The sequence below is a fragment of the Brachyspira sp. G79 genome (assembly GCF_002379365.1).
Classification (GTDB): domain Bacteria; phylum Spirochaetota; class Brachyspiria; order Brachyspirales; family Brachyspiraceae; genus Brachyspira.
This window is the reverse complement of sequence record NZ_JQIU01000008.1, coordinates 32829-79405: the sequence shown is the minus strand read 5'-3', so window position 1 is coordinate 79405 and position 46577 is coordinate 32829. Positions and strand designations below refer to the sequence as shown.

The following is a 46577-nucleotide window of genomic DNA, read 5'->3' as shown; positions in this document are numbered from 1 at the left end:
AATTGTGCTATGCTTCTTACATTTTCCCCATAAGACCATAAATTGTTATTATCATAATAATTTATAAATGTACTACTTGGAATAACAAAAGTTTTCAAAGCAAATAAAGAAAATGAAAATAAATTACTCAAACTTGGAAGACTTCCCTCTAATATATTAGCTCTCAAATTATTATTATATCTTGAAACTGAATAGTTGCTATACTGACATTCTATAATATTTAAATCAGCTTTTTTTAAAAACATTTTTAAGTTTTCAATGTTAAAATTAACAATATGCTCTGTAGATAAATATCTCATAAGCATATCATAACTGCATTGATTTTTATTAGGAGAATTAGGCACTTCTATATATAAGTATCCATTATCTTTAAGCATATTCTTAATTTTAACTAGTACATCAAAAGGATTTTTAAAATGCTCTATAACATGCGAAAGCATTATAATATCATACTTTTCTTTACTTTCTAAAAAATTAGACTTCAAATCAATATCGTATTTATTTTTAGCATAAACTCTGGCATTATCATTAATCTCATAACCATATACATCGCATCCATGTTTTTTAAATATATTGAGAAGCAAACCGTCAAAAGCACCAATCTCGCATACTTTTTTATTATGAAAGTCAATATAATCTTTTATAAAATTAAACTGAGATAAACTTCTAGCATAACGCATCTTACTTTTAGCTGTCTCAAACAATTTATTTTTTATATTATTATGATATTCATTTTTATATAAAGCATATATTTCTTCGTCAGTAGGTAAATCTATAAAGTAAATCCCGCAGTTAGAGCATTGATATACCTTTTTATCACTCTGCCATATATTTTTTATAGTGCCTATTTCAGAATAATTATTACTTCCGCAAACCTCGCATATCATAAAAATAAACTCAATTACACAAAATTATTCAAAAGAAAGCTCAATTCCGCATTTAGGACATTTAGTCATATCCTCTGTAATGCTTGAACCGCAGTTAGGACACTCATAAACTTCTATCTCTTCTACAACCTCTTCTGAAGTAGTTTCATATTCATCTTCGCTTTCTACTATTTCTACAACATCTTTCATTACAAGCATCAAATTATCAACAGTATCTTTATCAAGATTTGTTTTCTCCATAATCTCTTCAGCTGATAAATTATATAATTCTTCTATAGAGTTAATACCATTATCTATAAGAGTTTTTATAACAGCTTCATCAATACCCTGCAGAGAATAAAGATTACTTTCAAATACTTCTGCCACTTCAGGCTCTTCACTAGGAGTTTCTGTTTCATCAGCAGTATCTGAGAATATTTGATTTAATGGTACTATATCTTTCAATAATTCTGGATTTTCTTTAATATCTGTTTCTGTTTTTATATCAAAATAGTATCCAGTAAGCTGAGAAGCTAATTTCACATTATAGCCACTTTTACCAAGTGCCAAAGAAAGCTGCTCATCTGGTATAATTATCATAGCTTCTTTTTTCTCTGGGTCTGTAATAATAATACGTATAGGTTTAGCTGGAGTTATTGCCTCAGCAATATATTCTCTAATATCTTTAGACCATTTTACAACATCTATCTTTTCACCCTCAATCTCTTTTATAATTGACTGTATACGTATACCTTTCTGACCTATACAAGCTCCTATAGGATCTACTTCAGGCTTATTAGAAACAACTGCAACTTTAATTTTTAATCCAGGCTGTCTTACTACATTTTTTATTTCTATAGTACCATCTGCTATTTCTGGTATTTCAAGCTCAAAAAGTTTTTTGATAAAATCAGGCTTAGTTCTAGTGAGAAGTATTTTGGTTTGAATTTCTTTACCTGTTCTATCATCTTTACCACCCTGAACTTTATATATATAAGCTCTTATTCTATCCCCTACTGTATAATGTTCTCTAGGAGACTGATCCTTTTTCTGTAATTCACCTTCTGTTTTTCCAAGATTTATATAAATAGTTCCTTTATGCTCTCTCTGAAAATATCCGTTTACAAGCTGATTTTCTCTTCTTTTAAACTCATTGTATATAATATTCTTTTCAAGGTCTGAAATCTTCTGGAAAAATGTAGTTTTAGCAACCATACTCTCTATTCTTCCAAATGCCTCAACCTGATCTACAAGTATCAATACTTCATCACCCAAATTAATATCTTGGTCTAATTTTTTAGCTTCCTCTAAAGATATTTCTTTATTTTTATCTCTTACCTCTTCTACAACGTTAGCTCCCTTATATACAGTAGGATTATTTTTATTATCAAAATGAATATGAAAGTTTATATCATTTCCATATTTCTTTTTTAAAGCTAATTCCATAGTAGATGCTATAACTTCTTTTAAAAGCTCTATACTAATATCCTTTTCATCAGAAAGCTGCTGTAAATAAGTTCCAACGTTTTCAAACATTTGATATTCTCCATTTTTTTATTTTTATATATTTATTTTTATTATCATAATATATTAACAATTTAATCTTGCTTTTATAATATCATTTTTCAATATTTTGATATTTTTTTCATTGATAATATTATCCTCATCAAAAACATTTATAATGATATAATCATCTCCAGCCTCTTTTAATTCTGCATAAGATGTAATAAAATTATCACCGTCTCTGTACTTTATTTTTATAGGCATACCTTCAAAAAGCTCATACCTGTCATTAAATTTCCATCTAAAGCCAGCAGATGAAACCGTTATAGTATAATCACCCTCATCATATCCATTTTGCTTTATACATTCCTGAATCTTTCTTGTAGTTTCTATACAATGAGTATGAGATACACTTTCTTTCTTTTTGTATATAACAGCATATACTTTTTTATTATCAGAAATTGCTCTTACCTTCAAATCAAGCAAATATATACCATCTCTTTCTAAAATATCTTTTATACCATTAAATAATAATACTTCATCTATAATAGGCGTAGTCTTGTTAGATTTTTCTTTATTATTCTGCAATTTCTTTTTTTTAGGCACTCTGCCGTACTCTTTTTGTTTTTGCGGTTTTATCTTACTATTTTTATTATTCATACAAAATTGGCATATAATATATTTTCCTAAAACATAAAAAAAGAGTGTCGGTCTCTTTCCTGAAAAAAGAAAACCAACGCCCTTCATTACAAATATTTTCGGAAGTAGTGTTATTTTAACGTACTAATGATTTTTGTCAAGTGTTTTTATAAATTTATTATTATGTTATTTTTGTTGACATTTATTATTTTTTTATATAGTATTAAAAACAATATAAATATTAAAATAAATAACAGATTATATTGGGATAGAAATGGTATTTTATATATTAACTATTATATTTTTTTTGTATGTTGTATCAATAGCTATAAAAATGCTTCTTGAAAATAGACCTCCATACTCTTTTATAGCTTGGCTTACAGTATTGGTATTTTTGCCTTATGTAGGAGTAATATTTTATATATTTTTAGGAATGGATTGGAGAAAATCAAAGAAAAAAATATCGGCAAAACTTCCTGAAGATATGATAAAAAAATATTTCTCATCATTATTAGATGAACAAATAACAATACTTGATAATATGCATGGCAATTACGGTAAAAATATTAATTTGGTAAAACTTGCTATAAAAAGCGGCTATTCTCCTATTACAGTGCAAAATGAAGTTTATGTATTTGATGAAGGAGAAAAACTTTTTAATGCTATAATAGAAGATTTAAAACTTGCAGAAAAAACTATACATATGGAATATTTTATATGGAGAAGCGATGAACTTGGTGAAAGAATTAAAGATGTTCTTATAAAGAAAGCAAAACAAGGTGTTGAAATAAGGCTTATATTTGATGGTGTAGGCTCTTTAATGAGAATAAGCAAAAAATACAGAAAAGAATTGAAAAAAAATGGTATAAAATTTCTATACTATCATGATCCTTTTTCTATATTATGGACTAGATTCGTAAATTACAGAAATCACAGAAAAATAGTTGTAGTTGATGGTGTTGTAGCCTATATGGGCGGAATGAATATGGGACAGGAGTACATAGACGGAGGAAAACGTTTTGAATCTTGGAAAGATGTACATATGAGAATAGTAGGAGATTCCTGCAATCTTATACAAAATGTATTTGTATGCGACTGGTATAATGCAGGAGGAAGAGATTTAGAAGTATTTAATGTTAATGAAAAAACACATAAACTTTCAAGAAAATTAAAATACATAGATGAAGATTTAGATGAAGAAAAAGTTTCGATAATAAGAAAAGATTTATTTCCTCAGGCAGCAACTGACAGATTTCTTCCAGTACAAATTATAACCTCAGGTGCTGACTCTAAATGGGACAGCATACAAAAAGTATATTCTAAAATGATAGAAGAGGCAAAGGAAAGCATTTATATAGAAAGTCCGTATTTTGTTCCAGATGACGGATTTTTATCTGCTTTAGAAAATGCTGCTTTATCTGAAGTGGATGTGCATTTAATGATAACAGGTAAACCTGATAAACTTGTGGCTTGGTGGGTAGCTCAGACTTATTTTGAAACTTTACTTAAGGCTGGAGTTAATATATACTTATATGAAAAAGGATTTTTACATAGTAAATTCTGCATAATGGATGGCAGAATAGTATCATGCGGAACTTGCAATATGGATATACGAAGTTTCTATTTACATTATGAAATGAATGCGGTTATATATGATACTGATATAGCCAAAAAATTTGAGGATATATTTAAAAAAGATATGATGAACTCCCATAAGGTAACTATAGAAGAATACTCTAAACAGCCTATGTTTGTAAGATTAAGAAACTCAGCCTGCAGGATAATAGCTCCAGTTCTTTAAAAAATATATTCACAGTTAGGAGTATTTTATGAAGAATGTAAAAATATCTGTATTGGATAATCAAGCTTTATTTGATTTAAATAAATCTGAAGAGAGTCTTACATTATTTGTAGATGATATAGGAATACCTAAAGAAAATATTTCTACACTTAATGAAATTTTAAGAACAAGAGAAGATTTCTTTTTGAACATCTCTTCTGATAAAAATGATGCTTACAAAAACAATATAATGGGTAATGATTTATTAAGAGCCTTACCTGATTTAAAAAACCTAGTATACCATGCTTCTATGAGATACCCTTTGAAAAGCATTGATATATTTGCAAGACTTATAAATTTAAAAAGCCTTCATTTATACGGTGATTTACCTAAGGATATGGAATTAAAACCGCTTGATAATATAGAAAATCTTGAAAGCATATATATAGAAAACGGATTAACATTAAGACAAGATGTATATTTAGCTATGAGAAGTACAATAAGAGAAATAGGTGCAGGAACATTTAGAATGGAATCTTTTGATAAAAATCCTAATTTAAAAAAAATAGCAATTCTTTCTGGAGTATCTCATGAAGAAGAAATGCCTAAAAAACTTCCAGAACTTGAAGAACTTTATATAGAAAAAGGAAAAAATATAAGGTCATTCAAATTCCTATCTGAAATGAAAACTCTCAAAACTTTAGAATTAAATAATATACCAGAGCTTAAAGAGATTCCAGATTTAAATACTTTGGAAGATTTAAAAAAAGTTGTATTAAAAAATTTAAGAAACCTAGAGAATATGGACTCTGTATTAAACCATGCTAAAGTAAGAACATTAATACTAGAAAATATAAAATGTTTTAATATGGATACTATATCTAAAGAAACAGCTCCAAGATTAAAATTTGTATCTGTAATTACTGATGATAAGAACTGGGATAAAAGAACCCAAAAACTTCTTGAAGAAAAAGGTTTTAAGCCTGCAGCAAATTAGTAAAATTATAATAAATAAATGAAAATCATAATATAAAAAATTAGCCTGACTATTTCATCAGGCTAATAAACATAAATAATTTATAATTTGAAATAACTTACAACCTCTATCAATTTTTGTGCCTCACTGCTTAATGTAATGCTCGCATCTTTTGACTGCTCTACTAAACTAGCATTTTCCTGCGTACTTGCATCCATTTTTAATACAGCTTGATTAACTTGCTCTACTCCAGACTGCTGCTCCACTGCTGTTGTAGAAATATCTTTCATTATGCTTGCTGTACTTTCTATTTTATCTTTTATATCAGTAAATATTTCCTGAGATTTTCTTGCTGCTTCTGCTGCTACTTTTATTTTTTCATCGGAGTCCGCTATTAAAGAAGTAATATCTTTAACAGAAGTCTGAGTATTTTGTGCTAATGTTCTTACTTCAGAAGCAACAACAGAAAAACCTCTTCCCTGCTCTCCTGCACGTGCTGCTTCAACTGAGGCATTAAGTGCCAAGATGTTTGTCTGAAAAGCTATATCTTCTATCAATTTTGTTATACTAGTAATTTTTCTGCTTGCTTCATAAACAGCTTCCATACTTTTTGTAGTGCTGTCTATTATAAGTCCAGCCTCTTCCACTGATTTTTTAGAATCATTCATCATATTATTTCCTATAACAGATTTTTCAGCAGAATTTTTTATATTTGAAGCCATTTGTTCCATAGAGCTTGCTGTTTCCTCTAATGATGATGACTGAGATTGAGTTCTCAATGCCAAATCATTATTTCCGCTTTCTAATTCTTTTGAAGTTAATTCTATATTGTTTGAAGAGTCTATTATATTTTCTATTATATTTTTTAATTTTTTGATTGTATTATTAAATCCATTAGCTATTATTCCAAATTCATGATTTTCATATTTGCTGCTCAAAAATTTATCAGGAGCTTTAACCGTAAGGTCTCCGTTTCCAAGTCTATTTAAATCACTTGCTAGTTTTGTTAAAACTCTTGATATATGAACATTAACATATCTTACCACTATAAATGAAGTAATAATAAGAAGTAATACGCTTAAAACAACAGTTATTTTTATAAGAGTATTTCTTTCAGAATAAAATTCGCTTTCAAGCATAGTAACACACATTATCCAATCTATATTATCAAGCCTTGAAAAAGCCATTACTTTTTTGCCTTCATCTTCATAATGCAAAGTACCTTTTCTTTCAGTAGAAGCTGCCGCAAGAGCATTTCTTGATCCTTCTGATATTGTGTTAATCTTTTTAACATCTTTATGTGCTACTCTTTTTCCATCCTCATCTACTACATAAATATTGCCAGTTTTTCCTATGGTTATCTCAGAAAAATATTTTTTTGCAAAATTATCCCATTTTAATTCTGCTGCCAAAACTCCAGCAGGTTTTCCTGTGTAATCAACTACTCCAGACAATAAAGTAATAACATATTCATTATTAACAGGAGATATTTCTATCTCATCTGCTATTGAATATTTATATCCACTTTCTATTAAACGGTTCCATAAACCTCTGTTCGCTATGTCGCTTTCTGTAGTATTTTCTAATGTGGAAGTTACAAGTTTTCCATTTAAATCAAATAAAGAAAAAGAAGCAAAATGATCTCCAAGTTCACTCACTAACTCAGTTAATTCGCCATTAGCTATGGTTAAATTAAGATCATTGGGATTTTTAAAATAGTCCAAAAACTCTGATTCTTTTGCTATTACAGAAGTTAAATCTCTTTGGTCATTTAACCATACAGTAACTAAATCTCTGTATCCGTCAGCTGTCTCCATAAATCCCCTCAAAGCTGTTTTCTCTATAAATACAGAAGAAGCTGATATTATTACTATCATAAGTATAATAAGCATTACAGCTACTGATGATATAATAGTAAAAGGCATTCTAAATTTTAAAGTTTGCATAAATTTCATAAATAACTCCCTAAACTCAATCATTATGGTAATAGTATATTATAAAAATTTAAAAAAATCTAGATTAAAGTAAATATTTTTTACTAAAATTTATAAAAAATATATATTTTTTTACACAAATAGTAAATATTAAGTAAATATTTTGTATATTTGTAAATTAATTTTATATGATGGTTTTATGTTTTTTTCTTTGACAAAATCATTATAATTGTTTATCATGATAATATAATAAATATAAGGATTAAGTATGTATAAAATATCCCAATTAAAAGAACTATTAAAAGAAAAAAAATGAACGAACAATTTTTATTAATATACGGAGGAGATGAAAACAGCATATCTGAAGCCTATAACAGACTAGAAAAAACAATAAAACATTTTGAAAGTATAGATAAAAGCGAAGAAGTATATTTATTTAGTGCATCTGGAAGAACAGAATTATCGGGTAATCATACTGACCATAACAATGGATGTGTACTGACAGCATCTATAAATTTGGATAAACTTGCAGTAGTTTCAAAAAGAAATGATAATAAAATAGTGGTTTATACTGACTATTCAAATAATCCTGATATTATAGATATTAATAATTTAGAAATAAATAAAGATGAATATGGAAAATCGAATGCCCTAAGCAGAGGTGTTTGTGCTGGAATAAAAAAAGAGGGATATGATATTGGAGGATGTACAATATCATTAAACAATAAAGTACTTATAGGAAGCGGATTAAGCAGTTCTGCAAGTTTTGAATCTTTAATTGGTGAAATACAAAATGCTTTATATAATAATGATGAGATAAGTAAAGTAGATATAGCTAAAATAGGACAGTATGCTGAAAACATATATTTTGGAAAACCTTGCGGACTTATGGATCAAATGGGCTGTTCTGTAGGAGGAATTATGTCTATAGATTTTAAAGACAATAATAACCCTATTATAGAAAAAGTAGAATATGATTTTGAAAGTAATGGATATGCACTTATGATAGTAGATGCTAAAGGAGATCATAGTTCGCTCACTAATGAATATGCTGCTATAAGAGAAGAGATGAATGCTATTGCTAATTATTTCGGTAAAAAAGTATGCAGAGAAATAACTAAAAAAGAATTAATAGATAATGCATCAAAATTAAGAGAAAAAATCGGCGACAGGGCTATAATGAGAGCTTATCACTTCATAGAAGAAAATGAAAGAGTAATAAATCAAATAAATGCTCTAAAAAATGATGATATTAATACTTATATAAAACTTATGAATGAATCAGGACTTTCCAGCTTTATGTATTTACAAAATTGCTATTCTGTTACAAGTTCAAAGAATATGGGCGTGGCTTTAGCAATATGTCTTACAAAAGATTTCCTAAAAGGAGAAGGAGCATGCCGTGTACATGGAGGCGGTTTTGCTGGTACTATACAAGCTTTAATACCTTTAGAAAGAGCAGAAGAATATAAAAAATATATGAATAATGTATTTGGAGAAGGAAGTGCTGTAAAAATAAGAGTAAGACAAGCTTCTGTATGTGAAATCTAAAATAATTTATTATAAAGTATAAAAGGCAAGGAATTATTATGTAAAAAAATAGGCATGATATATAATAAATTAAAATTTTAACTAATTATATATTATGCCTATTTTGCAAATTTATTATTTAATAAACTTAATTATCGATCTTCTTTTATATCTCTAGGGAAATCATATTCCTCTAAAGGAAGAAGTTTAGGTGCTTTTTCTGATATATCTCTAAGTTCTTTAGAATAAAAATATTCTGTACCAGAAATCTTTTTAGATATATATTTTCTAATACTTGAGATATAAATAGTAACTCCAGGGAAAAATCCTTCCATAGATGTTATACTGCTATGGGATAATTTTTCAAATTCTACACTCATTTCATCTCTTCTAGACTCAAGCTGTGCTGTTTCTCTAACAAGGTTTGTAATTCTTTTTAAGATATCTTTTATGCCCTCTCTTTTATTTACAGGTATTCTCTCTATAAAAGCTTTAGGATTTTTAAAATATTCTGTGCCCAAAAGTGATTTTATCTTGCTTATCTCTTCTTTGTTCGTCTTAACTGTAGTAACTATGTTTTTGAACTCCGCATCAGCCTCAGCATCTCTTCCCACTGTAATAGTAGTTTTAGACTCACTCATAGAACCTATACTTTTTGCCCAAACTCCATTTAAAGCCTTAACATTTCCTCCAATAATAACACCCTTACCTTCAAGTATTATAACTCTGTCATTACAGGCTATTTCAGCATTAACTAGCTGATTAGAAAGTAAATCACCTTTACATATTATAGTAGCATTTCTTATAAACTGAGAAGATAATTTACCATTAACATGTATTTTACTGTTAGCTCCTCCTATTATACCGCCTGAAACTATCAAATTTCCTGCACATTCTATTTCAGCATCTTCTATATTGCCTCTTACTAAGATATCACCTTCAGTTTTTATAGAAAAACCAGGTGCAACATTATCCTTAATAATAAGAGAGCCATTAACCTCTATATTTCCCGTAGATAAGTCTACTTTATCTATTTCAGCAACAGTACTCACAGACAAAGTATTATTGTGATTACTTAATATACCTCTTATAGCACTTCTAATAGTTATTCCGTCTTCATCTACTTTAACATTTTTTCCCAATTTGTAGCAAGGATCTTCATCATAATGTGCTTCCATAATAACATCATATATATCAAGTCCATCTAAAGAAGGTTTTTCTTCCATAAAATGTGCTATTTGAACATTAGCTTCTATATTGTGTATAAAACCTCTTTCTTTAAAATCTATAGCACCGTCTTCTGATTCTTTACCTGTATCTATAGTAAAATCATAATCTAATATGACTTTCTGAACATTTCCGTCTACAGGCTTTCTGCCTTCAACAAATACACACATTACACCTTCATCATATTTTAAATTATAAGCAACCAATTCTGCAACTTTATCATAATCTACCATTAATTTAATAGGTATCTGAGATATTATTGTCTGCACTTCTTCCAAAAGAACCTGTTTTTTCTGCTGTTTTTGGGGCGGCAGTACCATAACTCCACGCCATTTATCAGCAACATTAATAACAGGTATAACTGATACTGACTTTAATTCATCATAAAATACATATCCATGCTCTGTAGATCTGTAATTACCAGTCATTTTATCAAATTTTACATTTTTACCTGCTTTTATTCCTTCGCGTTTAGAAATGGATTTTAATATGGCTTCTCCAGGGTGAACATAATTTTTTACAAGTTCTTCATACAAATTTTGATCCTTACTATCAATATCCACAATTTGGTCATAAATTTCTCTAGTATTAATAGAGTTGTCATAATAAAATTCATAATTACTAGGATCAATCGATAATGTTGGTTTTATAATTTCCTTAGCCATATATTCTCCTTAAAAATCTGCAAAAACTATTCTCATTTCTTACACAAGAAGAGCATAACATCTCCTCTATTAAATAATTTAACATATTTATCAAAAAAAGCTTTAATTATTTTATTAGGCTTCTTTTCTACTGGAATAGACCCCCAAGAAAAATCACTAATAATATTAAAGCCAATACTTCTCATGTAATTTGATAATGTGGTTTTTGAAAAAAGCCATAAATGCTGCGGCATAACAGCTCTCCAAGCTCCTTTATACTTTTTAGCAAACATACCATCTGCATTAGGTGTTGTTATTGCCAAATATCCGCCTTTAGCAAGTATTCTGTAAATTTCTTTTAAAGTATCTGCAGGATTAGGTACATGTTCTATAACATGTGAAAAATGTATAAATGAAAAATAATCACTGTCAAATCCTACTTCTAGTAAAGGTTTTTCATGAACTACAATACCATAATTTTTTCTTGCATACTCAGCAGATGATGAACATATTTCAATACCCTGAGCATTATAGCCCTTAGTCTTTAAATAGTTAAGCATCATTCCAGTAGCACACCCTATATCAAGTACATTTTTATTAGGAAGTCTGCTTTCTATTTTATCAAAACCAATATCTTTCATAGCAAGCTTCATAAGACCAAAAAAATTTTCCTGATTGGCTACCTCATACTCAAAATAATTATCACTATATATATCATTTATCTCTTCTTGACTCAAAACAGGATATTGATATATAAGTCCGCAATTTAAACATCTGTTGTAGCTTACCAAATCTGTTTTTATATAAACTTCGGATTTGGTACTGCCACAAAATTCACATTCTTTTCCTTCAGCCATATAACTCTCCGATTATTATATTCGGAAAAAAATGCTTCATTCTTTAAATTTAATATAAAAATATCTTATTGCTGATCCTGAGTTTTCTTATTATTAACTGTTAATATTATCTCTGTATTCATACTAACAACATCCTCAGCAGCAGGAATTTGGGAAACTACTATATCGTTTTCATAAAGAGAATCATTTATATCAACTTTCGGAAGTATAGTAACATTTGTCATAGTGCTTAAAACATTATTTGTAATAATGCTGAGTGCTTCTTCATACTTAATACCAGTAACGTCAGGCATTTTTACTAAAGCCTGTTCGGCAACATTAATAACCAAATATACTGTTCTTCCTCTCTTAACCTTAATGCCGCCTTTAGGCTCCTGACTTACAACAGTACCTAATGGATAATTATTAAAATAATGAGTCTGAATATTAAGATTCATACCCTCTTTCTCTAAAGTATTAAATGCCTGAAATACTTCCTTACCTTCAACATCTGGAAGCACAAAAGATTCGCCTCCTGATTTTACTATAACAAACACAACAATACATACAACTAATATCTGCAAAACAAAAAGTATTAAAGCAAAAAGTGTTAATCTTCCAAACACAAGCAATGATTTAGAATCACTTACTATACCGTCTGGTAAAATAGTACTTATAATTTTTTTTATATAAAATATTATCTTATTTAGGATATTACTAAACTGTTTATTGTCCTTTTTAATATCTATTTTTTCTGATTTTTCAATTTTCATTTCAGCTTTTTCTTGTTTTTCTTCAGTATTAGTTTTTACTTCAGATTTATTTTTTTTTCTGCTCATTTATAATTAACTCCAAGATTATTAAAGAAAATATTCACCTATATTTAATTTATTTCCACATAAAAATTCTTTTACTGTTTGTCTCTTTTTGCCTTCTCTTTGAAGTTCATTTATTATATAAATACCATTAAGTGCCTGAATATAAATTCCTTCATTATTAACATCAACTACTTTTCCAAAATCACTTTGACATTCTGTATTATATTTATATTCGCTCTTAAAAACTCTTATTGACATATCTTTGTAAAAACAATATGCCGTAGGCCATCTTACAAAAGCTCTTGTCATATTATGAAGACTAATAACATCTTTTGAGAAATCAAGTTTACCGTCTTCCTTTTTTATCTTACTACAGTAAGTTGCCAAAGAATCATCTTGTTTTATCATATTAGATAAATATTTATCAACATCTTTAAAAAACTCTTTTAATAAATAAACACCGCTTTCTTTTATTTTATCATACAAGTCATTAAATTGCCAATTATTTGCTATATCAATCTCATGCTGAAGTATTATATCTCCTTCATCTAATTTGGCATCCATTTTCTGTAATGTAGTTCCGCTCTTTTCAAATCCGTAAAGGAGTGCATGCTCTACTGGACTTGCTCCTCTAAGAATAGGAAGAAGAGAGCCATGAATATTAAGAGGCATAATTTTAGGAAGTGCTAATGTTCTTTTAGTTAAAATTCTTCCGTATGCCACTACTATTAAAAAATCAGGGGCAATGTCTGTCAAAGTTCCATAAAATTCATCTTTATTTATACTTTCAGGCTGAAAAAGATTAAGATTATTTTCTAAAGCTATTTCAACAGAAGGTGAATTTATTATATTACCCTTTCTATCCTTCTTTGTATCAATTGGAGCTATTACAGCACTTAAATTGACATTATCTGTTTTCATTAATTGTAAGATACAATCTCTTGTAAAATCGGTTGAACCTGCTACTATAACATTATACATCATTAAATGATTATATATTTTTATTGTGAAAAGTCAAATAAATTCATAAATTATTTTCTATTCTTCATATATCTCTATGCCTTTTAATTCTGAGAGAAATTTAGTAAATAAAGAAAATGCTATTGGGTCAATTTTTATTTTTTCATCTATAAACATAGATTTCATAAACATAACAACTTCCTGAGGATTTTTGTTTCTACTTCCATTCATAAATGTTAAACTATCATATATATCAACTATCTCTAGCATTTTAGCAGGAAAATACGCTAAGGCATCAGCATTAACAATGTCTTCTGTTTCAAAACTCATTAAAAAATCTATTTTATGTTTTGGATCATTTGCTTTTTTATCAAGGAAATTTTTTAATATTCCATTACCATAACCATAGCATTCATGATGAAGACCTGCAATTAAAGCTGCCTCATCTTTTTGATTTAATACATATTTAAGAAAATAATACGCTTTTAATGTATGGAAATCCTTAAAATCTCCATCTTTAATGAACTCATCTGTAGGTATAAAATCCATAATATTAAGCATAGCAACATCATGATAAAAAGCTCCTGCAGAATAATTAACTATCTCTGAAGCAGTAAATTTTCTTATACCAAGTTTATATACTTTTTCTAATTTTTCTATTCCTTTAGAAATATTAAATTTAGTTAAAATAGTCCTATAATATTCCAGATATTTATCCTGATATTCATGTCTTAATTTATTACTAAGACCCTTATTAAAAGTATTATTATAATAATATAAAAACTCTATCATAAGTATACATACTCTATTGCTATGACTTAGTATATTGGAATCATTAAGTAAATCCAAATTATCAAAAAATATCTCTAAAAACATATTCTTTTTCCGAATAAGTTACTATAGAGTTTATTATACTAGAAATCATCATCTCTGTTTCTGTATTAATAATATTATTAGAATTCTGTTTAGAAGTTTTTATATATTTAATATATCTTATAAAGTCAAGCCTTGCTATAATACCCAATCCTGTTAATATACGCTCTATGGAAATAGCTATTTCATTACTTACCTTTTGTGCTTTAGATTCTAGTTTTAATTCATCTACATAAGGTTTCAATAAATAGATTCTATTATTTGGTTTTTCTTTTACTATCTTTTCTAAAAATATGGAATTAGCCGATTTTAATTTTTCATTTGAAGGTATACAATTTTTATATATATGGTAGAAATAATCAGATTCATTATACTCACTGTCATCGACACCCTCTATAACACTATTTTTGTTTGTTTGAGGATTATTTAAATTAAAAAACTTTGTAGAAAATGATGATATATAATACTTAACACCTTTGAGCAATATATTATCCTTTTCTTCTATAAGAATGTTCACAGAAGAACCTGGTACTATAATACTTATACCATTAGGGTTCACGCACGTTATCTCTATATTTTCATGAATTATTATTTCTTTGAGCTCTAATATCTTATCAAAATTAATTTCATAGTATTTATTCATTGCTTTAAACATAAATACACCTCAAAATTATTATAATTTTATTTTTCCATTTCCTGTAAAATTTCCTCTATATGTTTAAGCTGTCGGTCAGCTGTTTTATTATAATCTATCTCTCCAAGTGCTATTTTATACGCTTTATCTATCAAATTATCCATTTCTAGTTTAGCCTTATTTTTCATTACTTTATCAGCTAGTTCTTTGGTTAAAGACCATCTCTCTTTAGCTAAATTATAAAAAAACACTGCATATTCAAAACTTTTCTTTATATCCTCATCAAACTGAGAATTATAAAAATAATAATTTTCTTTATCATAAAGACCTGCAAGATAAATATAATTCTGAGTTATCAGATAATTAAACTGCATATGCATAAGGTCTTTATATCTGGTGTACGCCTCTTCTGTTTCTATAATAGTTAAAGCTCTATTAACAAAATCAAAAGGAGCATTTAAAGCTCTTTCAAGATAATCTACATTTCTGAGCAAATCATATTCTCCATAGTAGGAAGGCAAAGCATAAAGTCTATAATAATCTTCTGCATAAACTATATATCCATAGTCTTTTTTCTCTACTATAGTGGACTCTTTCATATTAATCTTAGGATATAGATTTACGCTAAAAATTATAATTAATAATAATACTATCTTCTTCATATGCATACTTACAAATTAAAATATTACTATTATTAACGGTATAATTTATATAATACTTTATTAGTTATTATATTTATAAAGTTGAATTCTGTTTTTCTTCAGCTTCTCTCAATATCTCAAATATAGCACTGTTATTATTATCTCTTGCTATATCTATAGGGTATTTTCCTCTGTTGTTTCTGACCATAACATCAGCACCTGATAATACTAATTCACTTACTATATCAACATTTCCAGAAGTTGCCGCTTTATGCAAAGGAGTATCTCCATTCTGATTTTGTATATTAAGATTTGGTTTTTTCTCTAATAGCATTCTAACAATAGGAAGGTTAGAATACTCTGAAGCTATATGCAAAGCAGTATCTCCGTATTTATCAACTGCATTTAAATCTGCGTTCTGAGTTAATAATATTCTAGTAATATTTTCTGCTCCGCTTTTTGCTGCTATCATCAAAGGCGTGTAGCTTGATATTCCAGCATAATTTATATCAGCACCAGCTTCCACTAATACCTGAAGCAAATCAACATTATCATTATTTATAGCATATTCAATTAGGCTTTCACCATCTTTTGTCACTATAGAAAGATTAGCTTTATTTGCTATTAATAATTTTGTAAGCTCAACATCATTATTCATAACGGCAATAGTTAAAGGACTAAGCCCATTACTGTCTTCTATATTGATATTTGCTTTGTTTTCTATTAAAAGTTTTATCATATCAGTTCTGCTTGATTCTATAGGACTATTCATAGCATATAAAAGAGGAGTTTTCTCTTCATAGCTTACAGCATTAACATTGGCTTTATTTTCTATTAACACTTTAGCAAGTTCAATATCTCCATTATTTGCAGCATACATCAAAGAAGTCCATCCGTCATTGTCTGAAGAGTTTACATCTGCTCCATTTGTAAGAAGCACTTTAACTGTATCTATATATGAATTACCACTTGCTATTATTAATGCATTTTTTCCATTAACAAGTCTGTTTAATACGCCTTTATTTATATTTGTAATTATTTTCTCCATTATTTTGGCACTGTCTGCTGATTTCTGCTGAACTGATACTAAATCAACAGGAGATGAGCTAGTATTATTAAATTTAGAACCAGCTGCTGCCATTATTATATTTCCGTATATACCGCTTTCGCCAGCATCCTCTATTTTAGCACCTTTTGATAAGAAATAATCAACTAAGGCTGGATTAAGAGATAAAACAGCATTATAAAGCACAGTAGTTCCGTCAGCACTTTTATAATTAATATCTGCTCCATTGTCTATTAAATAACGTACTATACTCTCATCACTATTCTCAATTGCATAACCTAAAAGAGAAGGCTCTCTTTTTAAATCAAATGAATTATCTAAAAGAAGTTTTATCATAGTTTTATTAGTATGAGAAACCGCATAATATATAGGATAATGATCTAAATACTTGCCAGCATAAGAACCGTATACATTAGCTTTTCCTTCTTTTATAAGAAGTTCAGCTATTTTTGTATTATTATTGCTTACAGCAAGTAACAAAGGGCTAATTCCTGAATCATTGCCTATTTCTGTATCAGCTTTATTCTCTAATAAAAACTTAACAGCTTTGATATTATTATTTTGTACAGCATGATATAAAGGAGTTTGATTATCGCTGTCTGTTTCATTAACATCAGCAGCATGATTATTAACCATTTCTTTTACAACTCTATCGCCGTATTTTTTATTATATATCTCTTCGCTATATATTTCATAGTTTCTAACCATTTTCTCCATATCAGACTTGCCCTTTATAAATAAGAACAAACCTACAATGATACCCGCACCAACAAAAAGTACAAAAACAATTGCAATTGCCACAACTGCAACTTTGAATATATATTTTTTATTTTCTTCTGCTTCTTTAGATTTATTTACTCTTTCTATAGCATTATTATTATTTGCTTCACCATTAATTAAATTATTATTATTTGAATCATTATTATTAAAATTTTCCATAAACTAACCTCCATATTAAATAAAAATAAATTTTGAAAAATATAATAACATATTTTTAATAAATTAAAAGAGTATAAAATAAAAATATCTATATAGTATTATTGCAGTATAAAACTTCTAGTTTCTATATAAGGAGTTTCATCAGCAATATATGATTCTATCACAGCTATATAATTACCATTAGGAAGAGATGATAAATCTTCTTTTGGTATAGTAAGTTTAAATACATCGTCCTGTAGAATAGCCTTATACTCCCTTTCTCCTCCGTTTTGTAACTGAATAAGAACTTTCACAGTAGTATTGGGGTCTGGAAGCTCTAAAGCATTATCTGGGTAATTGTACGAAGAAACATAAATATACATATTAATATCATTATTCTTACTTGCTATAGCAGGCATTTCAATATCTTCTATTCTGCTCATTTTAGTTGATAATCTTTCAATCCAATATTCAGCAGTATAACTATAATCTTTAAAAGCAGTTAACTCTATATAATTTGCTTTTGAATCTATTTTTGATATAAAGAAAGGTCCGTTTGATATATATGCATGTCCGTATTTTTCTATAAAGTCAATAGCAGCCTGATATCTTTTTACCGCCTCTTCTTTTGTTATAAAATCTTCTATGCCAGCAGGTATGTATTCACTGTCTCTCATCTCAATTAATTTTTCTTTTATATCTGATACACATGTAGGATTTTTTACATCTATAGGAGTTAAAGACTGATCCTGCGATATGGTATAAACATTTCCAGATTTAGAGCCTTCAAGTACAATTTTCATTATAGCCTCATTTATCTCAAAAGGAATAACAGTATTTCTGTTTGGGTTTCCTATTTTAGGACTAACAGCAGCAACAGCAATTTGTCTGTCCATATCCATAGGCCAATAATAATTTCCATAAAGAGTAAAACTTCCGTCTTCATTTATAATGCTTCCAACAGCTCCGTCCATAGCTGAAAGATATCTTCCAGCCATAGCAGAATCATAATATTTATCATTTTCATTAGTTTTTGTGATAACATTAGCTATAAATACGCTTCCATACATCAAATCAACTAAAGAAGATTCTATACCATGATGCCATTTGAAATTTCTAGGCTTAAAATCGCATTTCACATAGGCAGTGAGGTTATCAGACTTTTGATAAACTAGCTCCCCATTTTCATCAACTTTTACAGTAAGCCCCTCTTCCCATTTCTGAGTATAAGGGTTATACATTTTAGCATTCTGCGGAACTTTTATAGTACCTACTGGTATGCCGTTATTTCCAGCCCTCACTCCTATTTCTAAACTATTAGTATCAGCCTCTCCAAGTATAAACTCTGTCTTTGCAGTAGAAGGTGATTCAAAAGTAGCACCTGCATCAGAACAAGGACCTATCATTATTGAAGAATAAGCATCAGAAAAACCTCCCACACCCACAGGGTCCCAAGGACTTATAAATAATGAACCTTGAGCAGAATGCTGAAGAACTCTTAATACTTTTTCTCCGTTACGGTTGGGCTTTATATCGGCACTTCTTATAGACCAGTCATTAACTCCGTCTCCTACCCCGTAAAGCATTCTTCTATTGAATCTTTCTTTATTAGCCACAAAAAACTGGGTCTGTGAGTTCAAATATATTCTTACAGCATCTTCAAGTCCTATTTCCTGCAAACGCATATTACCATTCCAATATTCATCAGCAGTCAAAAACCAGCCATTTGAATTTTTATCGCTTATCCTTGAAGCCTCTTTATTATCATAATTCCAAAACTCAGAAATGTTACCACCAGGCATATAATTTCCTTCTCTTACATACATCTGTCTTAATGTAACGTCCCACCAAGCTCTTGTTGCACCTGCTCCCCAAGCCTCAGTTATAATATTCCATTCATAATCTTTTGGGTCTGAACCATATACCACTTGTGTAGATTTATTTCTATCATATAATAACTTTTCTACTTTTATACCTGTTTTTTCTATCAAATCGGATATCGCATTACCAGCTGGAAGTCTTCCTGTGGGGTCATCAACTCTTATAACAAATTTAATAGTTACTATTTCACCATTATATTTCCACCAGCCATTTTCTTTTACTAATTTTCCTCTGTTTTCTGGTAAATTAGCAGCTTTTTCCATAGCTTTATTTATATCATTAATTGCTTTCTCTTCATTACCATTTGCTGTCATACCCATTTTTGAAGGTATAAGATTATATCTGTAAGTACCAGGCTGCCCTGGTGTAGCCTGAGTAAAAGAAGGCTCCCCTGCTCCTCTTAAAATTTCATCAACTAACTTTTTTCTGTCAATCAAAAAATTCATGGCAAATCTTACTTCTTTTATAGCTAGAGGATTAAAATAAGTTTTGCCGTCTCTAGTAGTAACTGTATATGGGGCTTTATTTGGTACTGGGTTAAAAAGCAAAGACCAAGAACCTGAAGGAACTGCATAAGTATCGAGTTTCTCTAAATCATTTTCACCTAATGACAAATAAGTAGCCCCATCTATTCCGCTAGCCATTAAGTCTGCTCTACCATCTGCTACATCTTTAATTGCTATTGTCATATCCGTTCTTACTTCATATATTATTTTATCTATTAATGCTCCGCCTCTTTCTATTTCTTTTTGTTCAATCTCTTCTTTATTATTTGAACATGACAAAATTATAATTGATAATATTATTAATATATAAAAAATTTTATTATTTAATTTCATTATAAAGCCTCATTATACAAATTAACATAATATATAATAATAGCATAAATAATAAATGTCAATATAATTTGATTATTAAGAAAAATTACGTATGTTGGGTTTTATAGAAATCAATTTTTATTAAAATGAATTCTCTTTATATACTCTGATGAAAGATTTATCAAATCAGTATCATCTTCTGCTTTTGAAGAGAGAACATAATAAATATCATCAACTCTCCATAAAGTAAACTTCTCAGCGTTTGAAGAAATATTATATTCAACATTTATATCGCCTTCTATAAAATTTTTTCCGCTGTTTGTATAATCGCCGTAAAACGATAACAGACTATTAGAATTTTTAGAAGCTCTATATATATAGGAATTATCCATATAATCAAAATCAATCTCTGCAATATCTTTATTTATTATAAAATACTTTGCATTTAAACTATTTTCAGGAGCTGAAATTTTTATCCCTAAAGGAACAAATGAATTAGGAGAATCCATCTGCATATAATCTAAAACGCTTTCTGATACATTATTATTTTGCGTCTTTTTATTTTCAGAGTTTGAACATGATACAGTAAATAAAAAAGCACAAGTAATTAAACTAATAAATATTCTTATCATAATATAATAAACCTTAATCAAAAGTCTTCATTTCTAATAAATAATTTTTAAATATAGAAAATAATATATAATCAATCTTTACTTCATCTTTTAAGAAATTATCATACATATAATTTAAAATATCATTATCTGTATCAATTTCATTAAAACATATATCTCTTTTATATTTTAGAAAATCATATAAATCTAACACCTCTAAAATCTTTACTGGATAATACACAGAAGCAGTAAAATTAAGTATATCTTTAGAATCAAAAGTAATTAAATACTGATATTCAAAATTAGGTCTCTTTGCTCTCATAGCCTCACATAATGTAATTGCAAAGCCATAACCATATCCGTAATATTCATGATGAAGCCCTACAGCTAAATTAACATCCTGATTATTAGATATAGAATATTTAAGATAATTATATGACTTAATAGCATGAGAGTAAAGCTCATTATTACTACTTTCTACAGGTAAATAATTAATAATTTCTGTCAATGTAATATCATGAAGAAGTGCTGCAATAGCCATATTAACAATTTCAATATAATCAAACTGTCTTATACCCAATTTAAATATATTATCTAATTTACTTGTATCTTTAATAAATCTATTTTTTTTAGATATTTTATCATAATACTGCATATACTCATTTTTCCACTTAGCTCTTATTTTTGAAAGTATACCCATGTTAATATTTTTATTATAAAATATCATATATTCTATAATATTTATAAATAGTCTGTTGCTATGATCTATTATATTACATCCAGTAAATCCTATAGTATTTGTAAACATATCATTTTTTTCATATGGTTTATTAAGAAGTACAAAAACACTTTCTGATACACTTCTTAAAAGTTCTTCATAATTGATATTAAAATTATTAGAATCAAATAATTCATTATCAGATATATTTCCAATAACATTTATTCTCTGCATTAATCCTAATTTTATTAATAGTTCCCCTACTATTTCAGCGGCTTTACATGTAAATTTATCTCTATTTTCTTCTATCTCTAATTTTAATATAAGCTCTTTAATATTTTCTATCCTTCTAAAATAATTCATAGAAAATATCTCTTCGAGCATTTTCTCCTGAACTGTTCTAACACTTTCTATCGGATCTTTACAGCTTGTAAAAATAGAATAAAAGTAATCTTTACTATTTAAAGAATTTGGATTTACAAAAAATTCTATCATCTCTAGATATGACTTATATATATAATACTCTGATTTATTAAATAAAATATTATTTTGACAATCCTCACTAAATAAGAAATCAACTTTATTGTAAGGAAGTGCATTTACAATACCATATTCATTTTTAGAAATAATCTCTATTTTATCCTTTTGTATTAAATCTTTATAATCTTTGAGTTTATCTAATGATATCAAAGCATAATTATCTAAATTTATTTCCATATAATTACCTGCTTAATAATAACATAATAATTTGTTATTATATACATATAATAACAATAAAACAAACATTTTATTAAAAAAATTTGTAAAAAGAAAAAAAATTATTATATTATTAAATAAGTAGTATATTATGAAGGAGCTAAATATATAAATGGACGAATACAGATATACTCAAGAGGATTTTGCTATACTAGATTCTTACAGGACTATATCTCAATCTCTTGGAAAGTACTTAGGTGAAAATGCAGAATTAATACTATACTCCTTTGAAAATAAACAGCATTCAATAATACATATTGTTAATGGTCATTTATCAAATAAGAAAATAGGAGATTATTTATCGGAAAGAGATAAAAGTGTACTGAATGAACTTTTAGATAAAAATAATGATTATAAAAATAACTTTATAGAAAATGTAACTGGTGAATACTCGAAAATAAATTATACTTTAATAAAAAATTCTAATAAAATACCAATAGGGCTTATGATGATAAATTGGAATTATGATATTTCTTTGATTAATACTCTAAAAATATTTATTCCAGAACATGCTGCTAGCAATACTGAAATAAAAGAAAATAAAAACAATAAATCTGAAGAAATAATTTTAGATGCCATAAAGAAAGTTATTACTGGAATAGATAAAGATGAAGTAGGTCCGTCAGTTTATAATAAAACAATTATAAGAAAATTATTTAATCAAGGAATATTTGAGTTTAAAGAATCGGTTCAGATAGTTGCAAATTATCTAAATATATCTCACCATACAGTATATCTTCATCTTAGAAGCATAAAAAGAATAAAAAAAATCGATAACAAATAAAATATAATTTATTATAATTCAATTTATTATAATTTAAATCTAATTATTAGAATGAGGGTGAAATTTATTATACACTTCAAATAATCTTGAATTACTAACATGAGTATACCTTTGAGTAGTTGCTATAGTTTCATGCCCTAATAATTCCTGAACACCTCTAATTTCAGCATCATTATTAAGAAGATGAGTTGCAAAAGTATGTCTTAATGTATGAGGAGAAAAATCTATGGATATATTTGCATTCCTAATTAAGCGTTTCATAGATGTTCTTATGCTTCTGTCGCTTATTGGTTTTCCGAACCTGTTTATAAATAAATAGTCATTATTTTGAGAATATTCTTTTTGTATCATTCTTCTTTTTTCCATATATATATCCCAATTTTCATAAACTATTGGAAGAACAGGAATATCTCTTACTTTAGAACCTTTTCCGCATATTCTCAATGTTTCATCACCTTTTTTTATCATACTAAGTCTTAGTGAAGCTAGTTCTGAAACCCTTAATCCTATAGCATACATAAATAATGCCATCATTTTATCTCTTAAAAGAGTAAAATCACCATCATCATCTATAGCTAATATTCTGTCTATATCCTCTAACGATAAAAATTTGGCTATATGCTCCTCTCTCTTAGGACTTTTCATATCAACTATTCTAGTTTTATCAGACAATCCGTTTCTTATTAAGTATTTATAAAATTTCTTTATAGAAGAAAGGTGTCTTGACATAGTGGAATTAGTTAAAGATTTAGATTTTAAAAATGTTAAATAATCTCTTACACTATAATGATCAGCATTATCTAGTAAAATATTTTTACTTTCTAAAAAATTAAAATATTCTTTTAAATCTTTATTATAACTATTTATAGTATGAGCAGCAAAATTTAAAGTCTGTAAATAATCGCTGAACTCATCAAGTAAAATATATACTTTTTCATCTTTAAAAACATAATCAGTATGCATATTCATAATAAAGCCTCATTTTTTAGTAAAAATATATTAGTTTGAAATGTTGTTAACTGTTATTCTATTATCGAATAGTTCAAATCATAAATTTATGAAGTATGTTAACTTGATAATATTTTTTTATTTTTATTATGTAAAAAAAGTATATATTTTATATAAAAAAATTGTAAATATAATTGATTTTGGTTAGTTAGTTTACTATACTAATTAATATAAATAAAAAATAATAAGGTAATTTAATAATGACAGAATTAGAAAAAAAGCTAATGGAGTTTTCACTCAAACTAATAGACGAGAAAAAAGCTAAAATCATAGTTCCAGTAACCCCTGAAACTGGATATTGGTTCGGCGGCGGTAATATGATAGAGGATAAAGAAGGTAATCTATATATATCAGGAAGATACAGAAACTCTGGTGATTCTAGAACTGGACTTGATTTAGGAGACAGAGGAGCAGAATTAGCCATATTTAAATCCTCAGATAAAGGAAATACTTGGACAAAAATTAAAAGTATATTAAAAAAGGAACTTCCTAGAGGTGTTTTATCTATTGAAGGAACTGCTTTAAGATTTAACAGAGATAATGAAGTTGAACTTTATATATCTTCAGAAAAATCGGAAAATAAATACCCAGATCATCTTAAAGATTTTTTAAAACCAGGTACAGGTGTATGGGATATTGATGTAATAGTAGCTGATAAAATAGAAAATTTAAGTGCTTCCAATGTAAAAGAACTTATAAAAGGAGAAGATTCAAGATTTATACATTTGAAAGATCCTTTCATTTATGACAGTTATAATGGAGAAAAATATTTATTGTTCTGTACCCACCCTTATAATTGGACTAGTTCTAATACTGGATATATGATAAGAAGAGGAGAAAAACTTAATTTTGAAGCACCAGTATTTTATTTCTTTGAAAAAGGGCACACTTGGGATATTGCCATGACAAGGGGAACATGTGTTATAGATATGCCGCAGGTTGGAGTATTAAAAAACAAAAGAATAAGTCTATTTTTCTATGACGGAGGAGAATGCGTAAGAAATTTAGATGAACATGAAAAAGCTGTAAAAAGACCTAGAGGATATTCATGCGAAGAACTTGGCGGAGTTGCATATATAGAAAACGGATCATTTGCCCATATAGAAAGAATAAGCAAAGAGCTTCCTTTATTTGTAAGCCCGTATGGTACAGGCTGCTCAAGATATGTTGATGTGCTTAGAACTAAAGACGGAATGTATGCCACTTGGCAGCAATCACAGGATAATAAATCTCAGCCTTTGGTAATGAATTTCTTGAGTAATGCTGAAATAGAAAACATTTTAAAATAAGTTTTTGAAAAAAGTTTTATTAACAATATTAGGTTGATGATTAAAAATTAATTATCAGCCTAATATTATAATAATACTTTTTAATTAAGACTGTAAAAATAATTACAGCATTAATAGATTAATTAATATAATTTAATCAAAAGGAAAGAAGATGAACAGCAAACCTATGGGAAATAAAAAATACATATTTACTGCCCTTTCCATCATAATAGCATTATTAATATGGCAGTTTGTTTCATCATCTGATGCAGGTGCTGTTATAGCAAGCCCTGCAGATGTTTTTAGCTCATTTATTAAAGAAATAACTAATGGAAAATTACTGCATCATATAGCAATAAGTTTATTCAGAGTATTATCAGGTTTTGCTTTGGCTTTTATAGTTTCTATACCTATAGCATTTTTAATGGGCTGGTACCAGCCTATACAGCTTTTAATAGAACCAATAATTCAATTTTTAAGAAATATACCAGCATTAGCATATATACCCCTAGTTGTTGTTGCACAAGGGGTAGGAGAAAGTGCTAAGATTACTGTCATATTTATATCTACTTTTTTAGTTATGATTATCACTGTTTATCAAGGAGTAAAAGAAGTAGACCCTACTTTGATAAAGGCAGCAAGAGTACTTGGAGCTAAAGATAAAGATATATTTTTAAAAGTAGTAATACCTGCATCTGTACCTTATATATTAGTAGGTATGCGTTTAGGACTTGGAGCTTCGCTTACTACACTTATAGCAGCAGAACTTACTGGTTCAAATGCTGGTTTGGGACAGATGATACAGGAGGCAAGTCTTTATTTTAGAATGGATATTGTCATGCTTGGTATAATACTTATTGGTATTACAGGACTAGTATTAAACTTAATAGTAAGTATTATAGAAAACAAATTGACAGTATGGCAGGAAAAAAAGAAAAGATAAATAAAATATAATTAAGAGATTATAATATGATGATGAACAAAGAAGTCAAAGTAAAAATTTCTAATGTAAGCAAAATATATAAAGGCACAAACAAAGATGTTCATGCTTTAGATAATGTTAATTTGGATATTTATAAAAACGAATTTGTATGTGTTATAGGCTCTTCAGGCTGCGGAAAAAGTACATTGCTCAATATACTTGCAGGACTTGACACTCCAAATTCAGGAACTATAGAAATAGACGGTAAGGCAATAGAAGGTACTGGTGTTGACAGAGGCGTTGTATTTCAGCAGTATGCTTTATTTCCTTGGCTTACTGTTGCAAAAAATGTTGCTTTTGGATTAGAACTTCAAAAAAAATCAAAAGACGAAATAAATAAAATAGTAGATCATTATTTAAAAGCTGTAGGGCTAATAGATTTTAAAAACTCATATCCTAAAGAATTATCAGGCGGTATGAAACAGCGTGTAGCTATAGCAAGAGCATATGCTGTTAATCCTAATATACTTCTTATGGACGAACCATTCGGAGCTTTGGATGCACAAACAAGAGCTCAGCTTCAAACTGAATTATTAAATACTTGGGATAATGAAAAAAAAACATGCTTCTTTATTACGCATGATGTTGATGAGGCTGTATTTTTAGCTCAAAGAGTTGTTATAATGAGTCCGCGTCCAGGCAGAATAAAAGCAATAGTTGAAGTGCCTATACCCTACCCTAGAGTTCCAGAAACAAAATTATCTAAAGAGTTTAATGATATAAAAAATGAGCTTTGGCAGTTGGTATATCAGGAATATTTAGAAGCCAAAAAATAATTTATGTATAAAATAAATGCTTTTAATTTAATTATTATAAATATATAATTAAAATAAATAAAAATAAAAAAAGGAGATAATATGAAAAAGATAAGAGTAATATTATTCATATTTATAATGGCTTTTGTTGTATCTTGCGGAGGAAATAAAACTTCTTCCGAAGGTTCATCATCTGCTGACAAAATAAGAGTGGCATATTTAGCAGATTTTGCAGGAACATCAGCTGCTGCTATAGCTCAGGAAAAAGGTTTTTTTAAAGAAGAAAATTTAGATGTAGAATTAGTAAAATTTTTAAATGGTCCTTCTGAAATTGCTGCTATGCTTTCCAAAGATATACAATTTGCATACATTGGACATGGTGCACACTCACTAGCTATTCAAGGCAAAGTTAATGTATTAATTCCTAATGGTTTAGGAAAGTCAGAACAAATTATAGTAGGAAAATGGGCTAATGTTAATGATGTAGCAGGATTAAAAGGAAAAACTGTAGGTACTCAGCTTGGAACTTCAGGAGACATAGTACTTGATATAGCTTTGAGAAAGGCTGGAATTACAAAAGATGATGTTAATGTTGTAAATATGGATGTAAGCGGTATAGTATCTTCTATGGTTGGTAAAAAAGTTGATGCTGTATCTGTATGGGCTCCTTATACTTTTGAAATATCTAAACAGCTTGGTGATGAAGTATCTATCATAGCGTCTATCACAAACTATTTAGATGAAGCAGTATTTCCTAGCAGCTGGATAGTTACTCCAGAATATCAAAAAGATAATCCTGATATAGTTAATAGATTTACTAAAGCTATACTTAAAGCTATGGATTACAGATCTGCTAATATGCAAGAAGCTATTGAAATAGTTGCTAAATTGAATGGAACTCCTATTGATTCTGTGGCATTAGAAGAAGAAACTGCTATATGGCTTACTTCTGATGATGTAAAAAAAGCGTATTCTGACGGAGAGGCAGCAAAATGGTATGAAGCTCAGCAGAAAATATTTATAAACTCTGGTGTTGTTACAGATGAAGTAGATGTTAATAATTATGTACAAATAAAATACATTAATGATAATGTGCTTAAATAAATGAAAAATATTACTATTTAGAAATAATTTAAAATAAATTGCAGTATTTTTTATATTTACATATGTATTTCTTTGTAATTAATAAAAAATATAGTATAATATCCAGTGCTGGTATTATACTAGTAAAATAATTTTTATTAAAAATAAAGGATATGTAATTATGTATAATAAGAAAATTGTATTATTAACATTACTAGCAGTGCTATTAATATCATGTGCTAATGGAGGTAGTAAAGAGCCTGATGTAAAAAAAATAGCTAGAATAAGAGTAGGATATATGCCTGATTTTTCAGGTACTTCCGCTGCGGCAATAGCCTTGGAGAAAGGATTTTTTGAAGAGGAAAATTTAAATGTGTCATTAATAAGATTTTTAGATGGACCTTCTGAGATTGATGCTATGCTTTTAAACAATTTAGAGTTTGCATATATTGGTCATGGAGCACATACTTTAGCTATAAAAGGAAAAGTTAATGTATTGTTTCCAAATAGTTTAAGCAAATCTGAACAAATTATTGCAAGAGCGGAGTCTCAGATAAATACTATTTCTGATTTAAGAGGCAAAACAGTAGGTACACAATTTGGAACTTCTTCAGAAATTCTCTTAAATTTGGCACTTAAAACATTAGGAATAAACCAAAATGAATTAAATATTGTTAATATGGACGGACCTACTATAGTATCTTCAATGTTAAATAAAACAATTGATGCTGCTGCAGTGCAGGCTCCTTATACTTTTAACGTATTAAAAAATCTTGGAGATGAAGCAAAAACTATTGTAAATACAATTGATTATTCTGATGCTGGTGCTTTCCCAAGCAGCTGGATAGTTACTCCTGAATATCAGGCTAATAATCCAGACATAGTTAACAGATTTTCAAGGGCGATACTTAAAGCTATGAATTATAGAACTCAAAATATGGATGAAGCTGTTGCAATAGTTGCCAAACAAAATAACACTGATACTAATGCTGTAAATTTAGAAAAAGAAACTGCTGTATGGCTTTCCGGAGATGATATACAAAATGCATATATTGACGGCACAGCTTCTAAATGGTACAAATCGCAGCAAAATATATTTATTTATACTAAAGCTATTACAAATTCGGTTGATATTAATAACTATGTACAAATAAAATATATGAATGATAATATATTTAATAAATAGTTAATTTATTAAAGTATTATTAAATATTAAGCGGTGTGTACTCTTTATGCATCGCTTTTTTAATCATTTATTATAGGATTATAAGAAATAAATAAATGAAAAGATTAAAAGTTAAAAATTTAAAAGAGCAGAATTATATTGATATAGTTAAGCTCTTAAAAATTGGAAATTATTCCAGAGCTGATTTAGCTTATAATTTAGAATTAAGCAAAGCAAGCATATCTGTACTTGTAGAAGATTTGATTAATATGGGTATAGTATATGAAAAATGCGGAGGACAGTCATCTTCTCTTGGCGGAAAAAAACCTATATTACTGGATATTAATAAAAATATAGGGTATTTTTTGGCTGTACATTTTAGAAGAGAATTATGCCATATAGCAATAGTAAATTTAGAAAATGAAATAATCTATGAATATCAAATGGAAGTAGTAATAAATAAAGATTATAAAATAACTTTTAATCCTATAATAAAAAAATTAAAGATATTATATCAAAGCATAAAGATAAAAAAATATTCTCTCTTGGAATCTCAGTACCAGGTAAAACAGGAAAAAAGAATAATTTGCTTATAGACTGTATGGGAATACCTGAATGGAAAAATATACCTCTCAAAGAATATATAGAAAATAATATAAATATAGATGTTATAATAGACAGATATGCATGTGCTATGCTTACATATAATATACTTGAAGAGATGAAAAAATATATGCCTATACAAACTTCTTCAGTATATATTTATCTTAGTAATTGGCTTGGAGTATCTGTTTCAAATAATGGAAAAATTTTATATGGTACACATGACACAGCTGCAAACTACTCTCACACAATAGTAACTGATTCAAATTATATATGCTCCTGCGGAAAAAAAGGCTGCTGGGAGTCTGTAGCAAGTATAAAAGCATTTATGAAAGAACTTCAAAATAAAAGTGATAAATATAAAGATACAACATTTGATGATATTATAAAAAATTATAAAAATGATGATATGGTGATAGATACTTATAAAAATTTCCTAGCATATTGGGTTGCTATAGGAATATACAATATAGTTAATACTTTCGACCCAGAGATAATATTTATAGGAGGCGAAATGATTCATCTGGGTAATGATTTTATTAATGAAATAAAAAATAATATAAAAAATAAATTTAATTCGTATGACTTTCTTACAGAAATCAAAATAGTTGAAAACTTCAAAGAAATTGAAATACATGCAGCGGCATCAATAGCTATATATGATTTTTATAATAACAGTTTATACAAATATCTTTCAGCTAAGTAAAACTATATTAATTTGAGGATTAAAAGCATAATGCTGTTCTATTTTTTTTCTAGTATCTTCTATTAAATTAATAACATCTTCTGCTTTACTAGACACTTTATTTTCATTATATAAATTCTCATTAATAATATAATTAGGAAATCTTTTATGCCATCTCATAGCACCAAATTTCATATCAAGACCTCCTACACGCTCTACCATTTCATATGCCTTAATATCATTAGAATCCTCAAAAACAGGACCTATATTTGCCTCCATTGGAGCAACTGATCCTCTTATATATCTAAACCAATCTATTCTGTTATCAATACTTTCAGGAAGATCGTTATCTAATTTAAATACCGCTGATAATATTACTATAAATTTTCTATCTTCTTCAGTTAAATTTAAATATTCATCTTTACTTAATTCTAATACTAAGCAGTCTTTTTTATTAAAAATTTTTACTGATTTCAAAAACTTTAATAATGATATACCAAAAGATTCTAATTTATCATAAATAGCAGCCCCTATTCTAGTATTAACTAAAGCCACAAACTCTAATCCCGATAAATTTCTAATTCTAGCCTCATGAGAAAGTCTCTCTAAAATAGCAGAACTATTAGACTTTAAAATTCCTTCTTCTAAAAACTCAAAAGATTCAAACTCCCCTTCTAATGATACTATTATTCCATTATATCCTTTATCAGAAACAATTACTTTGCTAGTATCTCCAATAACAAAATAATCTATTTTTTTATTATATAGAAAATTTGCTATATCCAAAAAATCCTGTATCTTTTTTACCGCTATATACAAATCAATATTTCCGCCAACATTAAAACTGCAGCATTTACTAAAAGGGTGATTTTTATAATATTCTATATTTTTTTCTTCGAGAAAACTCTCAACTATCTTGTAATTGTTTTGCATAGTCATTGCTAACCCTCACTATATTACCAGCTCCTAACGTTATTATTATATCTCCATCTTTTTTTATACTCTCTAATACTGGCAATACTTCATCTATATTTTTTATATATCTCACATTCTTATTTTGTTTTTTTACTATATCACATATAATCTCGCCATTAACCCCAGCAATAGGAGATTCTCCTGCCGCATAAATATCAGTAATAATCACCTCATCGGCATCATTAAAAGCATATTCAAAATCATTTAAAAGCAACTCAGTTCTGCTGTATCTGTGAGGCTGAAATACTGCTATTATACGCCTGTTTTTATAGGCATTTCTCACAGATGACAATGTAGCTTTTATTTCTGTTGGGTGATGGGCATAATCATCAAATAATGTTATCTCTTTATCATATAGTTTATTTAATCTTCTGCCTACGCCTTCAAAAGTTTTAAGACCTTCTTTTATATCAGGAACATCTATTCCCAAATGATAAGCAACACCTATAGAAGCTAAAGAGTTTAATACATTATGTATTCCAATAAGAGGCACAGAAAATTCCCCCAAACACTCTTTATTATGATATACTATAAAATATGTAATAGGAGCTTCTACTCTAATAGAATCTTTATCTACATGAAAATCATATGATTTATCAAAACCATAAGAATAATATTTTTTATTAGCACTTTTGGATAAATCCCTTACAACATCATTTTCAAAACATAAAAAGGAACAGCCGTAAAAAGGAACTTTATTAATAAACTCTAAAAAAGCAACTCTTAAAGCCTCAACATTTCCGTAATAATCTAAATGATCATTATCTATATTAGTTACAACATTAATAACAGGAGAAAGTCTCAAAAAACTTCCGTCGCTTTCATCAGCCTCGCATACCATATACTCACTGCTAAGATCATTACAAGCGGCATTGCTTTTCAAATTAAAATGATTTCCGCCTATAATACAAACAGGATTAAGCCCCGCATGCATCATTATCTGACTTATAAGCGAAGTTGTAGTGGTCTTTCCATGAGAGCCTGATATTGCTATACCGTATCTCAAACGCATAAGCTCAGCAAGCATCTCCCCTCTCGATATAACTGTTATCTTTTTTGCCTTTGCTGCAACTATCTCTTCATTTGCAGGACTTATAGCCGATGAAGTTACAACCGCAGTAATATCATCTTCTATATTAGATGCATGATGACCATAATATACTTTTATCCCAGATTTTTCTAAAGATTCAGTTTTTGCTGTTTTTGCTAAATCACTTCCAGTTATAGTAAAACCAATAGCATTCAATACACTTGCTATTGCACTCATTCCTATTCCGCCTATTCCTATAAAATGTATCTTTTCTTTTCTTTTTGTAAACATTATGTCAGTCAATCCTTTAATAATAAATCAAACACTTCAATTATAAAAATTCATTATTTACTTATTTATTTTTTAAATTACTCATTATATCATCTACTATTGAAGACACAGCCCTTGAACTCCAACTACTTCTAATCTTCTCACGCATATCTTTTAATCTTTCATCATTATTCAAATTATTTATAACAACACTCTCTAATTTTTCTTTATTTAAATCTGATTCTTCTATTAAATAAGCCATATCTTTATTAAGTAAATCTAAAGCATTAAAATACTGGTGATTATCTGTTGCATACGGAAAAGGTATAAGCAAAGAAGGTACATTAACCGCTAATATCTCACTTATAGAACTGCTTCCCGCCCTAGATATAACAAAATCAGCAGCATGAAGTAAATTAGCCATATCCTTATAATAGCTATGCACAAAAACATTATCAAATTTAGCCTTATTAACTTTTTCTATTATCTCAGAAGCCCATTTTGGTCCTGCAAGCCATTCTATACGTACATTTTTTACTTTATCTTTAATATCTTTTATACATTCAAAAAATAGCTCATTTAATTTTAATGCCCCTTGAGAACCTCCCATAACAACTAAGAGTTTATCATCATTAGATAATTTCATAACTATTCTTGCCCCTTCTCTATTAACTACAAAGAAGTCATTTCTTACAGGGTTTCCAAAAACTTTTCCTTTAGGCATAAACTCCAAAGTCTTTGAAAAAGTTAAATAAGTTTGTTTTGCATATTTATAAAATATTCTATTAACTTTACCTGGTATAGAGTTTTGTTCGCATAAAAATATAGGTATATTATTCCATTTAGCAACATAGAGCATAGGAAGAGATACAAATCCGCCCATTCCTATTATACAGTCTGGGTTATGTTTTTTAATGATTTTTAGAGACTTCATCAAAGCTGGTATAAATCTTAATATAAATAGTATTTTTTTCCAAAAATTTCCGGGAGGATTAATATTAATAGTATTAAAATCATAATTATGAGGTATAAGATGATAGTCTTTTTGAGCAACTACAAGTCTAGGTTTATGTCCCTGATGTTTTACATAATCATATATTGAAATAGCAGGTGTTATATGTCCTGCTGTACCTCCTCCGCATAAAATAATATTCATTTTTCACTCCTTTGAGTTATTTTTAAAAGTATAGCAACCATTATCATATTGATAACTAAAGCATTTCTTCCATAACTAATAATAGGAAGCGGCATTCCAGTAGTAGGTATCATAAGAGTTGCAACCATTATATTTAAATATGCCTGAACACTTATAAACATAGTTATAGCAAACGAAAGATTTTTTAAAAACAGATCATTTGTCCGTGATGATATAATAAAACCTCTTATAGTAAATGATAAAAATAAAAGAAGTATTATTAAATTACCTACCAAACCATATCTTTGAGATACTGAAGCATATATAAAGTCAGTTAATGCTGCTGGCAAATGTGTGCTTACATCTCTTATTTCTTCATCAGGTATGCCAGTAATTCCTCCGTAATTGAATGCCAATTTTGCCCTTCTAATTTGATAAATATCCTCTTCTGACTGCGACTGAGGATCAAGATACGAATTAACTCTGCTTCTCATATAAGGTACATTAAAGATAAATAATCCGAAAACTACAGCAAGAAGAACAGCAGAAAAAAGAAGAGATCTGAAAGGTATACCTCCATAAAAAAATATTGAAAAACCAACCATAGCAAATAATAATGCAGTTCCAGAATCAGGCTCTATAAGTATAAGCCCTGATACCAAACATAAAATAAGAAGCGGAGGAAATAGTCCTTTTTTTATATCAAATAATTTTTCACCTTTTTTGCTAAGTACACTTGCAAAATATATACTGCAGGTTACCTTTGCTATTTCAGAAGGCTGTATAGTAATTCCAGAAGGAAGTAAAAGCCACCTTTTAGCATAACTTCCTGCAACTGTTATACCAAAGAAATATACCCAAACAAGAAGAAGCAACGTAAAAAGCAAAAGAAAAGGCACCATCTTATCTAAAAATCCAAAAAAATCTGGAAGAATAAGAACTATTAAAGTACCTAACAACATTATAGATAATAATTTTAAATGATTATCAAAATATCCTCCATTAGGCTCATGTATAGTTTGAGCACCATATATGGCAACTAAACCAGCCACAAGTAAGGCTATATATATAATTAATAAATATCTATCAGGCATTAATTTTCTTTTTATCATATTAAAATAAACACTCTTTAAATTATTTATAATATCTTATAGGCTAATGACATTTTAAGTTCTATAAAAGTTTCATTATTATAATAAGGAATACCTACATGCAAACCAGCTGAAGCCCCTATATTGAGTAATAATCTTTCTTTCAAGAACTTAAAATTGACAATAGCTGCTATTCCTAATTTATGCGACAAATGTTTAGAATTAATCAAATAAGTAAGTCCGTAATATCCGCCTATATAAAATAAACTAATTCTTCCCAAAAGAAAAAAATCATTAATCAATTCAAACTCGCTTTTTTTATGAAGTATAGAAGTTCTAGGATCATAATAGTATTCTTTATCTCCAACATTAACATAAGAAATATTTAAATTATTTATTAAAGCAAAATTATTAAACTTAAATATAAAATATGGTGATATATTTATTATATAACCAAAAGCACTGCCTTTCTTCATAGCATAAAGTTCATCAAAAGAATAACTTACATCTTTACTATCGAAACCAGCATATCCAAAGTTCATAATATTAAACATAAAATCAGCATATCCACTTATTCTCACTCCTAAAAATGATAGCGGTCTAATATCAGCAAATACCCCTACCATATCAGAAGACAGCGAAAAATTATTTTCTATGCCAAAATCTGCTTTAGTACCTTTAAATAAAAAATTAGTGGCATTTTTATACATATACAATCTATAATATAATCTGGTTTCTAAATTAAATTTTATATAATTAAATCCTCCTAAAGCAGTTTGTTCTATAAAAAGTTCATTACTATAAATACCAGTGTTCGTATTTAATGACAACTCCCTCTCATACATATCCATATTAAAAAGAGTATTTATATCAGCAAAAACAATGCTTGGATATAAACAAATCATTATTATAATAATATTTATCTTTTTCATTTAAATCTTAAATATCCAATACAAACTTTTTAATATGATACTTTATAAAACAAAAAAATCAAGATTATATGTATTAAAAATATATTGAAAAAAAATATATATATGTTAATATTAGGTTAAGACTGTATCTTATTTTTAGGTATTTTTAATGTATAGAAGTATTATCAAATCCATAATGGAAAATCGTATTGGAGTGATAAAAAAAGACTCTAATCTATTAGAGTTGGTCTCTATTGCATCTAAATCTTCTAATAAAATACTAGCAGTTGTAAATGATTCTGATAAAATTGTAGGTGTTATAAATTGCGATAATATTTTAGTAAATATTATCAAAGATATATCAAAAAAGAGTTCAAAAAATGCTGTAATTAATAAAGAAGTATCTGCTTTTATGAATAAAAATCTTATAATAGCACATCCTGAAGATGATATACTTATGACTTTTGATATTATGAAAGATAATAAAATAGATTATTTAGTAATAATAAACTCAGATAATTATCCTATAGGTGTTGTAAATATTTACGATTTGTTTGAAAATGTAATAAAAATTAAAATACGTAATATGAGTTTCAGTGTAAATGAAATAGAAAAAAAATCTTCTATAGAAAAAGATAAAGTTATAAAAAAACTTATGAAAGAAATAGATACTCTTCATGCACAGTCTACAATAGATCCTCTAACTGGTCTATTTAATGTACGTTATTTTAATAAAATAATAGAAGAAGAAGTTGACAGAGCAAAAAGATACAAATACAGCATTTCTATAATATTTATGGATTTGGATCATTTTAAAGATATTAATGATATATACGGGCATGACTGTGGAAATGTAGTTCTTCATGAAATTGGTAAACTTTTAAGCAATGCTTCTGATAATAATATTCATATGCTTAGAAAAAGTGACATTGCTATACGTTACGGCGGAGAAGAGTTTATAGTAATATGCCCTAATACCAAAAAAGAGCAGGCATATATAGTAGCAGAAAGAATACGTAAAACCGTAGAAAAAAAGAGGTTTAACTATGAATCTACTATAATAAATGTTACCGTAAGCGTAGGAATAGCAGAGCACAAGGGTACATCGAAAAAGCCTATAGCTGACACAATAAAGAATGCTGACTCGGCCATGTATGAAGCTAAACATCTTGGAAGAAATAAGGTTATAATGCATTAATTTTTCAGATTATAAAAGTCAATTCCAAATTCGTTTCAATTTTTAATCTTTTCATATTTTTTAAACATTAATAATAGCAGGATAATGAGTAATTTAAGTATTCAAAATAAATATACACAATTACAAAAAACACAATAACAAATATTTATAAAATAACTTTAATAATCTTAAATTTACAAAAAAGCCCCAATATTATAAAAAATATTAAGGCTTTTTATATAAAATTAAAATAAAAAATTCATTACATAGACTGTAGAGAAGTTAATACTGCCAAATCAGCTATATCCTGAGCAGAACAGCCTCTTGAAAGGTCATTAGCAGGTTTAGCAATACCTTGAAGCATAGGACCTATAGCAGTACATTTACCTACTCTTTGAGCTATTTTGTATCCGATATTTCCAGCATTTAATTCTGGGAATACAAGTACATTAGCATTACCTTTAATAGGAGAACCAGGAGCTTTCTGAGCACCTACTTTTTCTACTATAGCAGCATCAAACTGCATTTCGCCGTCATAATCAAAATTTACATTACGTGAATCTAATATTTTTTTAGCTTCTATAACTTTATCAACACTTTCATGTTTAGCAGAACCTTTAGTAGAGAAAGAAAGCAAAGCAACTTTTGGTTCTAAACCAGTCATAATTCTATAAGATTCAGCAGTAGATTCAGCAATATCAGCAAGCTGTTCAGAGGTAGGATCAGGTATAACTGCACAGTCAGCAAAACAAGCTATACCATTTGTAAATAAAGATTTGTCTGGACTTTCAATAAAGAAAGTAGAAGATAAAGTTTTAATACCTTTTTTAAGACCAATTAAAAATAAAGCAGCTCTTAACATTTCACCAGTAGCATATACTGCTCCTCCTACCATACCATCAGCATCGTTAGAAGCAAGCATAGCAGCACCAGTATAAACAGAATTGTTAATAATTAAATCTTTAGCCTGATCTTTAGTCATACCTTTTTTTTCTCTGGCTTTAAAAAGCATTTCAATATAACTTTCTGTTTTAGAATCTTTATTAGGGTCAAAAATTTTAGCAAAATTACCATCTAACTCTAATGAATTTTCTTTTGCTAAAGCTTCTATTTTTGATGTGTCGCCTACCAATATAACTCCTTTAACTAACTGTTCTTTTTTCAAAATAACTGCAGCTTTAACATGTCTTTCATCATATCCTTCAGCCAATATTATAGTTTTAGGATTAGATTTTACTTTTTCTCTCAAATTATCCATAAATGATGCCATAATAAAAAAACCTCTTTAAAAATAAAATTACTATCTATATAGTTTAATACATAAATAATATTTTTGCAAACATATACCATGCATATGTATTATTTTTATATAATATATATAATTTAAAATTAATTTTTTTCAATATTTAAAACAAATTCATATAAAAATAAAAAAGCTATTTATATTTTAATAATTAAAATTTATCGTATTTTTAACACTTGTTATATATAAAAAGGGAGCATTCAATGCCCCCTAATAAAATTACAATTTATAAATTAGCTCCATTTTTTGTATGTAACCAAAGTAGGGTCTTCAACTTGTTTAGGGAAATAATCCTCGCAAGAACCTTCTCTGTAAACATCTGCAGTAGCACAATGCAAACCGCCTCCGAATGGATAAGCATCTCTAAATGGTACTGGTATAACATTCATGCCAAGTTTGTCCATTTGTTCCAACTGATGTACTTCGCTTGCTTCTACCAATACTGTTTTATGGTCTAATACCAAACAGTTCATAGAAAGCCAAACACTTGAATAACAAAGAGGAGGAGGAGTTTCATGTGCAGGCTGTGCAGCATCTACTATTTCCCAGCCATTAGCTTCAAATATTTTTCTTTGTTCTTCTGGAAGTTTTCTAGTAGGGTTATTAATTATCAAACCAGGTCTTAATGGTACAAATGTAGCGTCAATGTGAATTGGATAAGGGTCTCCAGGGAAGTTTACAGCATGTACTCTGAAATCTGGATATTGTCTTCTTAACCATTCCATAGCTTTTCTGTTTGTTGTTAGTCCATGCTGACAGAATAAATCTTTACCTAATCTCATAACATCAGCAGCATCAAAAAGTATTTCATGTTCAGTTGTTACCATGTGAAGTTTAGCAGTTCTTTCAAGTAATACCTCTTCTGTTACATCACCGTCAAAATAATGCATATCATAACTAGCATCACCAAGTTCAGGACGAGGTGCTGATATCCATCTGAAATCAGGGTCTTCATCAAAATATTTTCTAAGTATTGGTGAATAAGCTAAATATTCAAAATATCTTGATCTGAATGACATAGGAGCTGCTATTATATCATTACCTATAGTAAGAAGTACATCTCTAGGAGGCATACATCCGAACATACTTCCAGTCATAAAATGAGGTGTTATAACAGCCTGATTCCATTGAAGAGGAGTTGGTCTGTCAACTTTTACTCCATGCTGTTCTAATATTTTACAAAGATTATCTAGCTGAGCATTTGCTTTTTCCACTGTATCTAAAGGTCTTGGACCTGTCATACCTCTCATAGGGCTGTTTAAAGGTACTTTAGCTTTAGATGCAGGTTCAGATGGAGCTATACAGCAGTTATCAGCTCTTCCTACTATAACATGTTTTAACGGGTCAAAATCATTCCACGAATTAACGATTTTCATATTGAGAAATCTCCTTATATTTATTACAGTTTTTATTTATTAAACTAATAATATTTTAAAAAATAATATTATTATGATACTTGCTTTAGAAAATTAATCGAAATTGTAAAAAGATAAAATCACCTCAATAGAGACGAAATAGGATAAGAAAACTTTTTTGCTTTTAGTTTAAGATTTTTCATTATCAGTACTCCTATTGATTATCAATAATAAAATATTAAATAATAATCAATAACTAGAAACATATAAACACATAATATTTATACTGAGAGATTATATATTTTTTATTATTTTTGTCAATAAATAATATAATATTAGTCAGTTTTTTTTATAGTACTTCCAATTTCGCATATAAATATAGCAGATATCATGCATATACCTCCTATTATAAAATTTATAGTAAGAGGATCTTTCATAAAAATAATACCACCCAAAGCCCCCAAAAATGATTCCAAACTCAGAATAATTCCAGCCTTATTTGGATTAACATATTTCTGAGATACTGTTTGAAGGAGATACGCTATACCTGTAGCACCTATAGACAAATAAATAAGAGAATACATGCTTTCTTTTGATACGGCATTTATATTGAATGGTGTTGAAGTGATAATTCCTGCAGATAATGATATTATACCTGCTACTATAAGCTGCAATGAAGCCATTATTATACCGTCTACATATTCAAGCATTTTATCTATAAGCATTAAATGAACAGCAAATACAACGGCACAAAGCAAAGCAAATAAATCCCCAGCCTTAATACTGCCCAGTCCATCAAATGATGTTAATAAATATAATCCTATAACAGTAATCACAGCCGCTACAAATGCCGCAATATGAGGTCTTTTCTTATATAATGCCCAAGCAAAAAATGGTATAAATATAACATAAGAACCAGTGAAAAATGCTACCTTTGAAGCTGTTATAAATTTAGAACTCATAGTTTGTAGAAAGAACCCCAAAAATAAAGCAGCACCTACAGGTATTGAAAGGAGTATATCTCTCTTTGTTATTTTTTTCATTCTTCTAAAGAAAATTAAAGAAAGAAAAATACCTCCTGCTAAATTTCTAAATCCAACAAGATAAAAAGGCTCTATTTCACGTACAACAATTTTCACTGCAACAAAACTATATCCCCAAATTAATGCCGTTAAAAATATACCTATAGTACCTAGTCTTTCTTTATTATCCATAATAATAATATCCAAAACATAAAAAATATGATGATAGATAATATAATATTTATATTAAAATGTCAAAATATATTTTACAAAATAAGAGAGTATTTATGATTTTAATTTACTTTGAAATAAATCAGCTATACTATTATATCCCTTTTCTTTAGCAATGAAATATTCTCTTTCAAATACATTATTAGGATAATTTATTGTATAATATTCAACTAATCTTTCGCATATTTCAAAATATCCATTTGAAGAAGCTATATATAATGCTGTATCTCCATTAGAATTTCTATCTTTTACAGAAGCATTATTTTTAATCAAATATTCTACAACATCAAGCTTTCCATTATCGGCTGCAATCATTAAAGGTGTTTCCTCAAGTTTGCTTTTTTTATTAATAATATCAGGAGATAACTGAAAAATATATTTTACAATATCAATATAGCCTTTAGCACATGCAAACATAAAAGAATTCCAGCCGTTAATATCTATTTCTCCTATGTCCTCACCTTTCTCTACTAAATATTTTACAGATTTCAAATTATCATATATAACAGCCCACATTAAAGGGGTAATAGAACCTTCTGCACTATTCAAAGACATACCATACATAAGAAGAAGCTCAACTATATCTATGTTTCCAGCTATAACAGCATGTACTAAAGCATTTCTATCTATACTGTCATAAACATCTACATCAGCATTATTGTCAAGCAAAGTTTTTACTATCTCAATATTTCCAATATAGCATGCATACATTAAAGGAGTTACATCATCATCATCAGCCTTATTAACATCAGCACCATACTTAATTAATAAATCTATAATTTCCTTGTTTTCTATTTCTATGGCAGATATTAAAGCAGATTTGCCGTTATCTGTAACACCGTCTAATGGAACTTTATTCATAAGAAAATAATTTACTATATCTTTGTGACCTGCTGAAGCGGCTACTGCCAACGCTTTAGGAGCTTTTTTCCTAGAATTATCAAAGAAGTATCTCACTACATCTAAATGACCATTATAAGCTGCTGATATAAATGCACTTGAAAATACATTATGTTTGTTTACGCCTAATTTTGAATGTATATAATGAACTAAAGATAAATTTCCGCTTATAGCCGCTATTGTAAGTGAGTATTTTGGTATCTCTATATCATTTGTATTAAGTATATATTCCACAATATCAATATTGCCGCTTGATATGGCATAAGATAATACAGTCTCTTCATATATGTCAGAATCATCTACATTAGCATTATTATCTATAAGAAATTTTACTGCTTCAAAATTAGATTTCTGACAGGCATACATAAGAGGAGTTACATTAGTATCAGTCTTGGCATTGACATCGGCACCATTTTCTACAAGTATTTTTATAATGTCAAAATGATTTTCAGAACAAGCATAATGCAAAGGTGTTTCACTGTTACAGTTGCTTAAATTTACTGATGCTCCTCTATTTATAAGTAAATTTACTATATCTCTATGACCATTGGCACAGGCATTCATAAGAGGAGTTATATATAATTGATCCGCCTTATTTACATCAGCACCTGCATCTAAAAGAAGTTCAACTATTTCCTTATACCCTGCTCGGCAGGCATGAGTTAATGGGGTTAGCCCCAATATATTGCTTAAATTGACATCTATATCTTTATTTTTTAATAAAATTTCTACTGCTAATATATTATTTCTTGCTGAAGCTTCATGCAATTCTATTTCAATTTCTCTCATAAACATTAAACCCCATTATATATTTATAATTTAATATAAAACCCCAAATAGTCAAATATATTTTTTATTTATTAATAAAATTTATTTGTCATTATAAATTATAATATTAATTTAGCAATTTTTTTTAAAAAAATTTATAAATTGATAAAAAAAATATTACTTAATTAACATTATTCAATATAATAAAAGCCAAAGTTGCTATAGAACAGTATATTGCCGTACCTATTATATCGCATATAGAGGTAAGCATAGGAGCACCGCTTATAGCAGGATCTATATTTAATTTTGTTAATATAAAAGGCAGACAAAGACCTATAATGCTCCCTATAAAAACTATACTAAACATTGATATGCCTACAATAGCAGCTATCTCAAACCCTCCGCGTATAATACCCAATATATAAGCACCTACAGCCATACTAAGTCCAAGCATAAAAGATACTATTAATTCTTTTGAAAACATATAAAACCAATCTTTAACTACAACATCTCCTATAGCAAGCGAACGTATAACAAGCGTAGCAGACTGACTACCAGCATTTCCTCCGCTTCCTATAAGCAATGGTAAAAATACTACTAATACTATATGTTTCTGCAGTGTATTTTGAAATATTCCTATAACTCCGCCTGAAAATATATTAATAAATACTAGTATTAATAGCCATAATATTCTTTGTTTGTACAAAGTTGTTATGGGTGTTATTTTTAAGTTATCATCAAACTGATCCTCACTTGAAGTAATACCAGCCATTTTATGAAAATCATCAGTATACTCTTCTTCAGCTATATCAAGTATATCATCAACTGTAACAATACCAAGAATAGCATGCCTATCATCAATAACAGCAAGAGAATGAAGATTATATTTTTTTATCACTTCAATGGCATTTTCCTGCTCTTCATAAACTAATATATAAGGACAGCTGCTTGTTATTTCTGATATAAGGGTATTTTTATCAGTGAAAAATAATTTCCTTAATGTAATAGACCCTATTAATGTACGCCTTTCATCTATAACGTATATAGTAGTATAGGTTTCAGCATCTTCTATATTGCTTCTTATATATTCAAAAGCCTCAGCTACTGTCCAATCTGGCTTAATACTTATATATTCAGGCGTCATCAAACGACCTATACTACCCTCTGGATATGCTAAAAGCCATGAAGCTATTTCACGCTCCTCACTGCCTAGAAGTTTTAATATATTTTCAGACATTTCCTCTGGTATAGACTCCAAAAAATATGTCCTATCATCTGGATTCATATTCTCCAAAAGCTCTTTAATATCAGCTTCTGGCATGTTTTCTATTATTCTTTGCTGATCTATAGGAACTAGCTCTGGAAATACACCCAAATAATAATCTTTAGGAAGTATACTAAAAACTTTATATTTATCTTCATTTTTTAAAGAAGTTATTAAATTAGCTGTTTCAACCTCCTGCCATAATGTAAGTATATCTCTTAATGCATCCCAATCTTTTTCTTCTATCAAATCTTCAATTTCAGGCTGTAAAAGTTCTTTAAGCATACACCGCTCCCGCCAAAATATTATAAACTAATTAACCAAAAATATAATTAAAAATTAATACCTAGTTCCTACTAAATAAGTACCTACCTGTACACCAAAATCAAATGAATGTATATTATACTTTGAATAATTAGGATTTTTATAATTCATAGCAAAATCATAATTAAAATAAAGTCCTGCGGCAACTGCTGCAAAACTGCTTAAATTATACTTAAAATCTATAGTAAATTTCAAATAAGGTATCACTACCGTTTCAAATGAGTTTTCTATTTCATTCCTATTCAATTTAACTCCATAATCAGCGTCCTGAATATTAGCAGCTAATGGTATTTTTACACCAGTTCCTATACCTAATGATAATACCAAAGCTGTAACTCTAAACATAAAGCCTGTATTTAAACTGTCAAATGTATATGAAACAACATTGGCATCCTGTGTGTTTATATATTTATAAGAACTTCTATAGTATCCAATATCTGCCAAAACATCAAAACCTAATAATCCACCGAAATCATAAAAATATCCTGGCTGAACTAATACCCCAAAATCAAAAGCACTGCTCGTTTTTAATATATTTAATTTACTGCCGTCAAGTCCTCTTACATCAGCAAAGGCAAAACTTCCAGTCAATGGGACAAATAATGCCACACCTCCGCCATGCTGAGCAAATAAACTAAAACTAGAAACAGTTAAAAATAATAATGATAATACAATTTTTTTCATATGATTCCTACTTTTTTATTATATATTTTATATAATTTCTATAATATAAAAAAATGATAGAATGTCAATTATTTATTTTACTCTATATTTATAAAATTAATAAATTTGAAATTTGTATTAAAAATGATAAAATGCCTTATATTATAATTGGCTGGAAAATAAAATGATACTAAATTTAAATAAATTCGGAAAGTTTAAAAATAAATCCTTTGAAATATCTGATAAACTAACCCTATTCTATGGAGAAAATGAATCTGGTAAAACAACAATATTTGATTCTCTTATGCTTTTATTCTCAGAAAATAAAAAAACTTCATCATTTGCAAAACAAATAAAATCAAGATACGGTGATGATATAGATATTAATATTATACCAGAAATAGACCCTTCAAAAAAAATGCATCCTCAGTCTTATAATAATTTATATTCAATAAGACAAAGCGAAATAATATTTGAAATGTCAGACAGCAAAAAAGATTCCAAAGATTGGGAAAGCGAAATAAAAAAGAAATTATTTGCTTCCGATATAGATGTTGGTAAAATAATATCCGAAGTAAAAGCAGAATATTCTGGAAAATCTCAGTCAGCAATACCAGCTCAATTAAAAAATTTAAAATACAGAAATGAAGAGATAAAAGAAGAACTTAATAATCTATATAATAAAGCTAATACTGAAGTTAATAAAAAAGATAAATTAAAAGAGTTAAATGAACTTCTGAAAGAAAGCGACAATATCATAAAAGAAAAAGTTAATGAATACAATAAATTAAACAGTCTAAAAGAAGAAAAAAATAAATCAAAAGAAAAAAATGCTGCATTAAATATACTTACTATGATAAATGACTTTTATAAAAAAGATAAATTTATAAAAGAAAATCTCAATCTGCAAAATGATCATTCAAAAACAATAAATGACATTGAAAGAAAGATAGATGAATGCAAAAATAATATAGCATATATTAAAGGAAAAATAGAACCGCTGCAAAAATCTTATGAAGAAAAGAAAAAAACTGATTATGAAAGCATAAGATTAAGAATAGATAAGGCTGTAAAAAAAATAGATGTATTAAGAGAGAAAAATAATAAAATACCAAAAATAGTTTTTTTTGTCTGCTATAATTTTTAATATCATCACTTTTAAGTTTATATTTTTAAAAAATCCGTATTGGGTTTTT

Annotated in this window: 39 protein-coding genes and 1 pseudogene; 13 read left to right on the top strand and 27 right to left on the bottom strand. The window is 28.2% G+C overall.

All coding sequences use genetic code 11. The features are described from left to right. The 3 genes from KQ44_RS02065 to KQ44_RS02055 form a co-directional block, all read right to left on the bottom strand. Nucleotides 1-887: class I SAM-dependent methyltransferase (locus KQ44_RS02065; RefSeq protein WP_096736023.1), on the bottom strand; the 887-nt coding region annotated here is incomplete at its 3' end. Between the two features lie 24 nt (nucleotides 888-911). Next, nucleotides 912-2402: a transcription termination factor NusA gene (gene nusA, locus KQ44_RS02060; protein WP_096736022.1), complete on the bottom strand. Its 1491-nt coding sequence runs from the start codon at nucleotides 2400-2402 to the stop codon at nucleotides 912-914. A gap of 54 nt (nucleotides 2403-2456) precedes the next feature. Continuing rightward, nucleotides 2457-3029, bottom strand: a complete 573-nt coding sequence (locus KQ44_RS02055) for a ribosome assembly cofactor RimP (RefSeq protein ID WP_096736021.1) — start codon at nucleotides 3027-3029, stop codon at nucleotides 2457-2459. 253 nt (nucleotides 3030-3282) lie between these two features. Between KQ44_RS02055 and cls the strand changes: the two genes are divergently transcribed. Together cls and KQ44_RS02045 are read left to right on the top strand one after the other, a co-directional pair. Then, a complete protein-coding gene (gene cls, locus KQ44_RS02050; RefSeq protein WP_096736020.1) occupies nucleotides 3283-4809 on the top strand; it encodes a cardiolipin synthase in 1527 nt (508 codons plus the stop codon). Between the two features lie 28 nt (nucleotides 4810-4837). Beyond that, nucleotides 4838-5785, top strand: a complete 948-nt coding sequence (locus KQ44_RS02045; protein WP_096736019.1) for a hypothetical protein — start codon at nucleotides 4838-4840, stop codon at nucleotides 5783-5785. 80 nt (nucleotides 5786-5865) lie between these two features. Here KQ44_RS02045 and KQ44_RS02040 read toward each other — a convergent pair whose 3' ends face one another. Further along, entirely contained in the window at nucleotides 5866-7719 is a 1854-nt protein-coding gene (locus KQ44_RS02040; RefSeq protein WP_096736018.1) for a methyl-accepting chemotaxis protein, read from the bottom strand. Nucleotides 7720-7966: 247 nt separating this feature from the next. Between KQ44_RS02040 and KQ44_RS02035 the strand changes: the two are divergent. After that, nucleotides 7967-9249, top strand: a pseudogene (locus KQ44_RS02035) (galactokinase family protein). Between the two features lie 131 nt (nucleotides 9250-9380). Here the strand turns inward: KQ44_RS02035 and KQ44_RS02030 are convergent. The 11 genes from KQ44_RS02030 to KQ44_RS01985 form a co-directional block, all read right to left on the bottom strand. Beyond that, on the bottom strand, nucleotides 9381-11120 hold the full coding sequence (locus KQ44_RS02030; RefSeq protein ID WP_096736017.1) for a FapA family protein: 1740 nt from the start codon (nucleotides 11118-11120) through the stop codon (nucleotides 9381-9383). Between the two features lie 32 nt (nucleotides 11121-11152). Continuing rightward, nucleotides 11153-11956: a class I SAM-dependent methyltransferase gene (locus KQ44_RS02025; RefSeq protein WP_096736016.1), complete on the bottom strand. Its 804-nt coding sequence runs from the start codon at nucleotides 11954-11956 to the stop codon at nucleotides 11153-11155. Between the two features lie 65 nt (nucleotides 11957-12021). Then, a complete protein-coding gene (locus KQ44_RS02020) occupies nucleotides 12022-12774 on the bottom strand; it encodes a PASTA domain-containing protein (protein WP_240516432.1) in 753 nt (250 codons plus the stop codon). Between the two features lie 21 nt (nucleotides 12775-12795). Then, nucleotides 12796-13734 (bottom strand): methionyl-tRNA formyltransferase, encoded by a 939-nt coding sequence (gene fmt / locus KQ44_RS02015; RefSeq protein ID WP_096736015.1) that lies wholly within the window; start codon nucleotides 13732-13734, stop codon nucleotides 12796-12798. 57 nt (nucleotides 13735-13791) lie between these two features. After that, on the bottom strand, nucleotides 13792-14589 hold the full coding sequence (locus KQ44_RS14700) for a hypothetical protein (protein WP_240516431.1): 798 nt from the start codon (nucleotides 14587-14589) through the stop codon (nucleotides 13792-13794). Then, complete coding sequence (locus tag KQ44_RS14695; RefSeq protein WP_240516430.1) at nucleotides 14567-15241, bottom strand: hypothetical protein; 675 nt, start codon at nucleotides 15239-15241, stop codon at nucleotides 14567-14569. The genes KQ44_RS14700 and KQ44_RS14695 overlap by 23 nt, the downstream gene beginning before the upstream one ends. Nucleotides 15242-15267: 26 nt before the next feature. Further along, nucleotides 15268-15882, bottom strand: coding sequence for a hypothetical protein (locus KQ44_RS02005; RefSeq protein WP_096736014.1), 615 nt, complete (start codon nucleotides 15880-15882; stop codon nucleotides 15268-15270). A 73-nt stretch (nucleotides 15883-15955) separates the two neighbouring features. Next, the gene (locus tag KQ44_RS02000) at nucleotides 15956-17866 is read right to left on the bottom strand and encodes an ankyrin repeat domain-containing protein (RefSeq protein ID WP_096736013.1); all 1911 of its coding nucleotides are present in this window, start codon (nucleotides 17864-17866) and stop codon (nucleotides 15956-15958) included. A 98-nt stretch (nucleotides 17867-17964) separates the two neighbouring features. After that, nucleotides 17965-20565 carry an ABC transporter substrate-binding protein gene (locus KQ44_RS01995; protein ID WP_096736012.1) on the bottom strand — a complete coding sequence of 867 codons (2601 nt, stop codon included), beginning with the start codon at nucleotides 20563-20565 and terminating at the stop codon, nucleotides 17965-17967. A 110-nt stretch (nucleotides 20566-20675) separates the two neighbouring features. Then, entirely contained in the window at nucleotides 20676-21176 is a 501-nt protein-coding gene (locus KQ44_RS01990) for a hypothetical protein (protein ID WP_096736011.1), read from the bottom strand. A gap of 13 nt (nucleotides 21177-21189) precedes the next feature. After that, complete coding sequence (locus KQ44_RS01985; protein WP_096736010.1) at nucleotides 21190-22590, bottom strand: hypothetical protein; 1401 nt, start codon at nucleotides 22588-22590, stop codon at nucleotides 21190-21192. A gap of 151 nt (nucleotides 22591-22741) precedes the next feature. On the opposite strand from KQ44_RS01985, the gene KQ44_RS01980 reads away from it, so the two are divergent. Then, complete coding sequence (locus KQ44_RS01980; protein ID WP_096736009.1) at nucleotides 22742-23413, top strand: PAS domain-containing protein; 672 nt, start codon at nucleotides 22742-22744, stop codon at nucleotides 23411-23413. Nucleotides 23414-23452: 39 nt separating this feature from the next. On the opposite strand, the gene KQ44_RS01975 is transcribed toward KQ44_RS01980, so the two are convergent. After that, nucleotides 23453-24382, bottom strand: a complete 930-nt coding sequence (locus KQ44_RS01975) for a tyrosine-type recombinase/integrase (RefSeq protein WP_096736008.1) — start codon at nucleotides 24380-24382, stop codon at nucleotides 23453-23455. Between the two features lie 239 nt (nucleotides 24383-24621). Here KQ44_RS01975 and KQ44_RS01970 point away from each other — a divergent pair, with 239 nt between their 5' ends. The 7 genes from KQ44_RS01970 to KQ44_RS14685 all read left to right on the top strand — a co-directional run bounded on the left by KQ44_RS01970 (nucleotide 24622) and on the right by KQ44_RS14685 (nucleotide 30983). Beyond that, nucleotides 24622-25710, top strand: a complete 1089-nt coding sequence (locus tag KQ44_RS01970; protein ID WP_096736007.1) for a hypothetical protein — start codon at nucleotides 24622-24624, stop codon at nucleotides 25708-25710. Between the two features lie 151 nt (nucleotides 25711-25861). After that, nucleotides 25862-26632: an ABC transporter permease gene (locus tag KQ44_RS01965; RefSeq protein ID WP_096736006.1), complete on the top strand. Its 771-nt coding sequence runs from the start codon at nucleotides 25862-25864 to the stop codon at nucleotides 26630-26632. Nucleotides 26633-26661: 29 nt separating this feature from the next. Beyond that, on the top strand, nucleotides 26662-27447 hold the full coding sequence (locus tag KQ44_RS01960; RefSeq protein ID WP_096737771.1) for an ABC transporter ATP-binding protein: 786 nt from the start codon (nucleotides 26662-26664) through the stop codon (nucleotides 27445-27447). Nucleotides 27448-27528: 81 nt separating this feature from the next. Then, the gene (locus KQ44_RS01955; RefSeq protein WP_096736005.1) at nucleotides 27529-28530 is read left to right on the top strand and encodes an ABC transporter substrate-binding protein; all 1002 of its coding nucleotides are present in this window, start codon (nucleotides 27529-27531) and stop codon (nucleotides 28528-28530) included. Nucleotides 28531-28690: 160 nt separating this feature from the next. Further along, entirely contained in the window at nucleotides 28691-29695 is a 1005-nt protein-coding gene (locus tag KQ44_RS01950; RefSeq protein ID WP_096736004.1) for an ABC transporter substrate-binding protein, read from the top strand. A gap of 95 nt (nucleotides 29696-29790) precedes the next feature. After that, nucleotides 29791-30270: a xylose repressor gene (locus KQ44_RS14690; protein WP_240516428.1), complete on the top strand. Its 480-nt coding sequence runs from the start codon at nucleotides 29791-29793 to the stop codon at nucleotides 30268-30270. Then, nucleotides 30174-30983, top strand: coding sequence for an ROK family protein (locus KQ44_RS14685; RefSeq protein ID WP_346426129.1), 810 nt, complete (start codon nucleotides 30174-30176; stop codon nucleotides 30981-30983). Before KQ44_RS14690 ends, KQ44_RS14685 begins: the two co-directional genes overlap by 97 nt. Here the strand turns inward: KQ44_RS14685 and KQ44_RS01940 are convergent. The 5 genes from KQ44_RS01940 to KQ44_RS01920 form a co-directional block, all read right to left on the bottom strand. Continuing rightward, the gene (locus tag KQ44_RS01940; protein WP_096736003.1) at nucleotides 30972-31901 is read right to left on the bottom strand and encodes a UDP-N-acetylmuramate dehydrogenase; all 930 of its coding nucleotides are present in this window, start codon (nucleotides 31899-31901) and stop codon (nucleotides 30972-30974) included. The two genes, KQ44_RS14685 and KQ44_RS01940, sit on opposite strands and share 12 nt — an antisense overlap. Further along, complete coding sequence (gene murC / locus KQ44_RS01935) at nucleotides 31870-33258, bottom strand: UDP-N-acetylmuramate--L-alanine ligase (RefSeq protein WP_096736002.1); 1389 nt, start codon at nucleotides 33256-33258, stop codon at nucleotides 31870-31872. The genes KQ44_RS01940 and murC overlap by 32 nt, the downstream gene beginning before the upstream one ends. 61 nt (nucleotides 33259-33319) lie before the next feature. Further along, nucleotides 33320-34393 carry a UDP-N-acetylglucosamine--N-acetylmuramyl-(pentapeptide) pyrophosphoryl-undecaprenol N-acetylglucosamine transferase gene (locus tag KQ44_RS01930; RefSeq protein WP_096736001.1) on the bottom strand — a complete coding sequence of 358 codons (1074 nt, stop codon included), beginning with the start codon at nucleotides 34391-34393 and terminating at the stop codon, nucleotides 33320-33322. Next, nucleotides 34390-35484, bottom strand: a complete 1095-nt coding sequence (locus KQ44_RS01925) for an FtsW/RodA/SpoVE family cell cycle protein (RefSeq protein ID WP_096736000.1) — start codon at nucleotides 35482-35484, stop codon at nucleotides 34390-34392. Before KQ44_RS01925 ends, KQ44_RS01930 begins: the two co-directional genes overlap by 4 nt. 26 nt (nucleotides 35485-35510) lie before the next feature. After that, nucleotides 35511-36395, bottom strand: coding sequence for a toxin A (locus tag KQ44_RS01920; RefSeq protein ID WP_096735999.1), 885 nt, complete (start codon nucleotides 36393-36395; stop codon nucleotides 35511-35513). A 148-nt stretch (nucleotides 36396-36543) separates the two neighbouring features. On the opposite strand from KQ44_RS01920, the gene KQ44_RS01915 reads away from it, so the two are divergent. Next, nucleotides 36544-37572 carry a diguanylate cyclase gene (locus KQ44_RS01915; RefSeq protein ID WP_096735998.1) on the top strand — a complete coding sequence of 343 codons (1029 nt, stop codon included), beginning with the start codon at nucleotides 36544-36546 and terminating at the stop codon, nucleotides 37570-37572. A 241-nt stretch (nucleotides 37573-37813) separates the two neighbouring features. Here the strand turns inward: KQ44_RS01915 and pta are convergent, their stop codons facing one another. The 6 genes from pta to KQ44_RS01885 form a co-directional block, all read right to left on the bottom strand. After that, the gene (gene pta, locus KQ44_RS01910) at nucleotides 37814-38821 is read right to left on the bottom strand and encodes a phosphate acetyltransferase (protein ID WP_096735997.1); all 1008 of its coding nucleotides are present in this window, start codon (nucleotides 38819-38821) and stop codon (nucleotides 37814-37816) included. Nucleotides 38822-39087: 266 nt separating this feature from the next. Beyond that, a complete protein-coding gene (locus KQ44_RS01905; RefSeq protein WP_096735996.1) occupies nucleotides 39088-40230 on the bottom strand; it encodes a serine/threonine protein kinase in 1143 nt (380 codons plus the stop codon). Between the two features lie 314 nt (nucleotides 40231-40544). After that, nucleotides 40545-41423, bottom strand: coding sequence for a DMT family transporter (locus KQ44_RS01900; protein ID WP_096735995.1), 879 nt, complete (start codon nucleotides 41421-41423; stop codon nucleotides 40545-40547). A gap of 93 nt (nucleotides 41424-41516) precedes the next feature. Continuing rightward, nucleotides 41517-43151 carry an ankyrin repeat domain-containing protein gene (locus KQ44_RS01895; protein ID WP_096735994.1) on the bottom strand — a complete coding sequence of 545 codons (1635 nt, stop codon included), beginning with the start codon at nucleotides 43149-43151 and terminating at the stop codon, nucleotides 41517-41519. A gap of 160 nt (nucleotides 43152-43311) precedes the next feature. After that, on the bottom strand, nucleotides 43312-44679 hold the full coding sequence (mgtE, locus tag KQ44_RS01890; protein ID WP_096735993.1) for a magnesium transporter: 1368 nt from the start codon (nucleotides 44677-44679) through the stop codon (nucleotides 43312-43314). A gap of 54 nt (nucleotides 44680-44733) precedes the next feature. Beyond that, a complete protein-coding gene (locus KQ44_RS01885; protein WP_096735992.1) occupies nucleotides 44734-45402 on the bottom strand; it encodes a hypothetical protein in 669 nt (222 codons plus the stop codon). 163 nt (nucleotides 45403-45565) lie between these two features. Between KQ44_RS01885 and KQ44_RS01880 the strand changes: the two genes are divergently transcribed. Then, entirely contained in the window at nucleotides 45566-46528 is a 963-nt protein-coding gene (locus tag KQ44_RS01880; RefSeq protein ID WP_240516426.1) for an ATP-binding protein, read from the top strand. Nucleotides 46529-46577 lie beyond the last annotated feature (49 nt).

Bases quoted from the DNA above. Each gene is read 5' to 3' on its own strand.
- KQ44_RS02020 (WP_240516432.1), bottom strand. From the start codon at position 12,774: ATGAGCAGAAAAAAAAATAAATCTGAAGTAAAAACTAATACTGAAGAA.
- KQ44_RS02025 (WP_096736016.1), bottom strand. From the start codon at position 11,956: ATGGCTGAAGGAAAAGAATGTGAATTTTGTGGCAGTACCAAATCCGAA.
- KQ44_RS01940 (WP_096736003.1), bottom strand. From the start codon at position 31,901: ATGACTATGCAAAACAATTACAAGATAGTTGAGAGTTTTCTCGAAGAA.
- KQ44_RS01915 (WP_096735998.1), top strand. From the start codon at position 36,544: ATGTATAGAAGTATTATCAAATCCATAATGGAAAATCGTATTGGAGTG.
- KQ44_RS02005 (WP_096736014.1), bottom strand. From the start codon at position 15,882: ATGAAGAAGATAGTATTATTATTAATTATAATTTTTAGCGTAAATCTA.
- murC (WP_096736002.1), bottom strand. From the start codon at position 33,258: ATGTTTACAAAAAGAAAAGAAAAGATACATTTTATAGGAATAGGCGGA.
- KQ44_RS01905 (WP_096735996.1), bottom strand. From the start codon at position 40,230: ATGAAAATCGTTAATTCGTGGAATGATTTTGACCCGTTAAAACATGTT.
- KQ44_RS01975 (WP_096736008.1), bottom strand. From the start codon at position 24,382: ATGAATATGCATACTGATTATGTTTTTAAAGATGAAAAAGTATATATT.
- KQ44_RS02000 (WP_096736013.1), bottom strand. From the start codon at position 17,866: ATGGAAAATTTTAATAATAATGATTCAAATAATAATAATTTAATTAAT.
- KQ44_RS02040 (WP_096736018.1), bottom strand. From the start codon at position 7,719: ATGAAATTTATGCAAACTTTAAAATTTAGAATGCCTTTTACTATTATA.
- KQ44_RS14700 (WP_240516431.1), bottom strand. From the start codon at position 14,589: ATGTTTTTAGAGATATTTTTTGATAATTTGGATTTACTTAATGATTCC.
- KQ44_RS01930 (WP_096736001.1), bottom strand. From the start codon at position 34,393: ATGAATATTATTTTATGCGGAGGAGGTACAGCAGGACATATAACACCT.
- KQ44_RS01920 (WP_096735999.1), bottom strand. From the start codon at position 36,395: ATGAAAAAGATAAATATTATTATAATAATGATTTGTTTATATCCAAGC.
- KQ44_RS01965 (WP_096736006.1), top strand. From the start codon at position 25,862: ATGAACAGCAAACCTATGGGAAATAAAAAATACATATTTACTGCCCTT.
- KQ44_RS02055 (WP_096736021.1), bottom strand. From the start codon at position 3,029: ATGAATAATAAAAATAGTAAGATAAAACCGCAAAAACAAAAAGAGTAC.
- KQ44_RS14690 (WP_240516428.1), top strand. From the start codon at position 29,791: ATGAAAAGATTAAAAGTTAAAAATTTAAAAGAGCAGAATTATATTGAT.
- KQ44_RS01980 (WP_096736009.1), top strand. From the start codon at position 22,742: ATGGACGAATACAGATATACTCAAGAGGATTTTGCTATACTAGATTCT.
- pta (WP_096735997.1), bottom strand. From the start codon at position 38,821: ATGGCATCATTTATGGATAATTTGAGAGAAAAAGTAAAATCTAATCCT.
- KQ44_RS01925 (WP_096736000.1), bottom strand. From the start codon at position 35,484: ATGATAAAAAGAAAATTAATGCCTGATAGATATTTATTAATTATATAT.
- KQ44_RS01955 (WP_096736005.1), top strand. From the start codon at position 27,529: ATGAAAAAGATAAGAGTAATATTATTCATATTTATAATGGCTTTTGTT.
- KQ44_RS01880 (WP_240516426.1), top strand. From the start codon at position 45,566: ATGATACTAAATTTAAATAAATTCGGAAAGTTTAAAAATAAATCCTTT.
- KQ44_RS01895 (WP_096735994.1), bottom strand. From the start codon at position 43,151: ATGAGAGAAATTGAAATAGAATTGCATGAAGCTTCAGCAAGAAATAAT.
- mgtE (WP_096735993.1), bottom strand. From the start codon at position 44,679: ATGCTTAAAGAACTTTTACAGCCTGAAATTGAAGATTTGATAGAAGAA.
- KQ44_RS01950 (WP_096736004.1), top strand. From the start codon at position 28,691: ATGTATAATAAGAAAATTGTATTATTAACATTACTAGCAGTGCTATTA.
- KQ44_RS02045 (WP_096736019.1), top strand. From the start codon at position 4,838: ATGAAGAATGTAAAAATATCTGTATTGGATAATCAAGCTTTATTTGAT.
- KQ44_RS01985 (WP_096736010.1), bottom strand. From the start codon at position 22,590: ATGGAAATAAATTTAGATAATTATGCTTTGATATCATTAGATAAACTC.
- KQ44_RS01885 (WP_096735992.1), bottom strand. From the start codon at position 45,402: ATGAAAAAAATTGTATTATCATTATTATTTTTAACTGTTTCTAGTTTT.
- fmt (WP_096736015.1), bottom strand. From the start codon at position 13,734: ATGTATAATGTTATAGTAGCAGGTTCAACCGATTTTACAAGAGATTGT.
- KQ44_RS01970 (WP_096736007.1), top strand. From the start codon at position 24,622: ATGACAGAATTAGAAAAAAAGCTAATGGAGTTTTCACTCAAACTAATA.
- KQ44_RS01990 (WP_096736011.1), bottom strand. From the start codon at position 21,176: ATGATAAGAATATTTATTAGTTTAATTACTTGTGCTTTTTTATTTACT.
- KQ44_RS01900 (WP_096735995.1), bottom strand. From the start codon at position 41,423: ATGGATAATAAAGAAAGACTAGGTACTATAGGTATATTTTTAACGGCA.
- KQ44_RS14695 (WP_240516430.1), bottom strand. From the start codon at position 15,241: ATGTTTAAAGCAATGAATAAATACTATGAAATTAATTTTGATAAGATA.
- KQ44_RS01995 (WP_096736012.1), bottom strand. From the start codon at position 20,565: ATGAAATTAAATAATAAAATTTTTTATATATTAATAATATTATCAATT.
- nusA (WP_096736022.1), bottom strand. From the start codon at position 2,402: ATGTTTGAAAACGTTGGAACTTATTTACAGCAGCTTTCTGATGAAAAG.
- KQ44_RS01960 (WP_096737771.1), top strand. From the start codon at position 26,662: ATGATGAACAAAGAAGTCAAAGTAAAAATTTCTAATGTAAGCAAAATA.
- cls (WP_096736020.1), top strand. From the start codon at position 3,283: ATGGTATTTTATATATTAACTATTATATTTTTTTTGTATGTTGTATCA.
- KQ44_RS02030 (WP_096736017.1), bottom strand. From the start codon at position 11,120: ATGGCTAAGGAAATTATAAAACCAACATTATCGATTGATCCTAGTAAT.